Consider the following 57,671-nt stretch of genomic DNA (forward strand, 5'->3'; position numbering starts at 1 on the left):
CCAATTTCAGGGCTAAAGCTTGGACGTGTCCATGTGTACAAACGCGCTTGCTCAGCAAAATTACTCAGGATATCAACTTGGGCAATTGCCGCACTCATCATCTGTAAATTGGCAATGTTTTGACGCAAGGTTTCAAGTAAGGCTTCAAACAGCATTTTCTCCCGTGCCAACGCCCGTGATTCACTCGACAGCACTTTATCTTCGAAGCCTTTGAGCTCTGGCGTGATATAACGCTCGGCATTTTTTAAGGTCTGACGGCGAATATAATCAGCAGGTGCTTGCTCGGCTTGAGCACGCGTCAGTTCAATGTAATAGCCACTGACACGGTTATAGCCAATTTTTAAAGTGTTAATACCTGTGCGTTCACGCTCTTTAATTTCCAGATCAATCAAAAACTGTCCAGCATGATCACGAATTTGGCGAAGTTCATCGAGTTCAGTATCGTAGCCTTCTGCAATTACATTACCATCACGTAGTAATACAGGTGGATGTTCAACAATCGCCGCCATCAACTCTTGATGTAATGCTTTAAAGTCACCAAGCTGCTGATCTAATTCATTTAAAAGTACTGATTTTTTAGACTGAATCACAGGTTGCAATGCGTGACGTAACAATGGAATTTGCGCACAGGCATGACGTAACTGCACCAGATCACGCGGGCGTGCGCTACCAAGTGCCACACGGCTCAACACACGTTCAATATCGCCAATTTCTTTCAGCACTAAACGTACAGGCGTTTCATGGTAGCCTTGCAACAATTGCTCAATCGCATCTAAACGCTGATCAAGCAAGACGGTATCACGAATTGGTTGCATCAAAGTACGGCTGAGCAAACGTCCGCCCATTGCCGTCTGGCAATGATTAATCAGTTGAAATAATGAAGTACCATGTTCAAATAACGGCTCAATAATTTCCAAGTTACGACGTGTCACAGGGTCAAGCGCAATAAAATCACTCGATTGTTCCAGTTGAATGGAACGGATATGTGGCAGCGCGGTTTTTTGAGTTTCTTTAGCGTAGTGAATCAATGCTGCAGCAGCAGCTTTCGCTAAGGGTAAATGGTCAATCCCAAATCCCGACAATGTTGCCACTGCAAACTGGTCACATAAGGTTTTTTGGGCATTATTTAAATTGAAATCGACATTTGGACGTTTGGTAATTGGGCAGTCCAGTTGTTTTTTAATGACTTCTAAAATGTTTTGATCAACCAGATCTTCATCAATCACAATTTCACTTGGCATCAGGCGTGCCAAATCAATCGGTAATTGCTCAGCCGTGTAAGTTTGTTGTTGGACTTTAAAAATACTGGCACTTAAATCCAGTAAGGCAATCCCGATCTGGTTTTGCTGGATACACAATGCCACCAAGTTCGAAGATTGGTAACTTCCAAGTAAAGCATCATCGGTCAACGTCCCTGGCGTTAAAATACGCACCACTTTACGTTCTACAGGACCCTTACCTGTCACCTCACCAACCTGTTCGCAGATAGCAACTGTTTCGCCTGCTTTAACCAAACGCGCCAGATAGCCTTCCGCAGCATGGTATGGTACACCCGCCATTGGAATTGGTTCACCATTGGTTTTGCCACGATGCGTTAAGGTAATCCCGAGTAATTTTGCGGCTTTTCGGGCATCGTTAAAAAATAATTCGTAGAAATCCCCCATGCGGTAAAATACTAAAGCATGTGGATGCGCCATTTTTACTTTTAGGTATTGCTGCATCATTGGGGTATGGGAGGAAAGATCAGCCATGATTTTACTGTCTGTCATATCAATTCATGCCTTTAAAATTTCAAAATTAAAATGCGTAAAAATTTGGCTTACCGACCAATACAAGTGGCGCATTTTAGCAAAAACTTATTGCTTGCCACACCGTAAAGCGAAATTATCTCAACAAATGCTTTTTAAAACCGCTGCTTTTAAAAGCATTTAAAAATAATGAATAAATACAGTTTTTAGCACTACTTGATTGAAGCCTAAGCACGCAGCTCGTCAAAAAGTAGCAATGATATGAAATAGACGATTTACCTGAAGAAAAGCAAGCAACGCAAAAGCATGTATTTAAAATAAAGACGACAAATAACTACGGGCCAATGTATGTATCTGTTATTGAGTTAAATGAGATCGCCAGAAAACATCAGCTTTCTGGCAATTCACATTTTAAATCTTAATAAACATCACGGCGGTAACGCCCTGCATCACGTAACTGCTGCAATAGCTCTGTACCTAAAATTTCTTCTAAAGCATGGTCAACATCGGTTGCCATACCCTGAATACTGCCGCAAACATAAAGTACCGCACCGTCAGCAATCCAGTTTTTTAATAATTCAGCTTGCTCACGTAAGCGGTGATGAACATATTGTTTTTCAGCCTGATCTCTGGAAAAAGCCAGATCCAAGTGTTGCAACATACCTTCAGCTTGCCAAGCATCTAGCTGTTGTTGATAAAAATAATCATGCTCACGCTGACGCTCACCAAAAATCAGCCAGTTACGCCCACGATTTTGCTGGATGCGCTGTTTCAATAAACTTAATAAACCTGCAATGCCTGTCCCATTACCAATACAAATGATAGGTCGGTCATCTTCAAGCAGATGGAATGATGGATTACTGCGAATCACAATCGCCATCTCTTGACCAATAACACTATGCTGAGTCAACCAGCCTGAACCTAAACCAAGTTGGCCCTGAGCATTTGACTGCTGGCGTACCACCAACTGTAGACACTGTTGCTCAGGAATACTGGCGATTGAATACTCACGTCTTGGCAGTTCGGGTAATTGTTCGAGCAATTCATCCAACGTGGCATAAGCACAAATGGGTTGGGTTAAATCTTTGCTACGTAACACTTCAAAAATCGTCTTACCTTGACTGGTGAGGCTTTCTGCTGAAATAGCTTGTTGCTGTAAAAATTGCTGAATACGTTCAACGCTATTTTGTGGTTGGATTTCAGCGATATCCCCCGCCTGCCATGTCACATCGGCTGTGGTTTGCAATTCCAGATGAAAGGCTGACGCACCTAGACTATTTGGATTCAGTAATTCACGTTTGCTCAGCGCCCAGGTTTCAAATTGCTTTTTGATTTCAACTTGCTGAACATCACTTGCCGTGACTTCTGCTAAAGCGTCATACCACTGCTGAATCTCTTTTGGATTGGCATTATTGACTTCAATTAACTTAAATAAAGGATTCGCACCTTGTCGAGCCAACCATGTATCCACTGCATGACCAAACTGGCAGAAACTTTCAGGGTACTCTTTAGACCCCAAAGCCAGCACCGCATAGTTTAACTGAGCCAAATCTGCACGACGCTTCATCAATTTTTTACTGAAACCAACAGCCAGATCAGGTGCCGAACCTGTACCATAAGTACTGACAATAAACAGTGCCTGCTGGGCTTGTTGCAAATCTTGAGCTGTTAACTGCTGTACAGATTTGACCGCAACGACATAGCCTGCCTGTTGCAAAGACTTGGCTGTTGCCAAAGCCAATTGTTCAGCCGTGCCTGTTTGAGTTGCGTAGCTAATCAGCCATGCCTGCTCAGTCAATACTGCATGTTCTGATCCTAAATCACCACGTGCCGCCTGAGTCAGACGTTTTTGCTTACGACGTTTTAGATACAACATCCAGCCTGTAACAAAGAATAATGGCATTGCCAGTGCTGCTAGCATGGCAATGAATTGATATACAGGACCAAAGAAACTGCCACGATGCACAGGCAACATGCTCGACATGATTTTCTCATTGAGCTTTTTATTGGCATACAAATCAACTTTTTCCAGTTGATTATTTTTGAGATTAAATACGGCGCTGTTACGTGCACGTTCATTTTGTGGAATTGCATCAACAAATGAAATTTTTACTCGCCCATCTGCCTGCTGCGGCACGGTGAAAGTCACACTCGAATAATCACGTGCAATCTGAGCATTAAAACCTGCCCATGCTTGGTTTAATTGCTGCTGAACCAATACATTTGACAATGTTGAACCTTGCTGTTCAGCGTCTGTACCGCGTTGCTGCATCCCTTTTGCTGGGCGCCCCTCAGGCTTCTCCTTTCCTCCGACACGAGTATTTTCCACACCCATGACTTTAAACATACCTGCACGCCACCAGTCATACGACCAGAATAGTCCTGTGCATGCAAACGTCAGATAAAACACCATGACCCATGTACCGACCACCGCATGCAAATCCCACAAAAAATTACGTCCTTTCAGGTGTGGTTTAATAGCAAGCCATTGTTTAAAAGAATGCTTTTTGGGAAATCGTAAATACAAACCACTGAGCACAAAGAAAATCAGAATCAGAGCACTGGCACCCGTCAATTGCTTACCAAATTCGCCAACGGTCAAAGTGCGGTGAAACTGCTCAATAAAACGGAAAAATGCCTGCCCCTTAATTTCAGGGAGAACTTCAGCCGTATATGGGTTGACCATCATGTCATAACCACGACGCTCACCTTGTTTTTGGATATTGACCACCGAAGATTCTGTCGGTGACTTGGTCACACTGATACTATTGATTTCTATCTTAGGTTGCTGCTGTTTAAAATGAAAAAATAATTCACTAGGTGTCAGTTTGGCGCGTGGCTGCTCTGTCACATTATAACTTTCTGGATTAATCAGCTTGGTTATTTGTGGCTGATAGGAAAAAATAGCACCACTGACAGCCATGAGTGACAAAATCAGACCTGCGGTGATACCCAAAAACCAGTGAATCTGGAACAGTGTTTTTTTCAGCATATTATTTATTGGATAGGTTCATTAAAATTGAAATAAATTATACCGAACATCTATGTAAATAATATGGATTTACATTCTCATTTAGAAAGATAATAAGAATTGCTCATAACTCACAGCTCAAGCAACCTACCAGTGAGATGAGAGCTATTCATTTCGCTCTGATATCAGCTGATGTTTCTCTCCTCAAAAGACCAGTTTCTCCACAATACATAGATATACAAAGATCGGTGGGTGGTAAATAACATACTCCGTATTTTTGAATATTTCTGTTCATTTTAGTTGTTACTTTTATTGCACATAAGCAATGTGACAACTCAGATCCTCCAAAAAATCTAGCAGCATATTTGGCTACATCTTGTCACATTTTAAAGCTAGGCTCGGGTTCAGATTCAAATAAATAAAATAGATATATCTTTTTTATTGTGTAAAATAGATATATCTATTTTTTATTTCTAGTCTTCCTATGCGTGGTAAATCCAATCACAAAGGTTTTGGGCATGGCGGTTTACGCTGGGTGGTCTTGCATCTGATTGCCCAAAAACCTCGTCATGGCTATGAGCTGATCAAAGCCATCCAAGAAATGACCAACGGCAACTACAGCCCAAGTGCAGGTATGGTCTACCCCTTACTTGCTGAATTACAGGAAAAACAACTGATTCGCATGCAAGCCTGTGCGGAAGATGCGCGTAAACAAAGTTATCAAATGACTGAACTTGGTCATCAGGTGATCGATGCATATAAAGAGCATATTCAGGAAATCTTGAACCGAATCAACATTCGTTCACAACAACCAGCGTTGGTTATCGATACTTTACATGTGCTTAAAAAACAGGTGCGTGAAGTATTGGCAGGTCGCCCACTGAATGCAGAAGAAGCAGAGATTTTTGTCAATGCACTCCAAACCGCTGCGACGACATTACAACAACTAAAACAGGATGCAACAGTGACAACAACTACAGCAACGCTCGATAAAAAACCTTACCGTGTGCGCCATCACCTCAAATTTCGTATTGTGACAGTACAAGAAGTTCTTCAAATTAGCCCAAGCCTGATTCGCATTGTATTTCAAGGTGAAGATCTCGCCGATTTTAAAAGCGACAGTTTTGATGACCATGTCAAACTGTTCTTCCCAGATACAGCAACAGGACATTTGGTCAAACCTGAAATGACTGAACAAGGCTTAAAATTTGCCGATGACATTAAACCGATTGCACGTGACTACACCCCGCGCCTGTTTGACCTAGATGCCAAAACCTTAACGATCGATTTTGTGATTCATGATGCAGGTCCTGCAACCAAATGGGCACAACATGCAAATATTGGCGATCAAATTGCCATCGGTGGCCCTCGTGGTTCAATGGTCATTCCAATGGTATATCAACATTATGTCTTGATGGGTGATGACACTGCCTTACCTGCAATTGCACGGCGTTTAGAGGAACTCCCTGCATCGGCTCAGGCAACAGTGATTATCGAAGTGAATTCGCCAGCCGATGAAATTGTTCTGGATTCGGCGGCTAAAGTTCAGATCACTTGGTTGCACCGTAAAGGTCAAGCCAGTGGTCAGGTGACTTTATTTCAGCAAGCATTACAAAATCTGTCTTTGCCACAACAGGATTATTTTATCTGGCTGGCCGCAGAAACTCAGGTCGCACGCCAGTTGCGTAAAATACTGGTCGAACAGTATCAGGTAGCGAAGCATGCGATTAAAGCGGCAGGTTACTGGCAACATGGTGCATCGAGCGCGCATACAGTCATTGATGACGAATAAGTTTTTTCATCGTTATCTTCTGATTCTAGACTCCCAAAACCTGAGTTGCTGATATGTGATGAACCAATCCAGCATCAGTAGCGTCACAGTCATCTTTTATTTTGGTATTTCTCATGCAACAAAAGCCATTTTCTCTGTTGTGGATCGCAGCGCTTGCCGTACTTACGGCATTGGGGCCATTCTCTATTGATATGTATCTGTCTGCCCTACCCACAATGGCAAAAGATTTATCGGTGAGCACTGCACAAATTGCCAATAGTTTACCGGCTTACTTTATTGGTCTGGCATTTGGACAGCTGGTTTACGGTCCTGTTAGCGACCATTTTGGGCGACGTAAACCATTATTTTTTGGTTTGACGCTCTATGTTCTGGCAAGTGCAGTGTGCGTGTTTGCCATGCACCTTGAAGTCTTGCTGATTGCACGTATTGCCCAAGCGCTGGGTGGCTGTGTTGGTGTAGTGGTGGCTCGCTCCGCAATTCGTGACCGACTTAATGGGACAGATGCGGCACATGCCTTTTCACTATTGATGATTGTTCAAGGGGTTGCACCAATTATTGCCCCTCTTATCGGTAGCCTAATGCTTTGGGCGTTCAACTGGCGTTCTATTTTTGTGGTGCTGTTGGTTTTGGGCATCATCAGTATGATCATTTCATATTTTAGATTTCCTGAAACATTACCCCCTGAACGCCGCCAAAAACATACAGTTAGTTCTGCACTGAAAAGTTATATCTATTTATGCCAAGACCGCAGTTTTATTGTGCCTGCTGTCGCCAGTGGTATTTTAATGGGCATGCTATTTACTTATATCAACAGTGCTTCAGAAATCATGATTGATCATTTAGGCGTCAGTTCAGGTATATTTGCTCTGTTATTTGGTGTGAATGCCTGTGGGATTATTGCAGTTTCCAACCTTAATCGTTTTCTAATCAAACGCTATGATTCACTCGAACTGTTAAAGTTAGGTTCAAGCATACAATTTTTGGGTGCAATTGTTCTGAGCGCTTTTGTGTTTAGCCAACATGTTGCCGTTTGGAGCATAATGTCGGGTCTGTTCATGATTGTGGCATGTGTCGGTTTTATTGGCCCCAATGCAACTGTTCTGGCCTTGTCCAAACAAGGACAACGCGCAGGTCAAGCCAGTGCACTACTCGGTGCATTACAATTTACCTTTGGACTGGTTTCAGGTGCAATTTTGTATCTTCTACCGCTAAAACTAGAAGTTTCAGTCAGCATCGTGATGATCTTGTATAGCGTGATTGGCGGCATACTGGTTCGGCAAATTCAACCGATTAAATCTCATCATATTGCTTAAAAGAGACATAAAAAAGACCTTACTAAACAAGGTCTTTTTTTTAAAGAAAAACTATTTTGGCAGGTCAGAACTTTGCCAACCTCCACCAAGCGCAGTAATGAGTGCCACGCTATTTTGCAATTGGGTCGACTGGAGCTGCAACAAGCTTTGTTCGCTTGATAAACGTGTGGCTTCAGTCGACGCGACATTGGTATAGTCAATCACGCCTGCATTGTACTGGTTACGTATAATCCGCGCGGTTTCCGTTGCCGCAGCCAAAGACTGACTGGTATGTTGCACTTCTTTACTTAAACTTGTGCCTTGCGCCAAATAATCTTCAATATTTTGCATGGCTTCAAGTACCGTCTGCTTATAGTTCGCCACTGACGCATCATAAGCAGCTCGCGCTTGTTTGACTTTCGCTTTGTTTGCGCCAAAATCAAATACCGTTTGTGTCGCAGAAGCACCCAATGACCAAAGCAAGTTTTGCGCGCTGATTAAATTAGACAAACTACTTGCTGCATAACCGCTTGAACCTGATAGCGTAATGTCAGGAAAATACCCCGTAATCGCAATACCGATGGCTTCATTTGCTGCAGCCACACTGCGCTCAGCAGACGCAATATCAGGACGGCGTTCGAGTAAGCGACTTGGTAAAGTCAATGGTATGCTTGGAGGTTTAGGCAATGCTGCCTGATTGACTGGTAGATCAAATTCGGCAGGCATTTTCCCGATGAGTATGGCAATAGCATGTTCATACTGGGCACGTTGCCAAACCAAGTCTTCACGTGCTGACTTGGCACTATACAGTGACTGCTCAGCCTGAGTCAGATCGGACTTGGCAATCACACCTTCTTTATATTTGGCCGCCAAAACCTTACGATAACGTGTATAGGTGTCAATTGTTTTGTCATACAGCGCAATACGTTTGTCCAGAACCCGCAGCGCAAAATAATCCTTAGCCAAGGTCGTCTGAGCACTTAAAGTAGCATTGGCAAGGTCTGCTGCACTGGCTTGTGCCGAGGCTTGATTTTCACGCACGGTGCGTTTCAGTTTACCCCAGACATCCAACTCCCAGCTCAAACTCGCCTTGGCACTATAACTGTTACTTGGCTTTGCCTGATTTTGTTCGCTACGCGTAGCATTGCCTGTCGCGTCTATACTCGGATACTGATTGGCTTTCGCCTGTGATACCAACGCCGCAGCCTGTTCATACTTGGCAACGTACTGGGCAATATTCTGGTTTGACAGCACTACTTGCTGCTGTAAATGATTTAAAGTTGCATCTTGGTAAATTTCCCACCACGCGCCACGGGTTTGCTGATCTTGTGGCTGGGCGACTTTCCAGCCTTGCACTTCCTTATAAGTCACAGGCATTGAAATCTCAGGCTTGGTATAATTTGGGCCTACCGTACAACCTGAGAAAATCGGCAACGCACAACATAAAGCGAGGCATAATTTATTTTTTAACATATCAATGCTCATCATTCAGGGGCACTTGCGATGAATTCGGACGTTTCCAGAACGATTTCACCCATGAACCAAAACGATCTAAATACACATACACCACAGGCGTTGTATACAAGGTTAATAACTGGCTAAATACCAAACCACCACAAATGGCAATTCCCAATGGGCGATGCAGTAATGAACTTGAACCTGTCTGTACAATCAGTGGCAATGCACCAAAAAATGCAGCCAAAGTGGTCATCAAGATAGGACGGAAACGCTTATCACAGGCTTTGACGATCGCTTGCTCGGGCGAAAGCTGCTGCTGTTTTTCTGCGGTTAAAGCAAAATCAATCATCAAGATTGCATTTTTCTTCACGATCCCGATCAGCAGTAAAATCCCGATCAATGCAATCACTGTGAGCTGCGTGCCTGTGAGCATCATCAGAACTAGTGCGCCGACTCCTGCCGATGGCAAGGTCGACAAGATCGTGACTGGATGAATCCAGCTTTCATACAGCATACCCAGCAAAATATAAATGGTGGCCAAAGCCGCCAAAATCAGCCACGGCATTTGTTTAACCAAAGTTTCAAACACCTGTGCTGTCCCTTGCAAGCTGCCATGAATCGAATCAGGCATTCCGATTTTCACCATCGCTTGTTCAATCGCGGCTTTGGCTTGCTGTAAAGACACTCCATTTGCCAAGTTAAAGGCAATCGTGGTCGTTGCCATCTGACTTTGATGGGCAACCGATAATGGTGCAGTGGTATATTCCAGATGCGCAAAGGCTGAAATCGGAATCGACTGATTATTACTGGTCAGTACATACAATTGCTTTAAGACTTCAGGGTTTTGAATGTAATTGTTATTTAAACCAATAATGCTGTAATACTGGTTCAGCATTTGATATTGAGTTGCAATTTGACGCTGACTAAATGCGTTATTTAAAAAGGTATCAATTTCATTGACATTTAAACCATAACGCTGTGCTACAGCGCGATCAATCACCACTTTGACGTCCAAACCGCCTGACTGTGCATCACTATCGACACTGGTCAGTTCAGGTAACTGTTTCAAGGTCGCATAAGCTTTCGGGCTCCACTCGCGCAATGTTTGCAAATTATCACTTTGCAAACTGTACTGATAAGTAGCATTGGCACTACGTCCGCCAACACGTAAATCCTGAGCTGGCATTAAAAATAACGATGCCCCTGCCATGTGGCGAGTTTTCATACTGATACGATTGGCAATTTGCATGGCTGTTTGTGTACGTTGACCTTCATCTTTGAGGCGAATATAGAAATTTGCCGTATTACGAGCACCAAAACCACCACCACCCGTTGAAGCAATCACATATTGAATGTCTTTATCTTTTTGCAGCATATGGCTTATCGCTTTCAGCCGCGGTTCAAGCGACTGGAAACTGGTGGCTTGATCGGCACGTAATTGCCCCATCAGCATGCCATTATCCTGATCAGGGAATAAGCCTTTTTCCACAGCTCTATACAGATAGACATTACCGATCACAGTCAGCAATAACGTAACCATGGTCAGACGCTTATGCTTCATCACGACCGCAAGACTACTGACATAACTCGCATGCAATTTGTCTAAACCTTTACCCATCCATGCCATGACACGGTTTTCTTTTTCCTCACCTGTTTCTTTCTTTAACAAACGCGAACACAACATCGGCGTCAGCGTTAAAGAAACAAACATAGAAATGAGCAACGCTACCGATAAGGTCACGGAAAATTCACGAAACAAACGCCCTAGCACGCCACCCATCAACAGTAATGGAATAAACACCGCAATCAAAGATGCTGTCATCGACAAGACCGTAAATCCCACTTCCTTGCTACCTTTCAGTGCAGCATCCATCGGATTCATGCCATCTTCAATATGACGACTAATATTTTCCAGCACCACAATCGCATCATCGACCACGAATCCCGTGGCGACAATCAACGCCATCATTGACAGTGCATCGAGGCTATAACCCAAAGCGTACATGGCAGCAAAAGTACTGACAATTGAAATCGGCAAGGTAATCGCGGGAATCAGCAAAGCATGACCTTTACGCAGGAAAATAAATACCACTGAAATTACCAATAAGATGGCAATAATCAGTGTTCGTTCAGTTTCATGCAAGGCACTACGAATATTCAATGAACGGTCAATTGCTAAAGTAATTTGTGTGCCTTTAGGCAACATTTCATTCAGCACAGGAATCAACGCTTTAATCGAGTCAATGGTTTCCAGCATGTTCGCGCCAGCCTGACGCGTCACCGCAATCGAAACTGAGGGTTGATTATTAAAATAACCTGCCGAATAAATATCCTGAATCGAATCCGTCACCGATGCCACATCGTGCAGACGTACAGCCGCACCATTACGGTAAGCCACAATCAGGTTTTGATAATCTTTGGCTTTGGTGAGCTGCCCATTGGCATCAATCCACCACGTATAGTGATTCCCACTGAGCAAACCTCGCGGAGAATTCGTCGTGGCGTGATCTACTGCTGCGCGTACTGTATCTAAACTAATGCCATAACTGGTGAGCTGTTTGGGATCCAGATTAATCCGCACCGCAGGCAAAGCACCACCGCGAATAGATACCTGTCCAACACCCTGCACCTGTGCAATTTTCTGCTGTAACTGACTTGAAGCCAAGTCATATAACTGCCCACGGTTTAAGGTGTCTGAGGTCAATGCCAACATTAAAATCGGTGCATCAGAAGGATTTGCCTTACGATAGGTCGGCAAAGTTTTCATACTGCTTGGCAACAAACTGCGTGCCGCATTGATTGCTGCCTGCACATCTCGCGCTGCGCCATCAATATCACGGTTTAAGTCGAACTGCACAACAACATTGGTTGAACCCTGACCACTGGTCGAGGTGAGTTCAGTAATTCCTGCAATCTGCCCCATAGCACGTTCAAGCGGAGTAGCGACAGTCGCTGCCATGGTTTCAGGGCTTGCTCCTGCAAGACTGGCTTGCACCATAATCGTTGGCGTATCAATTTGCGGTAACGGCGCGACAGGTAACAAACGAAATGCCAGTACCCCAAGCAAGGTCAGTGCCAGACTGACCAAGATCGTTGCTATTGGTCTTAAAATAAAGACTTTGGACAAGTTCATGACACTGCCCCTGATTTTTTCCGTTGCGTTAATTTTTCAAACGCCAGATAAATCACAGGTGTAGTAAATAAAGTCAGGAATTGACTGAAAATCAGACCACCAACAATCACTAAACCAAGAGGTTGACGCAGTTCTGCTCCTGAACCTGATGCCAGCATCAACGGCACTGCACCAAGTAGCGCAGCACAGGTAGTCATTAAAATTGGACGAAAGCGCAGTAAACATGCCTGATAAATCGCATCGTGCGCACTTTTCCCTTGCCGCTTCTCATCAAGCGCAAAGTCAATCAACATGATGGCATTTTTCTTCACAATCCCGATCAGCAAAATAATCCCGATCAGTGCAATCAGACTAAATTCTGTGCCTGTTAGTTTCAGTGCCAGTAATGCACCAATTGCTGCCGAAGGTAAAGTCGACAGTACTGTAATTGGATGAATCCAGCTTTCGTACAAAATTCCCAGTACGATATACATGGTGATTACGGCTGCAAGAATCAGCCATAAAGTATTTTGGCTAGATGAACTGAATGCTTCGAGTGAACCCTGATATTGCAGATTAACCGTATCTGGCATCTGGATTTTTTGCTTCACATCATCAATTGCCTGGCGTGCTTGTTCAATCGAGTAACCATCAGCAAGGTTAAAGGATACCGTTGCCGCTGGCGTCTGGTCACGGCGTGCATAACTTAAATAACCCTCTTTTTCAGTGACTGTAATCAGGTTACTCAGCGGCACCATACTGCTGCTCGCCGTACTATTTGTGCTGGTTGAACTGGCAATGCTCGTAGTGGTCGATGTTGATGATGAACTGCTTGAACTGGTTGCTGCTTTCAGATAAATATGCGAAAAGGCTGACAGATCCTGTTTATATTCAGGTGGGACTTCAAGCACCACACGGTACTGGTTGGCTTGAGTATAAATGGTTGAAATTAAATGCTGACCAAAAGCGTTATACAATGCTGTATCAATATCACTGGCGGTTAGTCCATAACGACTGGCTTCATCGCGATTGATTTGCACATACGCAACTTTTGCCCGATTTTGCAAATTGGTATTTACATCTTTAAATTCAGGACGTTCTTTGAGTGCCTCAACAAATTGCGGTGCCCAATTTTCCAGATCGCTCTGAATAGAAGTATCTAGCGTCAATTGATACTGGCTTGGTGTGACCTGATCATCGACATTCAGGTCTTGGCTTTTAATTGCATACAGTTGAATCCCTGCAATTTTCGCAGCACGCTCTTTTAAACGGGCAATCACCACATCGGCTTTATCGCGCTCACCAAAATCTTTCAGGCTAATCTGCAAACGCCCCATATTCAGTGAGGTGTTATTGGCAGCATCTACCCCAACAATGGATGCAATCGAATCTACGGCAGGATCTTTTTGCAGCTCGGTTGCCATTTCCTGCTGACGTTTCACCATTTCAGCATACGACACATCTTGTGAGGCAAGGGTAATTCCCTGAATCTTGCCTGTATCCTGTGCGGGGAAAAATCCTTTAGGAATCCATAGATATAAGGCGGCTGTCACCACAAGCGATAAAATCGCAACGCATAATGTCAATGGTTGATGATCCAATACCCAAAGCAGGCATTTTTCATAAACCTTGAGCAATTTATCAAAACCACGCCCAAAACCTTGTGCCAGTTTATTGTGCTTTTCTTCAGGAATATGTTTCAGCAAATATGCACTCAGCATTGGCGTCAGGGTCAACGAGACAAACATCGACACCAAAATCGACACTGCAAGCGTAATCGAAAACTCACGAAACAGACGACCAATGACATCGCCCATAAATAACAACGGAATCAGCACGGCAATCAGCGAAATAGTCAGGGAAATGATGGTAAAACCAATTTCCTGTGAACCTTTCAATGCAGCAATCAGGGGTTTTTCACCATTCTCAATATGCCGCTGAATATTCTCCACCACCACAATCGCATCATCAATCACGAAGCCCGTGGCAATCGTCAGCGCCATCAAGGTCAAGTTATTGATCGAGAAACCTGATAGATACATCACGCCAAAAGTTCCCACAATCGACAATGGCACGGCTAAACTTGGAATCAGCGTGGTTGCAAAAGTCCGCAAGAACAAAAATGACACCATGACCACCAAGGCAATCGCCAAGATCAACTCAAACTGCACATCAGAAATTGAAGCACGGATGGTATCGGTACGGTCAGACAAGGTAGTGATTTTTACAGAAGCAGGCAAACCTGCTTGAAGCTCAGGCAACTTGGCTTTAATGGTATCGACAATAGAAACCACATTGGTGCCTGGTTGACGTTGAATATTAATAATAATCGCAGGCTGACCATTTGCCCAAGCTTGTTGATATTCATCTTGCGGCGCTTGTTCAATGGTTGCAACATCGTGCAAATACAGTGCCTGACCATTTTCATATTTTAAAATCAAGTTGCTATATTCATCAGCGGTTTGTAACTGGTCGTTGGCATCAATGGTAACCGAACGCTCAGGGCCGTCAAATCCGCCTTTAGAGCCATTAACGTTGGCAGCATTAATGACAGTATTCACATCAGCCAGAGTAAGTCCGTGACTGGCTAAAGCTGCAGGGTTAGCACGAATTCGTACCGCCTGTTGCTGACCACCAGCAAGGCTCACCAAACCTACACCCGAAATTTGTGACAATTTCAGTGCAACTCGCGTATTAATCAGGTCTTGGACTTTAGTCAGCGGCAAGGTGTCTGAGGTTGCTGCCAAAGTCAAAATTGGGGTATCCGCTGGGTTAACCTTTTTATAGGTTGGTTTATTGGGAAGATCCGATGGCAAGAGTGAGTCAGCCGTATTAATGGCAGCCTGCACTTCCTGCTCGGCAACATCCAGCGAGGTATCAAGGTTAAATTTCAGGGTAATCACCGATGCGCCACCTGAACTGGTGGAATACATCTGGTTCAAACCTGCCATTTGCCCAAGTTGCCGTTCCAGTGGGGCAGTTACCCCACTGGTCATGACCTCAGGCCCTGCACCAGGAAACTGTGTCGTCACCTGAATGACGGGATAATCGACTTCAGGCAATGCCGAAATAGAAAGGCTTCGATAAGCCAATAGACCACTTAAGATCACCGCAATCATCATGAGCATTGTGGCGATCGGTCTTTCAATAAATATGCGAGATGGATTCATAATTTATCTAGGAGAATGTCTGCCTTTGTTTGGTGCGGAATCTAAAATGCTGGTATCGACTTTCTGAGCCGTCACGATATTCACTTTAGAGCCATTGCCTAACGAATCCACACCTGTTGTCACAACTTTCTGACCTGTTTTGACTCCAGAGAGAATCGCAGTTTTACCATCTTCGGTTTGCGGGCCAACTTTGACCATCACTTTGTGTGCAACCGATTTTTGGTCAATCACAAACACATATTGCCCTGCTGTACTGGTTTGTATCGCGGCACTTGGCACAACAATCGCGTTATTCAATTCGCCTGTTTGCAATTTGACATTCACAAACTGGTTCGGGAACAGTTTATTGTCGTCGTTATTAAAAGTGGCTTTGAGTTTGACTGTCCCTGTAGTCGAGTCGATTTCGTTACTAATGACTCGTACTTCGCCTTCTGCCAGCATCGTTTTGCCTTGCTGGTCATAGGCTTTCACCATGAGTTTTCCACCATTACGAATCGGTTGAACCACGTCATCGAGTTTGGTTTGTGGAATGCTGAACACCACAGCAATTGGCTTGGTTTGAGTAATGGTTGCAATTGCAGTGGTTGAATCGGTACTGACCAAGTTACCCACATCAATATTACGAATGCCGATATAACCTGAAATTGGTGCGACAATCCGTCCATATTCGATATTGAGTTTGGCTGATGCAATTTGCCCCAAATCAGCTTTAATTGCCCCTTCATATTGCGCTGCAGTTGCAATTTGAGTGTCTAAATCCTGCTTGGCAATCGAGTCTTGTGCATACAAACGCTGATAACGTGCCAATGTCAGTTTGGCATTGTTCAACTGTGCCTGATTTTCTGCGAGCTGCCCTTGATACTGTTGCAAGGTCGCTTCATAAGAACGGGTATCGACCTTTGCCAGTAACTGACCTTTTTGTACATACTGACCTTCTTTAAAATACACTTCCTGCAAATGGCCCTGTATCAGACTGGTCACAGAAACCGTCTGGCTTGCAGTAACTGTACCGAGTGCCGATAAAATCACAGGGACATTGCTTTGGCTTGCTGTAGACACTTGCACTGACGTTGCATTTTTTGGTGGGCCGTTTCTTTTTTGAGTATTTTTATTTTTTACAAAAAAATAGGCGACTGTAACAACCACCAATATCAACAGGCAGACCAATATCAAGAGTTTTTTGCGTTGCATATGACACTCAGCTTGAAATTTAAAAATTTGTGACACAAAAAATTGAATCAGATTGTACGATTTTCATAGATTTGAATTGGGACATAAAAGCTTCTTGGCTTAAGCAATATACGGTCTGCTTCAAGGAAGCTTCAACAAACCTGAATGAGGATCATATCTCATTTGTGTGATTCAAAAACATATATAACAATTATTTACAGGATGCGACTATGCACTAAAAATATGAACCAAGAATGTAGAATAACTTTGGATTTAAGACAATATTCTGTGTGATGGTTGATACTTTCTAGCTGCATGATATGTATTTCTACCAAAATGTTGTGTATTTTTATCAGTGATGTCAATTTAGGATATTGAGTTCTCCAATCAATTATGTTTTATTAAATGCTGCTTGATTATAGGGCCACCCCCTGTATCAGCAAACGCCAAGGACTGGTGTTGATTTAAATTAGAAAGTATTCTTTATCAGGGATTCTTTTGACAGGCAAACCCAAATCTATCCGATTTGGTGATTATGGAATAATGTTTGCTCGCTCTCCCCACAGATGGAATTGTCTTTTCTCTTTCTAGATCAAAAACCAAACTCTTGCATGTGAATACGCCCAAGTTGGTACGCTTTATGCTTATCTACGATGGGGCTTTTATACTTTCGTTTTGCGTAGGTTTTTATTCATGGCACATAACAATCAAGCCAATCTCTCTCAAGGATTAAAAAACCGCCATGTCACCATGCTATCTATTGCAGGTGCTATTGGAGCTGGTTTATTTGTTGGTTCTGGACATGCCATTGCTTCCGCAGGTCCAGCCGTTCTACTCTCCTATTTTATGGCTGGAACACTGGTCGTTTTAGTGATGCGTATGCTTGCCGAAATGGCAGTATCACAACCTGACAGTGGTTCATTTTCTACTTATGCTGACCGTTCCATTGGAAAATGGGCTGGTTTTACGATTGGCTGGTTATACTGGTGGTTTTGGGTGTTGGTTATTCCATTTGAAGCCAATGCCGCAGCGGCCATTATTAACTCGTGGATTCCTGGCGCGCCAGTTTGGCTACTCTCATTCCTGATTACCGCAGCGCTGACTGTCACTAACTTGTTTAGTGTAAAAAATTACGGTGAATTTGAGTTCTGGCTTGCAACGGTAAAAGTTGGCTCAATCATTGTCTTTATTGTGGTTGGCTGTGCAGCAATTTTTGGTTTCTCGCCAGCACCTGAAGTGAATGGTGTCAAACACTTATGGGAGCAAGGCGGGTTTATGCCAAATGGTTTTGGCACAGTAATCGCAGCTTTATTAACCACCATGTTTTCTTTCATGGGTTCTGAAATTGTCACTATCGCAGCCAGTGAATCTAAAGATCCTGAGCGCCAAATTACCAAAGCGACTAACTCTGTGATCTGGCGTATTGGTCTATTCTATCTGGTGTCTATTTTCATTGTTGTAAGCCTGGTGTCTTGGAATGATCCTCGCTTGGCAGAAATGGGGTCATATCAAACTGTATTACAAGTTTTACATATTCCTCATGCCAAACTGATTGTTGATATTGTGGTGTTAACTGCGGTGACAAGCTGCTTGAACTCTGCTTTATATACGGCGTCTCGTATGTTGTATTCTTTAGGCAAACGCGGCGATGCACCTGCTATTACCCGTCAAGTCAACAAAAGCCACACGCCAGTGTATGCAGTATTGATGTCAACAGCGATTGCATTCCTTTGTACTTTCGCCAACTATGCTGCACCAAAAGCGGTCTTTAACTTCCTGTTGGATAGCTCTGGTGCAATTGCACTGTTGGTGTACTTGGTGATTGCTTGCTCTCAACTCAGAATGCGCAAAAGATTAATTGCCGAGGGTAAACCTCTCAGCATGAAAATGTGGTGTTTCCCGTACCTGACTTGGGCAGTAATTGTGTTTATTATTGCAGCGCTGGGTATTATGGCCTTTGATCCAAACCATGTACATGAAATTACCTCAACAGCCATCTTAAGTATCTTGGTGGTGATTTCTGGTCTAATTGTAACCAAACGTCGTCAAGCAAACTTAGGCGTAGGCATCTCCCCAGCAGAAACCAATTAACCCAACATGTACTCAATGCCAGTCAGTTAAGAAATTGACTGGCATTTTCTTCTTTAGAGGCAAATATACAAGATTAAATACAAATATCTTATCTCGTTTATGAGCACTATTTTAGACTAGAGCAGAACTCTACTAGGGCGTCCCGTCCTTCCTCATAATACAGCGACCTTATTTATAATTTATACTAGGTAGCTCTTAAATCTTTGAAAGATAAATACTACGATTCATTCATTTCAAACGACTCAAAAAGTCATCACCGATCAGGCGATGTCAATGATTAGTAAAAGCCCTCTATCGAGAGCTTTACTGGCTTATTATCAAATACCCATCAGTCGCTGCACATCCATTGCATGCCTGTCAGCTTTTTCTGCTATTGCTCTACATCCTACTGTGTAAGCTTCGAATAACTTTCCTGTGGTGGCGCTGTAATTAATTCATAATGGTTTGCTTAGAAGCTACACTGTCTAGTCACTGCTGATTTTTAAGTTGATTACCCTATTCAATCAACTTATGCAAAAGCTAGATACATCGGAATAAAAAAGAGAAACTGCACCAAATTTTTCAAGTTAAGTACAGCCATGTTGGCAGCAATCCGCTCGGCTAAGGAAAATAGAGCATAAAAAACTACTCGAAGGTGGCTAAAGCATCTAAATCCATTTTATTGGGATATTTGGAAAGGCGGCCTGAATATCTTCTATTTTTATGATTTCCTGTACGCCTTCATATTCAATTTCAATTAATGAACCTAAATTATTGAAATGTTGCTTTAAATTATTATGAATTCTTTGAACTTCTTCCAAAACGACATTCAATGGAATACTAGATCTAAGCGAATACCAATCAACCTCAGCACATATATCTAAGTTCTGATTTTCATGCTCTTCAATCGTGATTTCAATTTCATCTTCTTGATGGATGAAGATTACTTTTTCTATTTTTACCATACATTTTCTCCAATTTTTATTATTCACAAACAAGCTTTAATGCTTGTTGTTTTTGTTAACCATATCACATTTTTATTAAAAAACACCAAAAAACCATATTTTGCTATCAAAAAATTAAAATACCCTCTATATCTACACCAACATAGATATTTAAATACTTTATTTCTTTAATAAATTCAATTTATATTCTAAAAATTTAGGCCAAATAAAGCCAAGTTAAAAGATAATATTTCTAAAAACTTGATATTTTAATATTTTTCCAATAGGGAATTAAAATATATTACTCACCATAAAACACACCACTAATAAAATCAATCTTCATATAGGGTTCACTTATCAAACACTATAAATAAAGTTAACCAAAAAACCATCAAATAGAAAGTATTTTTTAATAAAAATCAAAATAATAAAGTTGTATTATCTTTTTAAAAACCCCAGTAAATATGTATATTTACTGGGGTTCCATATTTCATAAGCAGTTCAAAAAGGGAAATTTAAAAACCACCCGAAGGTGGATAAAATAACTAAACCCATTTTATAGGTATATTTGGAAATATATTTTCAATATCTTTTATTTTTAAGATATTACTTACCCCTTGATATTCAATTTCAATTAATGGGCCTAAATTATTAAAATGTTGCTTTAGGTTATTATAGATTTTTTCAATTTCAACCAACACTACGTTCGATCGAACACTAGATTTAAGCGAAAACCAGTCAACCTCAGCAAATAAATGTAAAATTTGATTTGCATGCTGTTTTATAGTGATTTCAATTTTATCTTGTTGATGATTGAAAATTATTTTCTCTATTTTATTCATACGGTTATTCCAAATTGTTATTATGAATCAACAAACTGTAATGTTTGTCGCCGTTGATTATATCATTTTTATTATTAGAGCATGCTCTCAACAAGTGAATCACCTTTCAGCTTACCTACTTTATAAAGTGACCACCTAGTTAAGTTTATTAAATTTCTGGTAATAAAACCCACAATTTTGTGAGCTTTTACCTTTGCTCTCAATTAAATAAACCATAATCTACTTTTCGCGACTGGACAAACATTCACTGTTAAATATTTTAAGTTTCAGATTGGTCATTTATAATTATTAGAGATTGTAATTTCAGGTAAAATAATCAGCTTGTTTATGGAATCATATCAAGAAGTAGAACTTACAGATGAGCTATACAAAGAGGTGTTTAATCAATTCTGTAATTATCTTCAGTAATTTGTATTTTCTTCTGCACTAGACTAAAAGCCTTAGAATTCTGGTTAGTACAAAATAAGCCGAAAACTTACAGAATCCTTGGTGAAATTATTGATTATTTATTCAAATTTACATAAGTTTTGCGAAAAACAAAAAATTACAGCAATAAAAATTGGTAGGCATATCCAGACTCGAACTGGAGACCTCTACGATGTCAATATCACGTTGAGAGTCTGCTAATGCCATGTTTAACAACAAATTTATGGTCATTTTTTCGTGTCTAAACACCCCAAAATTCAAAAATCTAATCTCAATAAAAACAGTCAGTTAGAAATCTATTCCCCGAAAGGTTTTTTCAGATATTTGCAAAATTGATTATAGAAAAATTGTATTAAAAAAGACTCCCTCAAAAGCCCTTTTAAGATTCGCGATTAAACAAGTTCGTTTGATTTTTTAAAATATGTTTAAATACCAAAAAATTCTTGAAAATTATAGTTATGAAATTTATCCCTGCATTTTTATCATTATTTTTTATGACTTCATCGGCTTTTTCAGCATCGACTTCGATTAACTTCATGGAACCCATCAAGGTCAGCAATGCTACTGAAGCAAACTATATAGAGCGATTGCTTCGAGTTCAGTCTGAAAGATATGCCGTAGTCTATCCAGCGTATCAATATAAAAGTTCTGACGAATCTTTACTTAAGTTATGCATGAATACTGGAGCACGTGAAAGTTATGTGGCATTTGTTGAGTTAAACCATGAATTCTTTAATAATCAAAGATTTCAATTGATTGTAGGTGTGGATAAATATTTTTTAAAAGAAAATTATGCTGTGCATGGCAATAAGTGCAAATCAATCGAAAATTCAGAACTACACACTGCAAAAAGCCGAGCATTTACAGAGGCAGACGTTAAGGCTAGAGCCAAAGCAAGGGCTGATGCTGAAATTGAGGCTAAAGCCAAAGCAAAGGCTGATGCTGAAGCAAGAGCGAAGACTGAGGCTAAGACCAGAGCAACAGCCGCAGCAAAAGCAGAGGCAAATGCTCGTGCTATAGCCGAAGCCAAAGCAAGAGCTGAGGCAGCAGCTACTAGCTATTAGAAAAGATATAGACAGCACAAACTACTCTCTCCAATAACTCTCATAAAAAAGACTCCCGAAAGAGTCTTTTTTACACTCAAAATGGCGCAGAATTAAATCACTGTGCTCGCCACTTCATAATGTGTTTTGTCTAATTTGCCCTGTTTAAATAACCAGCTTGCGACCTCTGGCCAAGAGTACATTGCCGACTTAGATGCCAGTCCATACATGGGTCTTGGAAAGTTGCCATCGCCACGTTTGTTTTGAGCGTACAGTGAAAGTGCCTGTCGGCTCATGCCTGCCCGTTCTGCCATTTCAGAGAGTGTAGAAAAGCCTTGTTCCTCTACGATCAAATCTGAAAAGCCGAGTGAGCGGATGTTATCTAAAGCCGATCTGATGGCTTGTGCTGCGCTCGGTGCTTCCCGATCAAACTCTAGGTAGATGGTGTCGTTATAGCTACAGAGCAATGCATCGTCACAACCCGCTTCAAAAAACTGGTCTTCAAGATCGGCTAGATCTGAACGTGCATCACGTACCACTACAGTGAAGTGATATGTATTCATAGTTCATCTCCGTTGCATTGTTTAACTTTACGAAGGATTTGTTTTGCATGAGTTTCTGGGTCTTTAGGCGTACTCCAGACACTCATTTGATGTTCGGCATGTCCGAGCACGCATTTTAAGCGACAAAATGCATGCCCTGATTTGCCTGTATCTACAACATCCCAACCGTTGTCTATCGCATATTCGATGGCTTCCCGAATATGCTTATTAGGATGTTTTTTCATTTTTAATCCTTAAACTAAGGTTTAAATTATATGCACATGTTGACATTTGTCAACACGCTAACCTTACGCAGGTGCATTAAACCAGTTTGGATTGGTATCCATGATTTCCCCGTTAGACATGTTAACGATGCGGAAATCTTTGCTAATCAGTGGCTGGCTGTTTGAGCCACGCATGTTGTAGCGCTTGCTCACATCTAGTGCCAATTCATTTGCTCGGACGATCAAACTTGAGTACTTGAGATAGTCCTGCATGTTTAAAAATCTGAGCGCGTTCCAGACGTGCATCATTTTAAAGTTTTGGTTAATGACCGCCTCAACGAGTTGTTGGATCTGCTTTTGGTCTTGGCGTTGTAGTTGGTGACTTTGTGAGACCACAGCCGTAAGGTTATGCACGTACTCGACAGCGTAAGGCAAACTTTCCAGTGGAATGTCTTCAACATTTTCTACGTCAAAGCGTTGGTGCAGCATGGTGTAGATTTCCACCATATTGAAACTAGACTTGCTGACCAGTAGCCCAACTGCTTCGGCAAGTGGAACTCGGTCTTGTATGACAGTTTTGGCTTTGGGTTGTACTTCTTTGTCAAGTATGTCCAAGACCCATTTGCGGAATTCTTTGGCGACTGGGGTGCGGGCAAAGAATGTGATGAGATGCGCCCCACGTAATGAGAAAATACGATTCTCCATCTCAACTGAGCCTGTTGCTCTAATGACCGTCAATTTGACGGTCGTTGTCATATCGGAAGTAAATTCATCTGAATTACGATTATAAATTTTAGATACTGCATCAACACGTGAATATCCTAAAGCTCGTGCTAACTCCGATGATGTGATCCAAATTTGGTCATCGTTTTGTTGTATAGGGTGAAATTGTGTTGTATTGAATGTTAAACTATTCATATCAGTTTTCTCACTATGAAGATTGATAACTCGCCCCGTGATCCGCCAAGATTGTTTGGGGCGTTTTTATATCCCTGCTAGGGATATAATTAATTTATTCTCATAATAAACTCTTGTCAATCCCTGCTGGGGATACTATTATTTTAAAAATCATTAAACTTTAGAGTTTGTAAAATGGGAAGAAATCTTGGTGTGGAATACAAAATGCGTATGTCCCAAGAACTAAAAGATAAAATTGCAGAGTCTGCTAAAGAGCTGAATCGCTCTATGAATGCGGATATTGTAGCTCGCCTTGAAGAAAGTTTTGAACAGAAAAGCTTTGAGAGTTTGGAGAACGTGCCGACTGAAGATTTGATGAAAGAGTTGGCTAAGCGTTTAGATGGATTTAGTGTGGTGGCGAAGTAATATCACTGATAAATTTATGGAAAATCTTTAGTGGAAATCTAACTATTAACTTTATGAAATAATTAGATTACGTTACCAATCAAATTAAAAATTAATCAATAAACAACAATATAGGCTTTTAAATGTCCAACAAAATAATAAATGCTAATTCTATTCATTATGCGCTTGTTAAAGGTCTGCATGATACTTGGAATGAGCAGTTTTATATGACAGATGACCCATATAATAATTTAAGACCAGAATATCTAACAACAGCTTCTGTTTGCTATTCTCTAGCAGATTTTGTTTCAAGTACTCAGCTCAGAGGATATATCATTGTTAGAGCTGAAGAATTAACTAAAAAAATTTGGAAAGATTTAAATTTGGTAAAATCCTTAAATAGAAATAAAAGAAAAAATAAAAAGAAAAAAATAAAATTTAAAAAAGATTCAGCGCGAAAAGGAAATACTGACATTACACTTTTCCAAAAATTAAATGGGCATGAATGCCCATTTGCAATCATAGAAAATAAGGAATATTTAAAATTTACCAAACAATATAAAATGTATAGTGCCAGTAGAAATGAATTTAAAAAAGACATTAAAAGAAATATTGAATTTTTAAATGCGACAAGATTTCCAAACACAATTGGGATAGAATATACAGCATTTACATTTTTCATAAATGATACATATAGCACAACAGAAACAGAAAGCAAAGATTTCTTAAAACATATAAATAGATATTTTCAAAAACTCTTTTCTATATATAAAAAAAAATATCGAGACCTTATATTTGAATTTGAAATAGGCTCTCTAATAATGCTTCTTCCTAGCAGCACATCTCAACAAGAATATATATGTGATGATGGATCTAAAGATGATACTTGTCATCAACTATATGGTGTTATTAGTATTTTTCGCAATGGACAGGTAATATGTGGACACATCTAAGCACTATTTTAACCTTCATCTCTAGCCTTGCGATCATCACACCGATCATTAAGTTTATTTTTCTAAGATCATATCGAACACAGCTTAAAAGAACGTCTTTCATAGAAAAAAGAGATTTGCTAGAAAAGTTCTATAATGAAAGTTATAAAAAACGTGGCTCTAGAAATAAATTTCTACTCCAATGTGACGCTAACATTTTGTTAGGTGAAGATAAATATTCATATCAAACTATTTTTTCTGTCTTAAAATCTGACTATCAACATTTCTACAAAGTAATAAATAATTTAAAATATGCGAAACAAATAATTAAAGAAAAGAAAATTGGTAATAATATTATTTTGTATTCTCCTTACAGTAAAAAAATATTGTATGTAATTTTTTTCGTTATAATTATAATTTATCTTATTGTAGCAATTTTATGGTTAAATCATAACATACAAAATTATATAGAATTTCAAAAAATCGTTTCTAACATTAAAATGGATTTAATAATGATAGGTGCATGTTGTCTTACTCCTATCGCAGCACGAATAAGAGTTGCATTAGATCTTGGAGAAAAATTACCTATTCAATTTAAATAAAAAAGCACCATGAGGTGCTTTTTTATTACTATTTAAAATATTATTCTTCAGAAATGTGCTTCTCACATAAAGCACACTCTTCGCCATAATCAGAATCATAATCTCCAATTTCATTAACTATCGGAGAGTCTTCGGAATTTTTATAACGCTGGATACATTCATCACAAACATTAACTTCTGGATATTGCTCAGACGCTCTATCAGAAGACATATCACCCAATATCGTACAAGTCTTCATATTTTCCTCTTCTTATTAAAGAATATTACATAAGCTAGAATATAAGAAATTGATCTTTTACCCTAAGCATATAAAATTTGAATTATTTTAAAAATTTGTCAACCAATTTTTATTGCTGAATTTTAACTTTGTCAACCAAATGTTCTTTTTACGGCGTGATTTGATAAATAACAAAGCATCATCAGATGCTCTTTGATTTATGCACTAAATACTCACCCAACCAACCTTTATGATCCACCAAAAAATTCGGATTTACTGATATGTCTATTGCTAGCTACAACAGTTTGATGACAACATTTAATGCCACTATTATGAATGACATATCCATTCACAGTATTTTCTCTCGAAATCAAAAAATCTTTATTTGAATCATGGTAGCTAGTGAATGTTCCCCAAAGGTTCTCTAAACCTTGCCATGTGCCACCATTTGGAAGCGCATAATTCACTGAATAATCGCCCAAAGGAACATTCAGCTCCGCTGTCCTGTCTTGTGGCAACTGAATCACCGCAGCAATTTTGTTGGTAGCTTTATCTCTAACTGTAAAAACCACATCATAATTTTCAGCTTCAAATGTAATTTTTCCAACCGCAGGCTCTTGATTTCTAAAAAAATACATCACTTTCTTTTTAAACGGAACAGCATTTTGTTTTTCTTGTAATTGCTTCTGTTCAGCAAGATTTTTAAGCCTAATCAGCTCATTCTGTTCATTGGTATTGTCTGGCTTTGACATGTTCTCTACCAAAGTGGCAGATGCTTCACGCTTACTTTTGATAAACTCTGATATGTAATAGGCTAAAACTACGGTAACAACAAGACCAATAATCGTAGTTACTACCTGATTATTATTTTTGTTCTTTTTTGGATTGTATGCCATGTATCCCTCTAAAATTAAAAGTTTTTATATTTTATCTTTTGGTATTTTTTCACAATAAAGAAGATATGTAAATAAAAGGATCTCGACTAGAGAATTTTACTCCAAACGATGGCTGACCAACCCTTTAAACATAAAAAAAGCCATGTGAGTGTTCACATGGCTATAAAACGAAAAACTACAGCGTACGTTAAAAAATAATTTTATATTCAATATAAGTATACAAAATTATTTAGAAAAATTGCCAAATATTATTTTTATTTTTTAATTCAGGAATGACATTCCTCACTATTATGACAGCGTCCAAAAAAAACAGGCATAAAAAAACGCCACACGGCGCTCAGTCTCAAAAATGCAGTAGTCATGAATTGGCCCCTATGCATTTGTCATAGCGTTCCACTTGCCGCAAATACACGCCATAGCAGTTATTGCTACGAATTGAACAGTCACGCCCAGCCGCATATTTATATTTCAGCAATGAATTGCATGCCTGTGTGTACTGCCCTGTTTTGAGATTCTTCAGCATGGATGACTTCGCCCAAGTAGTTTGCCCGAACTGGTACGAGAAATCGGCATACAGATCATATTCATCTTGCGACAGTTTGATCCCCTGCAAGGACTTGTTGAACACTGAGGCATCTTTGGCGTAGTGTGCTTTCAGATACTCAAGCCCCTGCTTTTTAGACACGGGTGGATCTGTCATTTTGACCTTGCGACCGTCAGGATGAACAGTGTTGCCAAATGCCACTGTAGGAACACCGCCAATGTCTTTATACGGTACAGAACGAAAACCCTCTTTTGAACCTGTATAAGCCACGCCAGGATCGCTTACTCCAGATATAAAAAAACCGCCTATCGCGGCGGCTAATGTTCCAATGACATAGTATTTAGTCTTCATTCGGTTTCCCCTTTTTTAAAGATTCGAGATAGGCTTGGTGTTCAATCGCATCGCGCTTATCTTTCTTTCGGGCATAGTGCCAGTTCATCACCAAGCCCCCTGCACCAATGAGTACACTGATCCAGAACCCCAAATCCAGTGATGCCAACCACGATGAAAATGCGCCAATACTTCCGCCATACATCGCAGTTTTACTGGCGAGTAGCGTTGAAGCAGTGCTATCGAATGTCTGTTCAGACACGGTTTCCCCCTTATTTTTGGCAATAAAAAAACCACCTTAAGCGGTGGTCATCTTTCAATTTTAATCATTAAGCAGCAACAAACTTACGTGTAGGCGGTGTGAAACCTGCAACATTATAACGTGCATGACGCGTTAAACGCCACGAATCCCAATAGGAGGCTGTGCCATCACCGATATATGAACCTGAACCCAAATACAGAATTGTTCCTGTCAAACTAAATAAGGTGTAATCAGATGTATAGCCAACTAATACCCCATCTACAAATACGTAAAATACTCCTTCTTTGCGCATTAAACAGCTATGTTGCATCTCTCCCGTTATTACAGTTCGATCAGTCTGTATCGGTGCAGGGAAAGAACCATTATCTCGTAAAATTAGATTAAAACCTGCTGTAGCGCTTGTCGGAAATTTACAGAATAATAGACCTCCTTGCGTATCCTGTGAGCCGATTGCAAATAGACGACCATTATCAACTCCCCCGTTAATACTTTTAAGCCACATTTCTGCAGTAAAATCTGAAGTTCCTAAAGCTGTACAAGGCAATGAAATTCGGTCATAACTGCCGTCAAATGCAATCGTGCCATCACTAAACTTTGGCGTTGCCAGCGATGAGCTTACAATTTTGGCATCACCTTCTACTGTAATACTTCGAGCATTTGCCGATGAATCTACAATTGCAGTGGATGGAAAACTGCTGGCATCAGCAAAGATCAGAGAATCCACCAAACTAAAGTAAGGATCATTGTTGGTGGCATCGATACGCAACTCATCACTTAATTTGCTTCGAGTTCCATTAACCGATGCAACTCGATAATAATAGGTTTCCCCTTCATTCACTGTTTGATCTGCATAACTTGTCGTTCCTGCGGCAACTGTTGCCAGTACCTCTGGCAAAGAATCGGTATCAAATGATGCTGTATCCCGATAAATCCATTGTTGATCGATGTCACCATCAACATTCCAATTTAATGTTACTGTACCCATTAGTCTGTGTACTCCGCAGTTAAATTGTAAGGTGCAGAAAAATAGCTCGCGTATGCAAATGTATGTTCAAATATTTGAAGACAGGTGTGCTGATCTCTAACGGATTGCAGTTGAACTCGATAATTTGCATGGTCATAAGCAGTCATATCCAGTTCATGACTTGCGACATTACCCAAACTTTCAGCATCAAGTAACACCGTTTCCTGATCATCAATTCCAATCAATGTCAGTAAATATTCAATACCCTCTTCCACGTTGATACTCGCCGCTGTCCACGCCAGCGGTACAGCACTGGTTTGCACAATCCGATTACGATGCGCCCAAGTCAAAATCAGGGCACCTGTGACCTCTGCTGGAAAATACTCCCCATTGATCTGGACATTGGCAGGTGGATAAGGGCGAATGGCACGTGCTGCACAATGAATTGAATGTGCTGTCGCTTCACTGAGTTCTAGAATGTCGGAACCCGTCAGCGTCAATGCTTTCAGTGCCACGGTTTCACCACTGAGATATTCTGTACTGTCCAAACCTGAGTAATTGTCCCATCCGTACAGTCGTGCTGCTGCACTGTGCTTTTGTACTGTGGTATCAAATACCCCACGTTTTACCGTCAGAATATGGGTAGTAGTGTCAAAACTGACAAATGCCATCAGCTCATCATCGAGCTGGATACGGTCATTGACTTTCAGCAAGTTAAACTCAGCTACATTTGCAACTTCAAAGGCTGTATCAAAATAGCCAATCGCGGCTTTTAAAGTCGCGCTCGGGCAAAAATCCAGTGTGCCTTCTTCAGCATAGCCTGCCCCTGAGTTGCTGTATAAACTGGCATTGATGTGGTAATTGTTAGGACGTACCGCAGCCATTCCAACAAAACTCAAGTCAGGATTTGCTGATAGTTTTTGATCAATTTCAAATTGCCCATATTGTTCAACCAACTCGATATAAGGCACTTCAAAAGCGATCGCTGTGGCATCTTGGGCAGATTTGTTGACTCGAGTGATTGGCGTATACTCAACAACTGCGGTCATGGGGTTGCTAAAGGAATCTTCGACAGCCTTGACTGAAATCGTATTATCGACCCCATCCCCAAATTTAATCTCAGTCACCCGAAAGATGGCTTCGGACAAGCCATAACGTGTATTAGACAGTTTAAATGGATGACCTTTATTCCAAAGCACTGCCACTGCCTCTGTGGTTTCAAACTCAATACTCGCCAGTTCTGTCGATAAGGTTTTTAAATCACGTAATGCAAGAACACTTGCCAAGTCATTGTTGGATACTCCCTTATAGTCAATATCTTGAGAAGATACGCCACCTTGCTGGGCAATCCGCCCAATATCCTGCACAGTAAGCGTCGAATCCTTTTCCCGACCACTATCGTAATAGGTCACAGAAACTTGATTGATGCAGTCCGCCAGGGTTCTACGTTCAAAACCCAAAGACCGATAATGACTTTCTGTTAAAACATCTAAGGTATGCTTGTCATAATCATCACGGATGAGTTTTAAAGTCCACAGATTTGAAACACGATCGACATAGAGTTCACCATTAATATGATCCAGCACATTGCTAATAAAATCTTTAATGGTCTTGGATTCACTCCATGCCAATGACAGCCCTAGCCCCTCGTCATACAGGGTATTTGCCGCAGATCTAAAACTCTGATCATCAATCTGTGCAGTGGTTGCCCCTTTGCCCCACAGGGTATTGGTCAAACACTCACGAATGATATGTGCTGCATTTAAATCTCGATAGGATTTGGTTTTAATTGAGAATGATAAAGACAGATAAATCCCGCCTGTAGATCCTGCGGGAATGCAATCCACAGCGGCCACAAAGAGTACGTTGGTTCCTGTCTTGATCAGATCCTCTGAAATCGTTGCAGTACTGTTGTAATATCCTGTTGTTTCAAAATCAATCTGCACACCATTAAAATATAATACTGCACCATCATCATGATCGAAGTTAACGGAGATGTCCCCATAGTCGGTATTGTCATCCACGATCAGATAATGGCGGATCATAATGGCTCGACCCGCAGCAGAAGCTACTGCCGTATTGGGTACAGCAAGTGGCGCAGTTGATATAGTCCCAAAGGGTCCCTGCGCTGAAATCCATAAATCATCTACATAATCCAGCCCTGCATATTCTGATAACTGGGATAAGTTGGTAAAGCCATCCTGAACGTGATATAGGAAGTAACCATCTGCATCGACTTGATCACCATAGCGAAAAATCTCGGCTTTTTCGTCATACCATTGGGTTTCACCATTTTGTAGCGTGTGAATCCGCTGTACACGCCACTTTGAGTCTGGCATGGTTGGCGATGTTCCAATGTAAACATCTTCCAGAATGACAGATAACACCCCACGCCAAGCTGATTGTAGAACATCGCCAAAGATTCGGGTAAATGCAGGATGTTTGGCTTGGTCTGATTGTCCAAATAAAAAGAAGAAATAACCATAGATTCCCCCTGATTGTTCATTGCCACCAAATAAATTTGTTTTATCTATTAAAACTGCTGCATTTTCAGAAATAGTCGTATTCATTGCAGTTTTTGCGCTGAATTTGATTTTTGAAACATTATCGACTGGACCATGACACAAAATTAAATGTGCAGAAGCAAAATATTTGTATCCAATAGTCTGTTTTTTCTTTTTAATGGCTTCGGGTGTACCCGCCTCAAATGCCGCAACATTGGGAGCAACATCGCAAGTCCCAAAAATCACGGTAATTGAACCCCCTTCATCTGATGTGGTTGCCTCTAATGTGCCTGCTGTTAATGAGGTTTTTTGGGCTTTTCGTGCCTGTATGTAGCTATAAACAACAAGAATTGCCATCACCACATAATAGATAATCTCCCACATAATTAGATGATCCTCACGATGGTTGGGTTATCTTCGGGAATGTATGGAAAGCCCATAAAATTATCGGTATTGCCAAAGTTATTACAGGCACTTATTGAATGCACGCAACCAGGATAAACATAGACATAATGCACATTGGCAGCCGTAGCATCGTAATCCTGTTGAGCGAGGTCAGTGCCTACAATTGCTGCATCTAAGGCTGCTTGCTTCTGATCTACTCGCAGTTGTGCAGTGGCATAATCATCGGCATAGTTTGGGCTACTCGGATCAAGTGCATCACGTTCCATTACAACTGTGTCATAACTGGTTTGTGCAATGGACTGATGACTTTGCGCTGTTGCCAATGCTGTGGCTGCATCAGCAAGCACATCCAGATCTTCATCACTGGTTAAGTAATCTGATAACGAATCCAGCCGCCTAATCAGGGTCATTGTATTTTGGGTACTCGACTCAATGGAGATATAGACATTGTTGCTATTTTTAAGCATGCCAAGCATGAAGTAATTATCGGCATAGCCTTCCAGGCCTCTCAGTACAACCGTAACACCACCAACAGACTTGACTGTACTTTGTACCGCCCAAGCATCTTTATCCAGTTTGCAACCCTCACCATATAAATCATGGGCACAAGTCCGCTGGTACTTGTAACGTGCACCCACGCGCGCCAGACTGGTGTAGTCATTTTCAAAGGTTAGAATGATGGTTGCAGCGTCAGGCTTGACACCAGTTAAACGCCCCTGCCAAAGTAATGAAACTGTACCGCTCTGATACTTGCTGAGTGTCAGAAAAACCACCTCTTCCAGTGCCGATCGCAGACAGCTTTGGGCAAATTCAGAGTCAGCCGCAAAAGTCACTTCCAGACTGTTTTTCTCCAGATCACTACTGGAACTGATCGAACCACGCTTAATCGCCAGTTTGTTCCAGGTGACTTCGCCAACAGTGACATCCTTATCCCCTGAGCTATAACGAAAGATTTGTGAACCACGCACGATGGTATAAAGCTCGCGTCGGGTTCTTTCTCCAAATAATCCAAACATGTTTAAACTCCCAATTCCAGAATCGGCACAGCAACCTCGGCAATACCTGCACCTTGATAATTTAGTGTGATGTTGTCAGCATCGAGGCGATGCAGCCCCAGATAGGAAATCCGTTGAATATTCAATGCAGCCTTGTTCAGCGTAGGTGAAATCATCAGTTGTACAGTCGATGATGAAGTTAGGCTTGATTCGGTAATCGTATGCGCTGTCCAAACACCATTGCACTTGATCGCGATATGCTTGCGCTGATCTGTAAGCTGTTTGTACTGATCTGCTTCAACAACTAGCGTTGTGGTGACTGTACCCGTACTTTTAGAGCGTAGATTCGATTCATAAGTCGGCAACCAAAATGGACGATAACGCCCCTGTCGTCGAAACAGAAAATTCTTATAGTCTCGAACCTGCTGCTGCCCTTTGAGCACAGCACGATACTGCTTGCTATAACGGGCAAAATTCCAGTCTGTGCTTTGGTAAATCTCACCCATGCCATTATCAAGAATATTCTGCTGCTGGCTGATCGTGGCTTGCATGGCATCCCCTGAATAGGTCAGATTGAAGAAATACAGATCATCCCCTAGAAACTGCACAGGCGCTTCAGGCTCAATAGCGGGTTCATCCACCACGATAAAATCAACCGACATGGATGCATGAATGCCACTGATATTTCGGGTGATGTCCCCGTTAATAAAGCAGACCCTCACTGGGTATAACTTTGCGCTGTCAAAATTAATGACTTCACTCAGTTTTAACCCTGTTGCCTGCACTTCAAGTATTTCGACCAGTTGCACACCCACATCATTTTTAAGCAGTGCCAGTGAGTTATTCCGAAAATCATAAATGTCGGTGTTGCAGGCAATAAAATCACTGCTGACATCACCTACAAATTGACGTTCCTGATAAAGCGGCACAGCCCAAAGCTGACGAATACCACCCCACTGCACATTGAACTGTTGAGCTACAGCTTGACGTACACTTAAACAAGAAAAGCTCAGCGTTTGCCGAGCTTTGTCCTTGAGTGGAGTGCGTTGTTCTGTACCGTCCGAGGCCTCAAAAATATCGGTTTTAAAGCCGATACTTTCATTTGCCCCAACCAGTACAGGCGTGGTGAGCAGAATCAGATCACCATACAAATTGGTATTTACCTTCATACTGTTATCCGATGATCGCTTTGATTGTACTACGGTTATTTTTGATGAAATTCACAAAGGTTCGTGTACCTGCTGGCGTTGCCACGTAATCCCCCATCATGCTTAAATCAACAATATTGTTCACCTGAATATGCTGTGGCTGTACCGTAGTTGTATTAGTTGCTTTTTCACTCAATTGATTTGCAATTCGGCTTTGAGATGCAGAAGCATCAAGCCCAGCAAAGCCACCAACAACGCCACCATCGGCATAACCACTAATACCACCACGACGCGCACGCTCTACAGCGACAACACCGCCTGACCGAGCAACGTCCTGTTGTGACCAAACCACTTCGCCTTTATGCACAACACCTGCAACATCATACTTGCCACCTGTACCTGTGTAGCCACCGTCATAAAACTCAGCACTGACAGAACTAATATTAGAAATAATGCTAGCCGTTGCAGCAGCAACAGAAGCCATTGCTCCTAAATTGGCAGGAAATGCAAGCGAGGATGCTTTTGCAATACCAGTCTGAATTGCAATCATGGACTGAGCAATGGCAAAGGCTTTCTGCACCACAAATGCTGCTTTGTAAGCTGCACTTTGCTCACCGAAAGCCCCTTTCATCGTTTCAGTCATAGAGCCGAAAATCTGTTCTCCGTAGTAAAGCTCAGTTTGAAGCTGTAACTGCTTAGATGCGTTTTGAATATCTTGATCACGTTGAGCAGCATCCGCACGAATCTGCGCACGTTCATCTTCACCCTGCTGCACAATATCATTGAGCTGAGTTTGGTACTCCTGTTCAGAAATCAGTCCTTGGCTATATTGATCAGCTAAACCAGTTGTCAGATTATCTTGCGCGTTCTGGCTTCCACCCAATTGCGAATCACGTAACTCATTACTACCCTTTTGCAAGTCTTTAATGGTTTGATGATTCACATCAAACTGATTGGTTGGTAGTCCGATTGCAGAGTTATAAGCATCTTGGTATGCTTTTTGATTATCCTCTACCAATTTTTTGAGTGACTTCTGCTGTGCCAACTCTTGATACGCTAAGCGAGCATCAATCTCCTCTTTACTGATGCCTGTAATATTTTTGAGCTGCTCATGTTCAAGTTGATAACGCGCAGTCACCATTGCTGCTTCAGTCAATAAGCCTTCTTGTGCTGCTAAAATGCGTGCATCCCGCTCCAATTCAGCATTTTTTAAATTGTGCTGAAAGTCAGCATCTTTTGCAGCAAGAATCTGCTCACGTGCTTTATCCGATAAGCCTTTATTCTTAACGATTTCATCACGTTCAATTGCATATTGCTGTTTCATCAACTCGATTGAGTCCATAGTCGCTTGCTGAGCAGATAAAACCTGTTGAGCTTCTTCACGTTTGACTGCATCAATCTGAGCCTGCATTTGACGATCTAAAGTAGCCATAGCATCCTTACGCTCTGCAGGTGATTTGCTTAAATCTGCTTCTGCCAGCATCTTTTTAACGTCATACTCATTTTTTAATTGAGTAATACGATCCGTTTCAAAGGCATGTAGCTGGTTGTACTCATCCTTTTCTTGCGCATGTAGGGTTAGAAGCTGACTCTTGTACAATTCCGCCTGCTTTGTTAAAGCATCTGTTTGAGCTGAACCTGTCAGAGTTGAATTAATCGCTTTGATCGCTTCGGTATTGTCTTTAGCAAGTTGTTGCTCTTTCGTATAATACTTACTACGAATCTCAAGCTCTTTATCCTGCCGAACTTTTGTCGCTTCCGCAGCTGCTTTTTGCTGTGCCAGTAAGTCGTCCTGACTTGGCATTGAAAGTGACTGATCAATTGCACTCTTTCCATTTGCAGCTGCGATAAACATATGTGCATTTGAAACATAATTCTTGGTTCTTGGCCCAATATTTTTACCTTTTTCAACATTGCCTTCACCAGCATGATACGCGGCAATTGCTTTGTCCCAATCCCCAAATCGGTTATAGAGATATTGAAGGTATTTCGCTGCACCTGCGGCACTTGATTCGACACTGGTAACATCCACACCAAATCTTTTTGCGGTCGCAGGTAAAAACTGGAATGAACCCTGAGCACCACTTTCTGATGTTAAAAGTTTGCCTTTTCGATAGGTATCTCCGCGACTTTCATTCATCATAATTGCTGAAAGAATTCCAGATGGCAGACCATATAAACTTTCTTTATCTGCAAAATTATACTTTGCAGCATTCATTTGAACTTTAGCAAAGGATTTGCGTAATGCTGGGTCTAACTCATAGTTTTTGCTATAAAAATCTTTAACTGTTGCAGCTACCGTTTGATTGCCGACTGACTTTTTATAAGCATTATCACCATTTATGCGTTCTTGTGTATCTGCATAAGCTTCAGCTTTATCGCGACTAAATCCATGTTTTCCAACCAACTCCTGAATATATTGTTGACGTAATAAGTTCTTTTCAACACTGCGTACATACTCCATCTGTTTCTGAGTGAGAAGTGCATAAGCCACTGCTGTATTCTTTGTTGCATCAGCATGCTGTTGCTGTTTTTTCGCAGCTTCATCAGTTTTTTGATTGAGCTGATCTAAAACATCTTTTTGCTGACTATAGGCTGATTTAGCTCCATCATGGGCAGAAACCAAATCCCGAATCTTGGTGATTTGTTCATCGCTGACACCGTTAATCGATTTTACTGCGCTATAGAATTGATCGGCTGTAATCTTGCCTTGTGAATATTGCTGAAATTGCTGCTGGATCTGCTGTGCAACCTTTTCGGAAACACGCCCTGAATCTTCTAAATAGCCGATATAAGCATCAAGTTCAGAGTAAGCAAAAGTATATTTTTCTCCTAACTCTTTAACTTGCTTGGTCAACTGACTAATTGCCGTATCTTTTTGAACAGCATTAAGTTTTTCGTACTTCTGGCACAATTCATCGACAGATTGACCCTGAGTATCCAAAACTTGGGCAGTATCTTTGGTATTGTCTTTCAGCAATAGATAAGATGCGGCAACTGCTGCAACGGTCAGACCTAGACCGACTGGCCCGCCTAAAACCCCAAGTAACCCGCGCCCAACATTGGCAGCAGTCAGTTTGGCGGCATTATTTGCAGCTTGTGCAGCCGTATCTGCTTCTAGTGCAGCAGCATGTGCAGTTTGTAGTGGAATTAAAGTGCTTTCAACAAAAGCCAAGCGCTGCATACCAGATAAGCGAGCCAGTTGTGCTTCAGCATTTGCTAACTCAATACCCGTAAGCTGTACAATACGGGCTGACCGTGCTGCTTCAATCTCAGTATTGAGCAAGATTTGCTGGCGTTCAGCGATTAAACCTGCGATCTTGTCATAAATCCCAGAAACGTATTTTCCCATAGCAGGTACAGCAGCACCAACCAGATACGCCCCAAGTACAGTGGCAACAGCTTTGACCTCATCCATGTGGGTCATGACTTCTTTCAATGCAGGGACAGCAACATTGACCAGCTCAGCTTCAAAACCTTGCCATTGCAAATCTAAAAGCTGTAGGTTTTCTTTGGCAAGCGCCAAATCCTTAACCATACTGTCAGATAAGATTGAACCTGCTTGCTGAGCTGCATCTCCCCATTTCTGAAAGCCTTTACCGCCATTTTCAAGCAATGGAATAAGTAATGAGGAATCTGAAATGATTGATTCCATATAGAATTTCATATCATTGGTTGATGCGCCTGCTTTTTCCAATGAATCATAAAAAAGCTGCAATGCTTCAGGACCTGATAGCTTTTGGAACTGATCAATCGTCACCCCGACACGTGGAGCAATATCGTTAAAAAAATCTGCTAATGGCCCACCGCCAGTACGCTGAAAATCTCCGATACGGTCTTGCATATCTTTCATTTTGTCAGCAAAGGATTCCATCGAAATTCCTGCTGTTTCAGCACCAACAGAATAATATTGGAATTGCTGAATAGAGGCATTGGATAGCTTGGCAAATTTCTGAATATCATTGCCAGCATCTACAAATTTCTCAGCATATGCCATAACACTGGCAACAGATAATCCAGCCGCAACTGCACCCAATGCTTTGACAGCCAAAGATGCAACATCAAATGATTTGGCAATTTTTTTAGTCGAATCCTCTGCCTGACGTTCAGCCCGTTCTAGAGGCTCGGTAAACGAGCTGATACGGGTCACAAGATCAAGGGTTAAACGACCGAGAGATGCAGCCATATTTACTTTCCTCTAGATAATAAAAAACCCCGCTAGGCGGGGTTTACATATTCAAATTTAACTTTGGCATCTAACTTGGATAATTACTTTTTTCTTTCAATTTTTCACATTTTAGTAGCATCAGATGCTGCTGCCGCAGCTTCCGATGCTGCGGCTGTAGCTTCCGCTACTGTACCCCTTGTTGTAACTTTCCTACTTCTTGTAGGTATTTCATCAATAGCTATGGATGGAGCAGGATCAGATGCCACTGCTGCATCAGCAGCAGCGGCTGTTTCTTCCGTACCAACTGGATTATTCACAGGAAACTTAGCTAGATAATCTTTATGACAATATGACTGTACCATTGCATCAAAATAGATGTTATCTGGGCTCTCAAAGCTTACCTGCTTATCATCTCTTACAATGAACCTAGAGAATCCAGAATATGCACCCCATGAATTCTTAGCGTTCACTTCGCCACAGTTTTTAATTACGTTTCTAAATCTTGCTGATTCACCATCTTTCAGATAGTACTTAACAGTCTCTTCAGTAGCCTTTATTTCTGCTTGTTCTTTAAGCTTTTTTTCTTGCTCTATTTTTGCTTTTTGTGCAGCAATTTGAGCTTGTTTTTCTTTTTCAATTTCTGCTTGCGATTTACCACAACCAACCAAAGCTAATGTGATAAACCCCAAGACAATTAACTTTTTCATTTTAATCTCTTACTGACAAAAGGCTAGAATATACTCAATTTACATAAAGTAACGCAAATTAAAATTTATACCATATAATAAAAAACCATCCGAAGATGATTTTATAACCATTTATTTTTCAGTTGTTTGCATCAAATAAGCTGTTAAAGCATCATCATCAAATTCTGACTCGTCGTTTGCAGCTCGTTTTTCAGTTCCCTCATGCAACATGAGATCAACAAGCTCAACATTTTTAACACCCTTCGATGCCAAGAATGAATGATGCAGTCGTGCAAGCTCTTGCTCTATTCTTCGACCGATGTTGAGGCTTCCGTATTTTCTAACGTAGGCTGCCCAGATTTTAATTTCTGTGTATGTGAGGTTTTGGACTTCTTCGATGCTTTTACCCGTCGCGACTGCGATTTCACAGATGAGTTCCGTTTCGGGTTCGAGCTCTGCGTCTTTCCCAATGAGTTTACTTCTACAATTTTAAACCAAATTGCCTCAGCTAAATCTTGGCTGAAATTCTGGCGAACTTGAGCTTCTGTAAACTGAAGATTGCCTTCTTCATCGCAAATGGAAGCGGCCAAAATACCTGCCAATGCCTCTTTATTTTCACCAAAAGCACGAAGCTTTGCCACGGCAGTATCATAAGAGTACGGTTTGATAAAAGTATCAAACTTAGCATATTCACCCTTGTATTTAATTTGAACTGTGACTGCTTGCGGCTTAGCAATCAATACACCTGCATTAATTTCTGTAATATCAATCTTTTTCATTGTTCTATCCCAAAAAGAAAGCCCCTTTGTAAGGGGCTATGATGATTTGATGTTAGGTTTTAGGAATCCATTTGGTTGCGCTTTTACGTTGCATGGTTACAGTACAGTTGACCAATGTATCTGGATCAAATTTCCACACTGGCGTGGTCAATGATGCATCCCAACGCCACCAAGTACGATCAGTTGGAAGCGTTAGCTCTCCATTTGTAACTGTAGGAATAGAATCTGAACCAGGCGCACCAATCATAATCGTTAATGCCTTTTTGGTAGTGGCCCAATCAACAACTTTTTTATGGCTTGGTTTCTCTTCATCAATATCAAATCCCAATGAGCCATCACCAGGATCAGAAAGACCAGGAATATAAGATTTGCTTTCTTCTTCATCCAAATCAGTAATTTCAATTTTACCTGCTGAATCTGAACCAGGATCTATCGTCTTCAAACTTTCAAGACGAGTGACTTCAGTTCCATCGAACGCGAAAAAACGCGAGCCTTGTACACGAATTTTTGCCATGAGTAATTACTCCTAATTTCAGGCATAAAAAAGCCTCCCGAAGGAGGCGCGATATTTTTTAATGATTTACCACCATCGTGAGGCGGTAATGATTTGTGGTAATTGCCAAGCCAGTATTGCAAGAATTACAAACCCTGTTACTTTCCAGAACCCATATTTTTCCATGAGTTTCTCTACCCCCTCTAAAATTTCTGTTATATTAGGCACAGAGATATTTCTCCTTAACTGTCGCTAGTTGAGTGGATTTAAAAACCTCAGTGTTAGCGCACTGGGGTTTTTGCTTTTTAGGTACTTCCAACCTAATAAGGCAATTATTATTTAGAAGCTGTTTGATTTCCTCCGGCCCGGTTTCCACAAGGCATAAAAAAACCACCTCGAAGGGTGGTTAAATTTTTTAGGGGCTTAGCTCACTTTGACTAGCCCACATTCTTTTAACTGTTTATATCCCATACCGCCACCATGCCAGTTATGCGTTTTAGAGAGTTCAAAAATCGGCATATACACATCACGTCCAACAACCTGTCTTGCACTTTCAGCACCAAATTTAAAATGATCGTGGATGCCATGCCCCATTGATGGGCTGAGTTTTATGATGGTACTACCAAATTCAGACCACCAATGATTCAGCCAAAGCATGTGGCGGGCGGTTGCATCGGCATGTTGGTCAGGTTGTGTTTGTTTGTCTTGGCTAAACAGTGCAATCAGTTGATGTACATACGCCACGGCGATTGGCAGCATGTCATACGGAATTTCATCTATGCCGTTTATTGCAAAGCGTTGGTGAATCAGTTTATAGGCTTCGCTAAAGTTGAGGTGTTTGGTTTTGGCGACAAGCATATTCACGGCGTCATTAAGTGCGACACGTTCAGCTTTTGAGTTGCCTTGTCTTGCGGTTTGTACTGCAAAGTAGCAGTCTTCCAGTTTTTCAAATACTTCCCATGCTTGGTCAGTGTCGAGCATTTTGGCATGGCGGGCTGCACCACGTTCTGTCCATAAATTAACAATTCTCGCATTCTTTTTGACAGCGTGACAATTAGTCACGCTGTTCTTAAATGCCTTTAATTCAGAACCTTCCAATTTATAAAAATGTTTACCTTCTACAAATCTTTCAACATTTCTAGAGAAGTTCTGACGAATGTTATCTATATCTGTGCCATAAAAATCTGCAAGCATTTCAGTAGTAACAACTGGAATAGATTTGAAATTAATGATTGATACTTTCGTATCGTTGATTTGTGCTATATTTGACATATCAATATTCCTTGCAATGGTTTGTTGATATAAGCCCCATGAATCTTGGTCGAGGAGTGGGGCTTTTTTAACAAATAAACCAATCTGGTTTATTATGGTTTAAAATTAAACCATTGAGGTTAATAAGTCAATGTGCTATTTTCTAAATATTGAAAATGGGAGAACCACATGACTGAAGAAGCTCAACTAAAATTGAGAGTCCCTCAAGACCTCAAGGAATATATCGACATAGAGGCTAAAAACAATTATCGAACCATAAATGGCGAAGTTGTTTACCGACTTGAACAATCTAAAAGAATCAATAAAAAAGAGTTAGAAGATAAAGCACATGAGTTTGCTTATATTTTAGCTTCCGCTTTAATCCAAGACCCCGATGTTGACATACACGGTGTGGTGCATGGTTTTAGACAACCATCAATTAAGGGTGTTCAGCAAGCATTTCAACTTTTTTTATACCGTGATCCAAGTAATAGAAAAGATCTTGGTATGGAGGAGACTGATGATGGGGTTAGATTTTTTAATCTAGAAGATGAATACTTTATTAGTAATAAGAATCCATTCCCTGATGGCGCTTATTCCATAAACCATTTGTCGAGGATTTTAGAAAGATTATATTTTCTACCTATGATGTTGCCTAAACAATAAGATGCTTAATAACTGCATACCATTGAAAAAAGCACCTTAAGGTGCTTTTTTCAATGAAACAATTATGCAGTTTTTTGAGGAAAATATTTTCCAAGTAAAGCTTCTATGAGCAGTATTGCTCGTTCACTTTCCACTTGTGCCGTAACCAAATCACCTTTTGTAAACTTACGATCTAAAAAATAATCTGCCTTAACACGTATATTGTGTATTGTCCTTAACTTTAATTCTAATTTCTCAAACTCACTATCATTTAACTTATCAGCAACTAAGGTACAACATGTACGAAGAGCCTCGTGTGTTCCACCACCTGCTGAATTAAACTCTTTTGGGTATTTTTCACTTAAAAGAGATTTAACTGCATGAAATAATTCATAATAGTATCTGCCAGAGCAAGAGCGATATATTGCTTCGATATCAATATCTTCAGGGTTAACATTTAGAAGAAAATCAGCAACTTTCCTAAAATTAACTCTATCCATCAAGCTACCTGCTGATTGTCATTTTCATGTTTATAACTATAGTCAAGCCCAAAATAATAATTTAGGCGTTCTGATACTTTTCTAAATTCACTCAAAGTTTCAGAATAGCATTCACGTCTTTTTGTAAGTATTAAATCTTGGAAATCATCATTCATTTGCCCAAGAACAAATTCCGCACTCTCATCTGATTCATTTAAAGGCAAATATATTGTAGTCGAAAATTGTGACCTTGATAGATCACATTGAGTTTCTTCTCGATAATCAGATGTAAATGTGAAATATTTATAGAAAACTGTATCCATAAGAGTTCTGTAGAATCTAAAAATCTCTAGAGGAACACTTATTTCAGATAAAAATTTAGACGTCTTATTTGCTATTTTTAATAATCTTTCTTGCTCATCATTTAATTCTATTGAAGCAATTTCACGTAATTGCTCAACTTCTTTTAAATATCCATATGGGCACAAGGTTTTGAAAATATCCGAAAAAACCTGCTTATCATTCTGTGCATTAGAAATCGCTGCCATATATATTTCTATAGCTGACGTATGTTCACCATTTAACATCAAAACATTAGCATAATTCATTGAAGAACTAACACTATGGTTTGTCATATTATAAGCATATTTAAAATGACTAATCGCAGACCTTAAATCGTTTTCATATATAGAAAGGATTCCTTTTCCTGTATAACAATCAAATGCTTCTCTTGTACTCAAAGCTTCTAAACTTTTTCTTAAAATAGCCTTTCGCTTCCCCATTTCACCAAAAGCATTTTGATCTTTAAGACCTCTGTGGGTAAAGAAGTATATTACTTCCTCTAACTTAGTGTTTGCTAATAATAGCTGCATTAAATTGACCCTAATTTTTTTAATAAAAATACCCTCTTATCATTGGATAACAGGGTCATTACATGCATATTATGCGATATCAATTTTTCGGTCAATCTTTTTTCACTTACCATGCGTAAGCTTAAATAACAATACTTATCCTCAGCAAATGCGTTAAATGTTGTCGTTACGCTAAAATAGTTGATCATTAATGCAACAAAGTTTAACTATATCAACTTCCTATTTGCAAGTACCTTCTTTTTAGACATTACCACCAACTTCCAACAATTCAAGCTAAGCCTATATAAAAAGCAGCAACACGAATCAAAAATCTAACAAGCATGATGAACCCAGTAATCAGCGCAATATGCCAAAATATTTTGATAAAACTTTCAGGCTTTAAATTCATAGCTTCCATAGTCGCTCCTAGAAACTTAAATGAAAATTTGTTATCTTTACTCACAAATCTGATCCTTAATTGACCTAAGGTTTGGAAACAAAAAAGCCAAGAACTGCAATTCTTGGCTTTTTGCTTTTGATATAAAAAAACCTCGCTATAGCGAGGTCTGTCTTTCTTCTAAACTAACGATTCACATGCCAACTAACATCAAAACTGTAGTGTGGCATGCCTGTCACAGGGTCTTTATCCTGATTACCATAACGAGTGACATAACACTCTGTTTCAATCGCATTGCGTACTGCTTTGGCAACCTCACTGACCACATCATCATCCATGGCATACACATCAATCTGTACATCAACACGGTCACAACTCGGAACATCATCCAGCTCGTTGTATGGATCACCCCCCACAATCTGCCAAGTCACATACGGCGGTTGCGGATTGTCAGGAGCAATCCCAAAACTGTATGCCCGTAAAATGCCATTGCTTTCAAGCAAAGCAACCACAGCGGCATTGGCTTTCAGCACGGGAAAAATAGGCAAATCAATCATGACAAGCCTCCTAAAATAATATTGATTTCAGCAGAAAACACCTGCACAAACTTGTCAGTAATCTGTCCCACATTTTTAGACAGTGCAGGACGCATAAATGGTTGCGCGGCAATTTCACTGGTCCCAAACTCGATATAATGCCAGTACGTGGTAATGCCACCTGGTAAACCTGACAATGCCGTTTTATCTGTGTATTTGTTCTGCGCTGCACCACCACGTATCCCAACACGCATACGAATTTCATTGGAATTACTGGTTTTACCTGTCTGTGTGACAATGTTTTTCCAGATTTTCTCTTTGGTAATCGGGTCATCCAGTGCTTTGGCATTTGCTCGAGCGGCATCACGGGCAATATTCATGGCTTGCCGTGCCGACTTTCGTGTAATGCGCTTAATGGTACTTTTCTTTCCAATCGCCTTAAGTTTCTGCCGCAACTGCTCTAAACCTTGGATACGTACCATAAGCACCTCATGGATTCCATGCCTTTTCCCCTGTGGCAAGGTTCAAGGTCAAATATTCACGGCGACTGTCAGGATCTGCCATCGGGTTACCATCAATACGGTAGTAATAACCTTCAAACTTCACCCGCATCGAGGAGCTAATTTGCTTCGCAGTTTGGCTATAACGAATTTTCGCCCGAGCCTGAATAGTACTTTGAGCTGCTTTCGCAGCAATCTGATCTTTGGTAGATAGGTCTGTGACTTCTGCCCAAAGCGTTGCAAGATCTGTCCACTGACTAATTTGCTTGCCTGTTCTAGGGTCTTGCCCTGTCACTTCTTCATATTGAATGGTGATGCGGTGTTTTAAGTTAAATGCTTTCATCAATCACCTCACACCACAGTCGGACTACGAAATGGGTAGAGCAAAGCCCGAACTGGTGGCGGCAAATAATTGCCATCACTAGGCATTTCACCCTCAATATTGCGGTACTGGTCGTAATAACCACACAGCAGCAAAACCGCCTGTGTGAATTGTGCTGGATAAGTCACTTTCCCCGTATTTGCATCTGCAACAAAAGTGTCTGTCACATACGAAAAAACCGCAGATTCTGCGGCTTGTCGATAAGCATCAAGGAGAGTGTCTTCATCATCTGAATCATAGCGCAAATGCTGTTTAACAAGCGCTAAAGTGGTAATTGCCATCATTTCGCCCCTTTCACACATAACTTGAATGATTCATGACTGAATTCGCCCTGATGCTCCTTTTCACAGTGCCAAAGTGAACCTTTAAACGTCACAAACACGCCTTTGTTATAGCGTTTCTCATCCGAAAATACGCCTTGATATAAACTTTCAAAGGACTTATTGGCATCAGGTTGTGGTGTTGGCGGATTGGATGAGCCTGTACTAAAAGGATCATCTTTCGCATCACGTTTCGCCAAAGCTTCAAGCGAGTAGTTTTGCTGCTGAATCAGTGGAGAATTCCCACCTTTGACAGGCAAATACCCCAGTTTCTGACGTGCTTCATTGGGTGAGAAAATTCCTGCGCCAATTCCTTCCTTGTAATAGGCAATCTTGCTCGATGCATCCATACGAATCAGCACATCAAGATCCAGAAAGGCTTCCACGCCTAAATCCACCAAACCCAAACCATCATCGAGTAGGTTTTCACGGGCTTCGATGTAAGACTGCAAACAATCTGAATAATAGATTTCATTCAGATCAGAAACCTTGGTTGCGCCTTGAACATCTGTAATACCAATTTTAAACGGCGGTACATTAAAGGCCGTGCAGACAATCCGTGCTGACATATTCAACTGTTCGACCAGTTGACTGTCCGTGGCTTTCATCCCAATACTGGTGTATTTCGCCCCATCCGATAACAAGCCTGTCTTACCGACATTCGCACCACCATAATTGGCATCCCATTTGGTTTTAATATCCCGTGCTTTATCTTTATCAACTGCACCAGGTACTTCAATCACACCACCCGGTCTTGAACCATTGGCAAAGAAGTTTTTAGAATTGCGTAAAATCGAAATACCCTGCTCGGATGCCAAGGCACATGCCATGATTGGAGTTAAACCTACCAGTGGATGGTAAAGTGCATTGATACGGTCATGGATGATTTCAGACGCTGGGATAATCACATTTTCAGTCTGTGTCAGCCGATCATTACTCAACTGGTAAAACACATTGCCATGATCATCCACCAAGGTTGTGACCAAATCAGGATTGAGAATCACAAGGCGATAGATTTCACCAAAAGCATCCTTCACTTTGAACACATAAGTATTGCCCCGTAACAGCAGGCTTTGCGTCCATTGCTCATTAAATTGCTGCCAGTTCTGGTAATGGTTTGGCTTTTTAAAGACCCGAACCAGTTGTTTTGGGGTCAATGCATCCACCAAAACACCCTGCTGTTTCTTCTTCAGCATAATCGGCATCTTGCCAATATCTTTAGAAATTAGACCGACACAAGCAAACACTGCATAAAATGCGGTCATGTCTTCGCGGGTAATTTCCTTATTTTGCTGCCAAGCCCCTGAAAATGGTTCCTGTACAAAAAAACTGTTCCAAGTTCCTGCATTTCGGGCAGTTTGGTAGCTTTTTCGTTTGAATAACTTCTCAAAAATGCCCATGTCTACCGCCTTATTTACTTGGTGTTTCTTCTTTTTTCACTTTAGAAGATGCTTTTTTAGGTTCATCGCAAGCCTTTGCAACACCCGTTTTAATCAAAACATTGGCGGCAAAGTCTTCAACTTCTTTGACATCCCCGACATTGGCATCATGCATCACTTTCAAATATTCGATTTTCATTACTGCTCCCATAGCTCAACAATCAATTTTCATTGCTCAGATATGAAAACAGCCCCAATCAAGGGGCTGCTTTAATCACTTTATATGGCTTAGTACTGAATATAAGCACTGGCAATCGCACGACGTTTTGCCCATGTAATGAACTTTTCAATACGGATGGCAAACTCATTGTTCTGCCATAGATTGTAAGTCGTTGTACCATCCACCAAGGTGGCTTGGTCACTATAGGACACATCTACACCGCCATCTTGAGCAACCAAGATTTCGCTCATTTTCACCAATTCAATTTTGGAACCGACTGCTTGAGAGGTAACCACAGGAATACCCAACAAGCTACGTGCTGCACCTGCAAATGACATGCCTGTAAAGTAGGTGTTGCCCAACGCATCACGAAGCAAAGCCAATTGCATCGCACGGGTTTCAGACATGAGGAAAAATGCATTATCTGTCGACAAATTGGCTTCCACAAAAATTGTGATCAGGCTCATTAAGTCCTTTTCATAGTCTGCTGCTGTTGTGCCCGAGCTTGTCACAGCAGTCACGCCATTTAAAATGCCCGCAGGAACAACATCGCTCCCTGCAGCTGTACCCAAGAACGTGGCATCAATCAATTCAGCTGATGCTGCAATCAAATCGTCCAACACCAATTGGTCAACTGCTGGATCTGCACGGCGTAACAACTCTTGGGTATAGACTGTAATGGCAGCCAACTTATGCTCTTTGATTTCAACACTGCCAAATGTTGGATTGGTTAATGGTTTAGGCTGAGATTCACCCACCCAAGCAGCAGTACCACCAGTCGATTGCCCTTTAATTTTGACGTTAAATGGTACAGAGCGATACCCCTTTAACTTGTCAAATACTGTGGCGTTTCGCAGCAGCTCAATAAAGTCCCCTGTATAAGTACTGGTTTCAACCAATGGCGCACCGAAACCTGCATCTGTCGTGGTACCGAGTGTTGCCTTTTCAATAAACTGAACCACGTTTTCACCATAGCCCAAGTTTTTAGCAGCTTGCACAGCAGTCACCACGTTGCCTTTCTTCGCTTCATGGGCAGACAACATTTTTGCACGGACAAACTGAGCGAATCCAATCCCTTTGGGCAATGTTTCAATCACGGTGACAGGCGCAGCAGGGTTTGGATTGCCCTCAGCAGAGTTTTTTGCCTGCTGAGGATTCGCACCTGCAACAGGCGTGACTGTTTGGGCTGCTTGCTCAGCCTGTTTAATCATGTCTTGTACACGATCAATATTTTTTTGAATTGTGGCAATTTCTGCATCAATTGCATCAATCTGCTTTTCTTCCTCTTCATTAGGTGTTTGACCGCCATCCAATGCTTTGGTCACAATCCCCTGTTTTTCTGCCTGCTTGGCAGCTAAAGCATCAAGAAGCTGTTTTAAATACTTATTCATAGTTTCACTCCGCCCTTCGTTGGGCTTCCTAATTTGACAACAACATGTTTTTGTTCAGATGCATCGCCATCTGCAACGGTCTGAGGTTTTTTGCCCAACGCGGCTTGATGTTCCTCAAATGCTTTAGAAAAATCTGCTTCGGATTCACGGTTACAAGGAATGGTGACAAGACTCAGCTCGTACCATTCCCAACTGTTGAACTGCACGCCACCGCCTTTGATCATCTCGGCTTTATCCCAATTCGGAATAAAGCCAACAGACAAGCCTTTCACCAGTTTGTATTTCAGCGACTGAAACGCTTTATCCACTTCTCGTTTTAAATCGCCTTCTTCCTGAATCTCTGGAATATGCATTTCCACTTCAATGCCTGCATCTGTGACTTTGGCACTGGTAACATGCCCAATCGACTTGGTGGGGTCATGGTGAAAAAGTAAGGGCATTGGCAAGGAAAATGACGCACCCTTTGAGACCATAACGTCCTTTACACGGTCCTGATTTGGGGTGCTGGCAATTCCGCTAAATGTGCGTTTGGCTTCATCGAAATTCTTCATTTCAAAGTCAAAGGCTTTATATAGAGCAGTCATCGCTCCTCCTAAAAATAAAAAAGCCCGCATAATGCGAGCTGTACAAACTGGATCAATTAGAAAAAATACACGTTGTAGTCTTTTTTGGCAGGTTCAGGGTTCATACTCATCAATGCTGTGGCATTCAGTGAAGCAATCAATGGGTCAATCTTGGCAACGCCACTTTCCTGTTTACTGACCATGATGCCATTGCCTTTCATCACGATTCGGGCATTGCCCGCCACCCAAGTCATCAGTGCCAAACCTTGATGCCAAAGCTCACGCCCTGCGAGTTTGCGTTCAAGTGTCTGCAAATAGCCTGCAAGCTTATAACCTTGAGGTATCCCAATAATTTGCTCCTGAGGAATCCCGACATCAAGCAAACCATCGAGTAAACCGCCAAGCATCAACGGATCTAGTCCGACCTTATCCAACTTGCCACTGTCATAAACTTGCTTGGCAATTGCCGATAACTCGGTAATGTCATCACCAACATTTTCGTAAATCGTCAAACTGCCTTCTTTGACAAAGTCGAGCAACTTAGGTGCTTCTGATTTACGACGTTCAAGCACGATTTGGTGACACCAGGCACGATTGTAGAGTAGCCATTCACGTGTGGTTTTATGCCGACCCAGAACAGCGAATCCCAGCAAATCGTCAAGCCCTCCGCCATCCCCACCGATCTCAAGCACGTCCGATTGCTCAATAATCTCATCCAGTGTCAGCTTTCGTGCTTGTTGCAACCAAAACTCTGCACCTGCCCAACGATTGGCACGTAGGTTCAAGCCAATTTCGATATTCAAGTGTTTGGCCAGAAAATCTCGAAGCGACTCCTCACCTGCATCTTTGACCTTGTTGAACTCTGAAATCAGATATTCAAGATCAACCGATGCGCCCAAGTTCGGGTTGGTAATATAGAAATTCTCAGGCTTTAAATGCTCACCGTCTTCAATCAGCCGCGTTGGAAATTCATAGATCAGCGGAAGAAATGTCTTATCTTCTTTAATGCCATCCCGAACATCACGGGCATAGTCTAAAAGCTGCTTAAATACCCCACACGGCATTTCATCGGACATGGTAGACAGATAAATCACACAGCCTTCAGGGCGTGAAGCCAATCCCCCTTTGGCTTCACGAAACATCGATTCTGCATTGGCACGTTTACCAAACAGCCAAACTTCATCAATCAAAATAATCGAGGCTTTCTTACCTGCAGCAGCATTACTTTCAGCAGCAATCACTTTCAGCGTTGCACCCGTACCGAGGTGAGTCACGGTCTTGGTATGTTCAGAGATATTAATCATCGCACTGAGTTCTTCATCAGCACGGATAAAGTCACGAATCGGGTTAAAGCTGTTGTCTGCAACTTCCTTTGTCGGTGCAAGGATGATCAGCTCCGCAGAAAGTCGATCATTCAAAAGCAGAGCAACCAGCATCACACCTGCAGCAATGGTGGATTTGGTATTTTTCTTGGAGATTAAAAGAAAGAACTCACGAATCAAACGGCGTTTTGTATTTGGGTTATATGCGCCAAAAATTGCCCGTACAAATTCAATCACCCACGGCAATGTGACATCACCCATTTTGGGGCTGTCCATCACATCAACCAAAATCAGCTCTTTAAAAATACGCTCTGCAACGTCTGCCACCTGAGGAAAGAGTGGCTCACATGGCATTAAAGATTGTTTATTGACGATACGTGTCGCCCAATCTGGGCAAGCCGTCGTCCAGACTGGTGACATTGAAGACATAGGTTAACTCGGTAACTGACTATTCAACGTGCCAAACTTGCCAGAGTTACTGGCTTTCTTGGCTTCCTCTTCCTTGGTTTGTTTCTTGCCTTTGTCTGCAACTTTGCCATGGATATAAGGCAAAGCGGCTTTGGCTGCATTGAAGCGCAGAAACATATCATTGCCACTGTTGTCCATCACCTCGATCAAGAACTGAAGCGGATCCCCTTTTGTGTATGGATCTTCAGGTGGCTGGTCCAAGTCCGTTTCCGTGGGTGTTGTTGCTTTAACTTTTTCAGGCTTTGGCTGAGTTAAAGTTAACTTTTTTTGGTCTGCCTTTAACTTTTCAATCCACACGATAACTTCGGGATCTTTGCGTAATTTTGAACCCTGTTGTGATGCCGATTTTTCTGCGTAACCTGCTGAAATTGCTGCATCCTTATTACTCGCACCATCGACAATGGCTTGAGCAAATTTTTTCATTTTTTCGCTGATTGCCATTGCGTCACCTTTAACTTTTTTAACTTTTTAACCTTTAACTTTTTGCTTTAACTTTTCGCAAAATGGGAAATTTTTTTATGCGTGGGATAGGGTGCGGTGTCCGATGGGTTTTAGATTTTTAAATTTTCCCTCCCCCCCACCATCATTGACGGCTTTCCATCAAAGTCTTTTGCTTATGACACTCAACACACAATGACCAAAGATTGCTCGGGTCATCTGTACCACCTTGCGCCGTGTTGATCTTATGGTCACATTCCAATTGATATGTGACTCGACCACAGAGTTGGCAGGTGTAACCATCACGAGCATGAATACTTTCTTTGAGTCTGCGCCAAGGGCGACCTCCACGACCGTTGCCCCAATTGTTCTTGGTTTCAGTCTGTTGACGGCGTGGTTGTAGTCGTGGCTTGAGTGTCTGTAGCTTCATGTGCAAACCCTAATCATCATCCAAATTACGATTGTGTGATTCATCATCATCACCCGTGATCTCATCAAGCAGCATGCGGATCTGTGCGGTTTGATCACTGTTGATTTGAATAAGTTGGTTGTTCTGTTGAATCAGTTTGTTGGTCTGATCTGTCAACTGGTTGTTCTGCTGTACCAGTTGTAAGACGATTGATTCCAAGTTGCAGTCGTTGTTTGCTGTAGTCATACATTACCTTTAGTTTTTAACGGCGTTCATCGCAGCCTTTGCAGAACATAGATACCTTGGAATAAAAAGAAAAACCGCACTAACTTGTGCAAGCAGTGCGGTCTTATGTGCCGTAATCCGTTCGGCGAAGGAGAATAAAAAACCTCCCAAAGGAGGTTACGTAAACTCATAGAACTTATGCATTTTTTACTTAGACAGGATTTATATAATAGAGATAAACTATAAGAAATGTTAAAAATACAATAGCTAAAAAAAGATAAGTATCAACAGTGTTAAAACTTTTAATAAACTTCCACAACATTATAAAAATAAATCTCATATTTTCAAATTAATGCGAATTCAATCACAATAAACCAATAAATACAATTCTGGCAGCTAACTATCAATAGTTCTGTAACAATTCACAGTCAATCCTTTTTAAATCATCACATTAATTTATTCTTGTGATAAATCACGATAGCCTTTGATTTTTGTATGTTGATCTTTCATAAACACCTCAAATAAGAAAAGAAAAACCCCGCAGAAGCGAGGTCTTAAATCGATTTTATATCTATGCTTTCTATTAACCTCTAGGAGGAAGTGGCGGAACTGTATTTACCTGAACCTTAGGCGCTTCGCGATCTGGTTTCTCTAAAGTATTAATTTCAATATACGGTTTGAAATCATAATTTTTAAAGTCAAAATCTGTACCGAAACGGTAATAGCTACTCTGACCGACTACAGTCGCTAAAATACTTCTGTTAACGAATGAATAGCCAACACCATAGTTACCCACAAAGTCACGTTTACCATCTACATAAGCTAAACGAGCGCTGTCTAATACAATGCCATGATTATATTTTATGCGAAGATTGATATCTCCGCCTTGCACCGAATTATCTGATTCAACATGCAATGAACGGAAGCCAACAACATAATCTGGCATTAAGCCCTGCTTACTTCCCCAACTCCATAACAAGCCTGCATAAACGCGGTTATCTGTACGTGAATTATCGCTATAACTATAAGAAGTTGGTACTGGTATAGCCATGGTAGAACTCGCACTCAAGATCCCCAAACATCCTGCCAATAAAACAGTGCTAATCTTTTTGTTCATGAAAATACTCCTCAAAGCAAAAAATTCATTATTTTTTGAATCATGCAGAATTCAAAACTCAAAGTAATTCAAATACTTCTTAATAATGATGTCATTGTTATCAGAATATTGAAATCTAAGCAGAAACACAACAAGACGAAAGCGATATGCTTATAACTTGGTGATCACTTTCGATAGCCGCTGTAACCATAGATTGCTTTAATTTATGACGGCGTTCATCGCAGCCTTTGCAGGACATAGATACCCAGTAATAAAAAGAAAAACCGCACTAACTTGTGCAAGCAGTGCGGTTTTGTGATACACAAAGACAGGCAATAAAAAAACCTAATAAGCATGAAGCAAATTAGGCTATAAACTTTGAATCTTTTTCGTTGGTAGCGGGAGCTGGATTTGAACCAACGACCTTCGGGTTATGAGCCCGACGAGCTACCAGACTGCTCCATCCCGCATCAACGATGTGTGTTTATACGCTTTGGGGAGCAGAAAAGCAAACCTTTTAAATTTAATTTATATAAATAATTTCTCAACCTATTTAGACAGGTCCTGATTCAGTTATAAAAACTGGATATGAACTCTTATATAAACTCAATCTTCTTTTTTCACTTTCTAAAAATAACTTAGGCTCTTCAGACCAATTTGATGTCCTTGAGTCAAGACCTGAATGGTCTTTCGCCCAATCAGAGATAGTTCCATAAATAAAAGTATTATCAGCGAAAACCAGTTTTGTTTTCTTACTTGAGCTACTGATAAAAACCTTATGTGTGGGTAATGATCCAAATACACTAAATTGAGTGTAAAGATACTTATAGATTTCAGACATAGAATAAGGTACTTAGGTGACCAAAAGACTATACCATTTAAGCAATAAAAAAGGTCGTCTTTCGACAAGCCTTTGCTGTTTTGCAGTAAGTTTTAAGTCTTTCATGCTTACTCCAAAAAAATTGAAAATAATTAAAAAAGAAAAACCGCACAAACTTTTTCAAGCAGTGCGGTTTTATGTGCAGTAATCCGTTCGGCAATGGAGAAATAATGGTTAATAAAAAACCCAGCAATCGAGCTGGGTTTAAATAAAATGATTAGACATAACTAAAATTACATAAGCCCTAAGAAGCTAACAGACAATATCTTGATATTATCACTCTCAGTTGCACCAATCTTATTTGAAACATAATCAATAGCTTTTTGAAGATTGATATCTCCATTTACCTGAATATAATCCGAATTTACAGTTATGCTGTCTACATGATCATTGCACTTATATGCAACTAAATGATGGTTTTGCTTTCCAGATTTAAGATTGTTATGAACAACAGTTTGAAATCCCATGTCTACCTCAATAGATTAATTAACAATCAAACAAGTAGACAACAAGTATCAAATGTTTTCAATATAGATAAATTTATAAAAATTCGACTCAACTAATCTTCATCAATCCAAAATAATCGTTTTAAAAATCCAAGTATGTCAGTCTACTTAGTAACTGGATGTAAAGGTTAAAACTTAACTAAATAGCTTAGGTAGATCTTGAATCTTAAATTCAGCATCGTATTGATTTTTAATAACACCAAATAACTGGCCAAATATGTTCTGATAACTTTCAGCTATTTCACGGTTTTGCCTTGCAAGTTCAACAGCATCAAGAATAGCTCGACTCAATATCTGATTTTCATTATTTAACTCAGAATACTCAGCTCGAAGCACTTTACAATAATCTTCAAGTTCTTCCCTTGTCAGCTCATCAATTTTTAATTCCATTTTTCAATCCTGAATTATTTTTCTACAGGATAGCAAATGAATATGACAAATGATGGTTTAGTTTTAAACGTTCCACTTAAATCTGGATCGCCATGTAGGACTTGAACCTACGACCCAAGGCTCTAACCAACTGAGCTAATGGCGCATTGTTTTGGTCAATAAAAAAGCCCAACAAATTAATGTCAGGCTCTTTACTTACACAGAAAAAATGATCGAATTACCCTAAATCATTACGATTATTCTTCATTCTTAATTATTTTCTCAGCGATCTTCACACCATCACTGAAATTCATGTCATCCGAAAACCAAAAATTATAATGATCATTACCTTTGATAATTGACTGCAAGCGATATAGAGATGCTTTTCCAGTTTCCGCATTGTTAGTTTTTTGTATGCTTTGACCTTCAACTTCAGGAAGATCCTGACCGTCAAAATCACCACCAATACAGATTGCCATGTCTATGCCTAAATAAAAATTAGGCTCATTAAAGGCAGATATGGGAATTTTAAGCAACAAAAAAGCCCACCTTTTGATGAGCTTTTGCATTTGATCTTGGTTGAACAGTAATACGACCAGTATAGAGAAACTATACCCCAATTTACATTTAAGCGAAATAGGCATCATGTAACTATTTTTATGCATATTTTAGGCGCTTACGATACTTCTCAATCGAAGTTTCAACCTCCCAACGAGCACTATAAATAGCCAATTCCATATCTTTTTCATACTTTATCCATGACATACGATAAGCATCATAAGTCATACGATCTTCACCAATACCTGCAAAATACAAACGTCCTTTCGCAGTAAAGTTCGCTTCTAGTCGTTCATCCAGTGCAAACTCTAAAACCATTCGAGCAATCAACAAAGATAAGTCCTTTAATGAAATATTTTTAGGCTCCCCCTTACCATCCTTTTGTGCTTGCTCAAACATAATTTTCGCTAAAAAATTAATGAGTAGGTCGTATGCTTGTTTATCTTTATGACCCCATACATACAAAGATGCTAAAGCTTTGGCTTGTACAGTATCCATCTTAGCAAATGCGCCACAACGATCTTCCCATGTGATTGGCTCAAGATTGGTATCTTGGGTACACGTTTCGAAATTGGCTGTTTTGGCTCTCATTTGTTTACCGAGCCACTCGATATTTGAGACTTTATTCTTCTTTAAGTCTGCATTCATACTGACCATCCTCAAATCTTCATCACACAAATATCAAGTAACCCACCTTTCACGACTGGTCGGGCATTCACTGTTAAGCTTTTCACCTGCGAATCATCTGCAATCAACCCGCACTTGGTTAAGGCATCGAGGCAGGGTTTTAAAATATTATCGATGTCGCGGATCTTGTTGTCTGGCATGTGGTAATTAATCTCAACCCGAACATGTCCGCCATAGTTCACTGGCTGCACAAAGCGTTTGACCACTTCCACAAAATGAATGGCACGTTTGCTGAGTCGCTTGCATGCCTTGCCTGAGTCCAACCAATAGTTGTTAATCGACGGCGGTATAATCTCGATGCTGCAATTCAGCAATTCTCCTGCACTGCATTCATAGGTTTTACCCTTGACCAAATACGATGGCAGTTTTGGTACTGGGTCTTTGTTGACTGGTTTTTTGTCAGTTTGTGGTTTGTCGAATGCACGGCGATAGCTTCCCCAGTTTTGTCTATTCATGTGTTGTCACCCATGCCTCAGTAGTTTTGTGGTCGCAGAAAATGCACTCGAATGTTCGGTGTAAGTCACCAAATTGTGATTTTTCAGCCATGGTATGGTCACAGGTTTGTGGTTCTTGTAGCTGATCATCACCTCGTAAGGTTTCATAAATTTCTTGAATGAAGTTCGCATATTGGCGACTGCTAGGCGTTTGTCTTTGGTCGTCAAAAAAGTTGTCTATCTGCAATAGCGATGCTTGTACCTTGTTAAATTCATTGTTTTTTTGAACAACTAGGTTTTTTATGCACTCAGATTTAGAGTCAATCCGTTTTTGCTGCTCTTGCCAAGTCATCCACGCAATTTGCACAGCCTGAACAACGTATCCATCCTGAGCATCGAAAATGAAAAGCCGTTCACCGTGGATAAATCTCAAGTTCAAATAAAATGACTGTAGCTGAAACCATTCTTCAAATTGACTCATCATAAAAACCCCAACACATGATTAACGCTATAACCCGACACCCCTGCAACCACACAAAATATAAGCAAGATGATCATGCAAATCAGGAAATCATTTGGACTCATAGCACCACCCCCTCAAATCCCACCTGTGCCAGATACGGCGCAAGTTGTTTACGTTGTTCAGGATGGTTCAGTTTCATAGCGATGCGCGCCGTAAGCTGCTCGTAGCTTTCCCCTGCTTCGGCAAACTTGCTCGACACTTCGGGATGATGTGCCAGCTTTTGGGCGAACAGGTTGATTTGTTTGTCAGAGAGCTTTTTCGGTTTTGCTGTTTGCGCTGTTGGGTTTTGTGCTGCAGGTTGTTGCGCTCGGCTTAGGTATTTCAAACGAGCATTGAGCAGCCAGTCAGCAAAGTGGTAGTGCATCAGGTCATCGCACAGATTCTTGTCGCTGTTGTAGCGTTCAAATGCGGTTTGCTCTCGTTTGAACCAGTTGGCGTTTTTGATCTGCTCGATGGTTTCTGCATCGGTGATCAAACCAAGTTCTTCTTCAAGTTTTTTCAAACTCAACCACGTTTTTTTATTTTTAGATTCTACTGGTAGATTCTTTGGTAGATTCTGTGTCCCATTGTTGGGACTATTCAAAGTACCACTGTTGGGACTATTCAACATCCCATTGTTGGAATCATTCCATTGTTGGGACTGTTCCATTGTTGGGACTGTTTCAGGCGGTTTTTGGCGGTTGAATGGTTCCGTTGTTGGGACTGTTTCCCGACCTGTAACGCCAAGCAGTTTGTAGACTTTAACGCGTTTGGTCACGCCCTTGCGTTCGCCAGTATCCTGTATCAGGTTATCCTCCAGTAGCTCTGAAAT

The 57,671-nt window shown here is 40.9% G+C and carries 57 protein-coding genes and 1 tRNA gene (2 of these 58 running past the window's edge); 8 read left to right on the top strand and 50 right to left on the bottom strand.

Translation table 11 applies throughout. The features are described 5' to 3' along the window. On the bottom strand, positions 1 to 1,769 hold the 5' portion of the coding sequence (gene mutS / locus F975_RS09865; protein WP_004752826.1) for a DNA mismatch repair protein MutS. The gene continues 874 nt to the left of window position 1, outside the view; the window shows 1,769 of its 2,643 coding nt (coding positions 1-1,769); it begins with the start codon at positions 1,767 to 1,769; the stop codon falls past the left edge of the window. 397 nt (positions 1,770 to 2,166) lie between these two features. Then, positions 2,167 to 4,740, bottom strand: a complete 2,574-nt coding sequence (locus F975_RS09875) for a PepSY domain-containing protein (RefSeq protein WP_004752827.1) — start codon at positions 4,738 to 4,740, stop codon at positions 2,167 to 2,169. 463 nt (positions 4,741 to 5,203) lie between these two features. On the opposite strand from F975_RS09875, the gene F975_RS09880 reads away from it, so the two are divergent. Together F975_RS09880 and F975_RS09885 are read left to right on the top strand one after the other, a co-directional pair. Then, a complete protein-coding gene (locus F975_RS09880) occupies positions 5,204 to 6,511 on the top strand; it encodes an SIP domain-containing protein (protein ID WP_004752828.1) in 1,308 nt (435 codons plus the stop codon). A 113-nt stretch (positions 6,512 to 6,624) separates the two neighbouring features. After that, positions 6,625 to 7,824: a multidrug effflux MFS transporter gene (locus tag F975_RS09885; RefSeq protein ID WP_004752830.1), complete on the top strand. Its 1,200-nt coding sequence runs from the start codon at positions 6,625 to 6,627 to the stop codon at positions 7,822 to 7,824. A 51-nt stretch (positions 7,825 to 7,875) separates the two neighbouring features. Here the strand turns inward: F975_RS09885 and F975_RS09890 are convergent, their stop codons facing one another. From F975_RS09890 to F975_RS09905, 4 genes are read right to left on the bottom strand one after another with little or no spacing between them, the layout of a single operon-like run. Next, complete coding sequence (locus F975_RS09890) at positions 7,876 to 9,276, bottom strand: efflux transporter outer membrane subunit (RefSeq protein WP_004752832.1); 1,401 nt, start codon at positions 9,274 to 9,276, stop codon at positions 7,876 to 7,878. 1 nt (position 9,277) lies between these two features. Next, positions 9,278 to 12,394, bottom strand: coding sequence for an efflux RND transporter permease subunit (locus tag F975_RS09895; protein WP_004752834.1), 3,117 nt, complete (start codon positions 12,392 to 12,394; stop codon positions 9,278 to 9,280). Further along, positions 12,391 to 15,543, bottom strand: coding sequence for an efflux RND transporter permease subunit (locus F975_RS09900; protein ID WP_034425936.1), 3,153 nt, complete (start codon positions 15,541 to 15,543; stop codon positions 12,391 to 12,393). The genes F975_RS09895 and F975_RS09900 overlap by 4 nt, the downstream gene beginning before the upstream one ends. A 3-nt stretch (positions 15,544 to 15,546) precedes the next feature. After that, on the bottom strand, positions 15,547 to 16,608 hold the full coding sequence (locus F975_RS09905; protein WP_228127417.1) for an efflux RND transporter periplasmic adaptor subunit: 1,062 nt from the start codon (positions 16,606 to 16,608) through the stop codon (positions 15,547 to 15,549). Between the two features lie 798 nt (positions 16,609 to 17,406). Between F975_RS09905 and gabP the strand changes: the two genes are divergently transcribed. Then, positions 17,407 to 18,804, top strand: coding sequence for a GABA permease (gene gabP, locus F975_RS09910; protein WP_004752840.1), 1,398 nt, complete (start codon positions 17,407 to 17,409; stop codon positions 18,802 to 18,804). Positions 18,805 to 19,451: 647 nt separating this feature from the next. Here the strand turns inward: gabP and F975_RS09915 are convergent. Together F975_RS09915 and F975_RS09920 are read right to left on the bottom strand one after the other, a co-directional pair. Then, entirely contained in the window at positions 19,452 to 19,748 is a 297-nt protein-coding gene (locus F975_RS09915; RefSeq protein WP_004752842.1) for a hypothetical protein, read from the bottom strand. Positions 19,749 to 20,272: 524 nt separating this feature from the next. Further along, a complete protein-coding gene (locus F975_RS09920) occupies positions 20,273 to 20,569 on the bottom strand; it encodes a hypothetical protein (RefSeq protein WP_004752844.1) in 297 nt (98 codons plus the stop codon). An 884-nt stretch (positions 20,570 to 21,453) separates the two neighbouring features. Here F975_RS09920 and F975_RS15720 point away from each other — a divergent pair. Further along, positions 21,454 to 22,059 carry a hypothetical protein gene (locus F975_RS15720; protein ID WP_004752846.1) on the top strand — a complete coding sequence of 202 codons (606 nt, stop codon included), beginning with the start codon at positions 21,454 to 21,456 and terminating at the stop codon, positions 22,057 to 22,059. Positions 22,060 to 22,151: 92 nt separating this feature from the next. Here F975_RS15720 and F975_RS09930 read toward each other — a convergent pair whose 3' ends face one another. The 3 genes from F975_RS09930 to F975_RS09940 form a co-directional block, all read right to left on the bottom strand. Continuing rightward, a complete protein-coding gene (locus F975_RS09930; RefSeq protein ID WP_004752847.1) occupies positions 22,152 to 22,601 on the bottom strand; it encodes a hypothetical protein in 450 nt (149 codons plus the stop codon). Further along, positions 22,598 to 22,825 carry a hypothetical protein gene (locus tag F975_RS09935; protein ID WP_004752848.1) on the bottom strand — a complete coding sequence of 76 codons (228 nt, stop codon included), beginning with the start codon at positions 22,823 to 22,825 and terminating at the stop codon, positions 22,598 to 22,600. Before F975_RS09935 ends, F975_RS09930 begins: the two co-directional genes overlap by 4 nt. 63 nt (positions 22,826 to 22,888) lie before the next feature. Then, entirely contained in the window at positions 22,889 to 23,722 is an 834-nt protein-coding gene (locus tag F975_RS09940) for a BRO-N domain-containing protein (protein WP_004752851.1), read from the bottom strand. Positions 23,723 to 23,896: 174 nt separating this feature from the next. Here F975_RS09940 and F975_RS09945 point away from each other — a divergent pair, with 174 nt between their 5' ends. The 3 genes from F975_RS09945 (at position 23,897) to F975_RS09955 (ending at position 25,640) form a co-directional block, all read left to right on the top strand. Then, on the top strand, positions 23,897 to 24,127 hold the full coding sequence (locus F975_RS09945; protein ID WP_004752852.1) for an Arc family DNA-binding protein: 231 nt from the start codon (positions 23,897 to 23,899) through the stop codon (positions 24,125 to 24,127). Between the two features lie 122 nt (positions 24,128 to 24,249). Continuing rightward, positions 24,250 to 25,059 (top strand): hypothetical protein, encoded by an 810-nt coding sequence (locus F975_RS09950; protein WP_004752855.1) that lies wholly within the window; start codon positions 24,250 to 24,252, stop codon positions 25,057 to 25,059. Beyond that, positions 25,044 to 25,640 carry a hypothetical protein gene (locus tag F975_RS09955; protein WP_004752856.1) on the top strand — a complete coding sequence of 199 codons (597 nt, stop codon included), beginning with the start codon at positions 25,044 to 25,046 and terminating at the stop codon, positions 25,638 to 25,640. The genes F975_RS09950 and F975_RS09955 overlap by 16 nt, the downstream gene beginning before the upstream one ends. 40 nt (positions 25,641 to 25,680) lie before the next feature. On the opposite strand, the gene F975_RS09960 is transcribed toward F975_RS09955, so the two are convergent. The 14 genes from F975_RS09960 to F975_RS10025 form a co-directional block, all read right to left on the bottom strand. Then, entirely contained in the window at positions 25,681 to 25,878 is a 198-nt protein-coding gene (locus tag F975_RS09960; RefSeq protein ID WP_004752858.1) for a hypothetical protein, read from the bottom strand. A 227-nt stretch (positions 25,879 to 26,105) separates the two neighbouring features. Further along, on the bottom strand, positions 26,106 to 26,753 hold the full coding sequence (locus tag F975_RS09965) for a hypothetical protein (protein WP_004752863.1): 648 nt from the start codon (positions 26,751 to 26,753) through the stop codon (positions 26,106 to 26,108). A gap of 358 nt (positions 26,754 to 27,111) precedes the next feature. Continuing rightward, positions 27,112 to 27,648, bottom strand: a complete 537-nt coding sequence (locus tag F975_RS09970) for a glycoside hydrolase family protein (RefSeq protein WP_004752865.1) — start codon at positions 27,646 to 27,648, stop codon at positions 27,112 to 27,114. Continuing rightward, positions 27,638 to 27,889 carry a holin gene (locus tag F975_RS09975; RefSeq protein ID WP_004752867.1) on the bottom strand — a complete coding sequence of 84 codons (252 nt, stop codon included), beginning with the start codon at positions 27,887 to 27,889 and terminating at the stop codon, positions 27,638 to 27,640. Before F975_RS09975 ends, F975_RS09970 begins: the two co-directional genes overlap by 11 nt. A 67-nt stretch (positions 27,890 to 27,956) precedes the next feature. Then, positions 27,957 to 28,874: a LamG-like jellyroll fold domain-containing protein gene (locus tag F975_RS09980; protein ID WP_004752869.1), complete on the bottom strand. Its 918-nt coding sequence runs from the start codon at positions 28,872 to 28,874 to the stop codon at positions 27,957 to 27,959. Further along, positions 28,874 to 31,741, bottom strand: a complete 2,868-nt coding sequence (locus tag F975_RS09985) for a phage tail protein (protein ID WP_004752870.1) — start codon at positions 31,739 to 31,741, stop codon at positions 28,874 to 28,876. Before F975_RS09985 ends, F975_RS09980 begins: the two co-directional genes overlap by 1 nt. Positions 31,742 to 31,743: 2 nt before the next feature. Continuing rightward, a complete protein-coding gene (locus F975_RS09990) occupies positions 31,744 to 32,778 on the bottom strand; it encodes a baseplate hub domain-containing protein (protein ID WP_004752872.1) in 1,035 nt (344 codons plus the stop codon). 2 nt (positions 32,779 to 32,780) lie between these two features. Then, complete coding sequence (locus F975_RS09995) at positions 32,781 to 33,926, bottom strand: hypothetical protein (protein WP_004752875.1); 1,146 nt, start codon at positions 33,924 to 33,926, stop codon at positions 32,781 to 32,783. Between the two features lie 4 nt (positions 33,927 to 33,930). Beyond that, positions 33,931 to 38,091 carry a transglycosylase SLT domain-containing protein gene (locus tag F975_RS10005; RefSeq protein ID WP_004752877.1) on the bottom strand — a complete coding sequence of 1,387 codons (4,161 nt, stop codon included), beginning with the start codon at positions 38,089 to 38,091 and terminating at the stop codon, positions 33,931 to 33,933. 104 nt (positions 38,092 to 38,195) lie between these two features. Next, positions 38,196 to 38,780 (bottom strand): hypothetical protein, encoded by a 585-nt coding sequence (locus F975_RS10010; protein WP_004752879.1) that lies wholly within the window; start codon positions 38,778 to 38,780, stop codon positions 38,196 to 38,198. 284 nt (positions 38,781 to 39,064) lie between these two features. Further along, entirely contained in the window at positions 39,065 to 39,538 is a 474-nt protein-coding gene (locus tag F975_RS10015) for a phage tail assembly chaperone family protein, TAC (protein ID WP_004752883.1), read from the bottom strand. A gap of 52 nt (positions 39,539 to 39,590) precedes the next feature. After that, entirely contained in the window at positions 39,591 to 40,052 is a 462-nt protein-coding gene (locus F975_RS10020; protein ID WP_004752887.1) for a phage tail tube protein, read from the bottom strand. A 66-nt stretch (positions 40,053 to 40,118) separates the two neighbouring features. Then, the gene (locus tag F975_RS15725; protein ID WP_155757291.1) at positions 40,119 to 40,259 is read right to left on the bottom strand and encodes a hypothetical protein; all 141 of its coding nucleotides are present in this window, start codon (positions 40,257 to 40,259) and stop codon (positions 40,119 to 40,121) included. A gap of 195 nt (positions 40,260 to 40,454) precedes the next feature. Then, the gene (locus tag F975_RS10025; protein ID WP_004752889.1) at positions 40,455 to 41,303 is read right to left on the bottom strand and encodes an ORF6N domain-containing protein; all 849 of its coding nucleotides are present in this window, start codon (positions 41,301 to 41,303) and stop codon (positions 40,455 to 40,457) included. 168 nt (positions 41,304 to 41,471) lie between these two features. On the opposite strand from F975_RS10025, the gene F975_RS10030 reads away from it, so the two are divergent. Beyond that, on the top strand, positions 41,472 to 41,948 hold the full coding sequence (locus F975_RS10030; protein ID WP_004752891.1) for an Arc family DNA-binding protein: 477 nt from the start codon (positions 41,472 to 41,474) through the stop codon (positions 41,946 to 41,948). 62 nt (positions 41,949 to 42,010) lie between these two features. Here the strand turns inward: F975_RS10030 and F975_RS10035 are convergent, their stop codons facing one another. The 25 genes from F975_RS10035 to F975_RS10145 form a co-directional block, all read right to left on the bottom strand. Next, the gene (locus F975_RS10035) at positions 42,011 to 42,427 is read right to left on the bottom strand and encodes a hypothetical protein (protein ID WP_004752893.1); all 417 of its coding nucleotides are present in this window, start codon (positions 42,425 to 42,427) and stop codon (positions 42,011 to 42,013) included. Continuing rightward, positions 42,427 to 43,278 (bottom strand): tetratricopeptide repeat protein, encoded by an 852-nt coding sequence (locus tag F975_RS10040; RefSeq protein ID WP_004752895.1) that lies wholly within the window; start codon positions 43,276 to 43,278, stop codon positions 42,427 to 42,429. The genes F975_RS10035 and F975_RS10040 overlap by 1 nt, the downstream gene beginning before the upstream one ends. 268 nt (positions 43,279 to 43,546) lie before the next feature. After that, positions 43,547 to 43,720 (bottom strand): hypothetical protein, encoded by a 174-nt coding sequence (locus F975_RS15730; protein WP_155757292.1) that lies wholly within the window; start codon positions 43,718 to 43,720, stop codon positions 43,547 to 43,549. Between the two features lie 119 nt (positions 43,721 to 43,839). Further along, the gene (locus F975_RS10045; protein WP_004752898.1) at positions 43,840 to 44,211 is read right to left on the bottom strand and encodes a DUF3168 domain-containing protein; all 372 of its coding nucleotides are present in this window, start codon (positions 44,209 to 44,211) and stop codon (positions 43,840 to 43,842) included. Next, a complete protein-coding gene (locus tag F975_RS10050; protein ID WP_004752899.1) occupies positions 44,208 to 44,672 on the bottom strand; it encodes an HK97-gp10 family putative phage morphogenesis protein in 465 nt (154 codons plus the stop codon). The genes F975_RS10045 and F975_RS10050 overlap by 4 nt, the downstream gene beginning before the upstream one ends. 7 nt (positions 44,673 to 44,679) lie before the next feature. Further along, on the bottom strand, positions 44,680 to 45,033 hold the full coding sequence (locus F975_RS10055; RefSeq protein ID WP_004752903.1) for a phage head closure protein: 354 nt from the start codon (positions 45,031 to 45,033) through the stop codon (positions 44,680 to 44,682). A gap of 8 nt (positions 45,034 to 45,041) precedes the next feature. Beyond that, on the bottom strand, positions 45,042 to 45,353 hold the full coding sequence (locus F975_RS10060; protein ID WP_034425944.1) for a head-tail connector protein: 312 nt from the start codon (positions 45,351 to 45,353) through the stop codon (positions 45,042 to 45,044). Beyond that, on the bottom strand, positions 45,353 to 46,792 hold the full coding sequence (locus tag F975_RS10065; protein WP_004752907.1) for a phage portal protein: 1,440 nt from the start codon (positions 46,790 to 46,792) through the stop codon (positions 45,353 to 45,355). Before F975_RS10065 ends, F975_RS10060 begins: the two co-directional genes overlap by 1 nt. 10 nt (positions 46,793 to 46,802) lie before the next feature. Continuing rightward, positions 46,803 to 46,970: a hypothetical protein gene (locus F975_RS15865; RefSeq protein WP_004752909.1), complete on the bottom strand. Its 168-nt coding sequence runs from the start codon at positions 46,968 to 46,970 to the stop codon at positions 46,803 to 46,805. An 89-nt stretch (positions 46,971 to 47,059) separates the two neighbouring features. Further along, positions 47,060 to 48,382, bottom strand: coding sequence for a phage major capsid protein (locus F975_RS10070; protein ID WP_004752911.1), 1,323 nt, complete (start codon positions 48,380 to 48,382; stop codon positions 47,060 to 47,062). Further along, positions 48,379 to 48,966: an HK97 family phage prohead protease gene (locus F975_RS10075; RefSeq protein WP_004752912.1), complete on the bottom strand. Its 588-nt coding sequence runs from the start codon at positions 48,964 to 48,966 to the stop codon at positions 48,379 to 48,381. The genes F975_RS10070 and F975_RS10075 overlap by 4 nt, the downstream gene beginning before the upstream one ends. A gap of 56 nt (positions 48,967 to 49,022) precedes the next feature. Continuing rightward, a complete protein-coding gene (locus tag F975_RS10080; protein WP_004752913.1) occupies positions 49,023 to 50,696 on the bottom strand; it encodes a terminase large subunit in 1,674 nt (557 codons plus the stop codon). Positions 50,697 to 50,699: 3 nt separating this feature from the next. Further along, positions 50,700 to 51,176: a terminase small subunit gene (locus F975_RS10085; RefSeq protein WP_004752915.1), complete on the bottom strand. Its 477-nt coding sequence runs from the start codon at positions 51,174 to 51,176 to the stop codon at positions 50,700 to 50,702. A 142-nt stretch (positions 51,177 to 51,318) separates the two neighbouring features. Then, positions 51,319 to 51,603, bottom strand: a complete 285-nt coding sequence (locus tag F975_RS10090; RefSeq protein WP_004752916.1) for an HNH endonuclease — start codon at positions 51,601 to 51,603, stop codon at positions 51,319 to 51,321. 9 nt (positions 51,604 to 51,612) lie between these two features. Next, entirely contained in the window at positions 51,613 to 51,828 is a 216-nt protein-coding gene (locus F975_RS10095) for a hypothetical protein (protein ID WP_004752918.1), read from the bottom strand. Between the two features lie 562 nt (positions 51,829 to 52,390). Next, on the bottom strand, positions 52,391 to 52,858 hold the full coding sequence (locus F975_RS10100; protein WP_228127418.1) for a hypothetical protein: 468 nt from the start codon (positions 52,856 to 52,858) through the stop codon (positions 52,391 to 52,393). A 438-nt stretch (positions 52,859 to 53,296) separates the two neighbouring features. Beyond that, positions 53,297 to 53,373, bottom strand: a tRNA-Met gene (locus F975_RS10105). 83 nt (positions 53,374 to 53,456) lie between these two features. Further along, positions 53,457 to 53,744 (bottom strand): hypothetical protein, encoded by a 288-nt coding sequence (locus tag F975_RS15520; RefSeq protein ID WP_081399813.1) that lies wholly within the window; start codon positions 53,742 to 53,744, stop codon positions 53,457 to 53,459. Positions 53,745 to 54,016: 272 nt separating this feature from the next. Continuing rightward, complete coding sequence (locus F975_RS10110) at positions 54,017 to 54,250, bottom strand: hypothetical protein (protein ID WP_004752922.1); 234 nt, start codon at positions 54,248 to 54,250, stop codon at positions 54,017 to 54,019. A 174-nt stretch (positions 54,251 to 54,424) separates the two neighbouring features. Then, on the bottom strand, positions 54,425 to 54,679 hold the full coding sequence (locus tag F975_RS10115; RefSeq protein WP_004752925.1) for a hypothetical protein: 255 nt from the start codon (positions 54,677 to 54,679) through the stop codon (positions 54,425 to 54,427). A 236-nt stretch (positions 54,680 to 54,915) separates the two neighbouring features. After that, on the bottom strand, positions 54,916 to 55,197 hold the full coding sequence (locus F975_RS15315) for a hypothetical protein (RefSeq protein WP_155757293.1): 282 nt from the start codon (positions 55,195 to 55,197) through the stop codon (positions 54,916 to 54,918). 118 nt (positions 55,198 to 55,315) lie between these two features. Further along, the gene (locus tag F975_RS10130; protein WP_004752928.1) at positions 55,316 to 55,864 is read right to left on the bottom strand and encodes a hypothetical protein; all 549 of its coding nucleotides are present in this window, start codon (positions 55,862 to 55,864) and stop codon (positions 55,316 to 55,318) included. A gap of 11 nt (positions 55,865 to 55,875) precedes the next feature. After that, the gene (locus F975_RS10135) at positions 55,876 to 56,358 is read right to left on the bottom strand and encodes a RusA family crossover junction endodeoxyribonuclease (protein WP_004752930.1); all 483 of its coding nucleotides are present in this window, start codon (positions 56,356 to 56,358) and stop codon (positions 55,876 to 55,878) included. After that, positions 56,351 to 56,818, bottom strand: coding sequence for a hypothetical protein (locus tag F975_RS15320; protein WP_212749274.1), 468 nt, complete (start codon positions 56,816 to 56,818; stop codon positions 56,351 to 56,353). The genes F975_RS10135 and F975_RS15320 overlap by 8 nt, the downstream gene beginning before the upstream one ends. A 100-nt stretch (positions 56,819 to 56,918) precedes the next feature. Beyond that, positions 56,919 to 57,671, bottom strand: partial view of a helix-turn-helix domain-containing protein gene (locus tag F975_RS10145; protein ID WP_004752936.1) — the 3' portion only. It continues 192 nt past the right edge of the window; only the last 753 of its 945 coding nucleotides appear in the window; the start codon falls outside the window, past its right edge; its stop codon occupies positions 56,919 to 56,921.

The sequence above is a fragment of the Acinetobacter brisouisimilis genome, assembly GCF_000368265.1.
GTDB lineage: Bacteria > Pseudomonadota > Gammaproteobacteria > Pseudomonadales > Moraxellaceae > Acinetobacter.

What these genes read in the sequence shown, in the direction of transcription:
- F975_RS09875 (WP_004752827.1), bottom strand. Translation starts at nt 4,740, where the DNA reads ATGCTGAAAAAAACACTGTTCCAGATTCACTGGTTTTTGGGTATCACC.
- F975_RS09880 (WP_004752828.1), top strand. Translation starts at nt 5,204, where the DNA reads ATGCGTGGTAAATCCAATCACAAAGGTTTTGGGCATGGCGGTTTACGC.
- F975_RS09885 (WP_004752830.1), top strand. Translation starts at nt 6,625, where the DNA reads ATGCAACAAAAGCCATTTTCTCTGTTGTGGATCGCAGCGCTTGCCGTA.
- F975_RS09890 (WP_004752832.1), bottom strand. Translation starts at nt 9,276, where the DNA reads ATGTTAAAAAATAAATTATGCCTCGCTTTATGTTGTGCGTTGCCGATT.
- F975_RS09895 (WP_004752834.1), bottom strand. Translation starts at nt 12,394, where the DNA reads ATGAACTTGTCCAAAGTCTTTATTTTAAGACCAATAGCAACGATCTTG.
- F975_RS09900 (WP_034425936.1), bottom strand. Translation starts at nt 15,543, where the DNA reads ATGAATCCATCTCGCATATTTATTGAAAGACCGATCGCCACAATGCTC.
- gabP (WP_004752840.1), top strand. Translation starts at nt 17,407, where the DNA reads ATGGCACATAACAATCAAGCCAATCTCTCTCAAGGATTAAAAAACCGC.
- F975_RS09915 (WP_004752842.1), bottom strand. Translation starts at nt 19,748, where the DNA reads ATGGTAAAAATAGAAAAAGTAATCTTCATCCATCAAGAAGATGAAATT.
- F975_RS09920 (WP_004752844.1), bottom strand. Translation starts at nt 20,569, where the DNA reads ATGAATAAAATAGAGAAAATAATTTTCAATCATCAACAAGATAAAATT.
- F975_RS15720 (WP_004752846.1), top strand. Translation starts at nt 21,454, where the DNA reads ATGAAATTTATCCCTGCATTTTTATCATTATTTTTTATGACTTCATCG.
- F975_RS09930 (WP_004752847.1), bottom strand. Translation starts at nt 22,601, where the DNA reads ATGAATACATATCACTTCACTGTAGTGGTACGTGATGCACGTTCAGAT.
- F975_RS09935 (WP_004752848.1), bottom strand. Translation starts at nt 22,825, where the DNA reads ATGAAAAAACATCCTAATAAGCATATTCGGGAAGCCATCGAATATGCG.
- F975_RS09940 (WP_004752851.1), bottom strand. Translation starts at nt 23,722, where the DNA reads ATGAATAGTTTAACATTCAATACAACACAATTTCACCCTATACAACAA.
- F975_RS09945 (WP_004752852.1), top strand. Translation starts at nt 23,897, where the DNA reads ATGGGAAGAAATCTTGGTGTGGAATACAAAATGCGTATGTCCCAAGAA.
- F975_RS09950 (WP_004752855.1), top strand. Translation starts at nt 24,250, where the DNA reads ATGTCCAACAAAATAATAAATGCTAATTCTATTCATTATGCGCTTGTT.
- F975_RS09955 (WP_004752856.1), top strand. Translation starts at nt 25,044, where the DNA reads ATGTGGACACATCTAAGCACTATTTTAACCTTCATCTCTAGCCTTGCG.
- F975_RS09960 (WP_004752858.1), bottom strand. Translation starts at nt 25,878, where the DNA reads ATGAAGACTTGTACGATATTGGGTGATATGTCTTCTGATAGAGCGTCT.
- F975_RS09965 (WP_004752863.1), bottom strand. Translation starts at nt 26,753, where the DNA reads ATGGCATACAATCCAAAAAAGAACAAAAATAATAATCAGGTAGTAACT.
- F975_RS09970 (WP_004752865.1), bottom strand. Translation starts at nt 27,648, where the DNA reads ATGAAGACTAAATACTATGTCATTGGAACATTAGCCGCCGCGATAGGC.
- F975_RS09980 (WP_004752869.1), bottom strand. Translation starts at nt 28,874, where the DNA reads ATGGGTACAGTAACATTAAATTGGAATGTTGATGGTGACATCGATCAA.
- F975_RS09985 (WP_004752870.1), bottom strand. Translation starts at nt 31,741, where the DNA reads ATGTGGGAGATTATCTATTATGTGGTGATGGCAATTCTTGTTGTTTAT.
- F975_RS09990 (WP_004752872.1), bottom strand. Translation starts at nt 32,778, where the DNA reads ATGTTTGGATTATTTGGAGAAAGAACCCGACGCGAGCTTTATACCATC.
- F975_RS09995 (WP_004752875.1), bottom strand. Translation starts at nt 33,926, where the DNA reads ATGAAGGTAAATACCAATTTGTATGGTGATCTGATTCTGCTCACCACG.
- F975_RS10005 (WP_004752877.1), bottom strand. Translation starts at nt 38,091, where the DNA reads ATGGCTGCATCTCTCGGTCGTTTAACCCTTGATCTTGTGACCCGTATC.
- F975_RS10010 (WP_004752879.1), bottom strand. Translation starts at nt 38,780, where the DNA reads ATGAAAAAGTTAATTGTCTTGGGGTTTATCACATTAGCTTTGGTTGGT.
- F975_RS10015 (WP_004752883.1), bottom strand. Translation starts at nt 39,538, where the DNA reads ATGAAAAAGATTGATATTACAGAAATTAATGCAGGTGTATTGATTGCT.
- F975_RS10020 (WP_004752887.1), bottom strand. Translation starts at nt 40,052, where the DNA reads ATGGCAAAAATTCGTGTACAAGGCTCGCGTTTTTTCGCGTTCGATGGA.
- F975_RS10025 (WP_004752889.1), bottom strand. Translation starts at nt 41,303, where the DNA reads ATGTCAAATATAGCACAAATCAACGATACGAAAGTATCAATCATTAAT.
- F975_RS10030 (WP_004752891.1), top strand. Translation starts at nt 41,472, where the DNA reads ATGACTGAAGAAGCTCAACTAAAATTGAGAGTCCCTCAAGACCTCAAG.
- F975_RS10035 (WP_004752893.1), bottom strand. Translation starts at nt 42,427, where the DNA reads ATGGATAGAGTTAATTTTAGGAAAGTTGCTGATTTTCTTCTAAATGTT.
- F975_RS10040 (WP_004752895.1), bottom strand. Translation starts at nt 43,278, where the DNA reads ATGCAGCTATTATTAGCAAACACTAAGTTAGAGGAAGTAATATACTTC.
- F975_RS10045 (WP_004752898.1), bottom strand. Translation starts at nt 44,211, where the DNA reads ATGATTGATTTGCCTATTTTTCCCGTGCTGAAAGCCAATGCCGCTGTG.
- F975_RS10050 (WP_004752899.1), bottom strand. Translation starts at nt 44,672, where the DNA reads ATGGTACGTATCCAAGGTTTAGAGCAGTTGCGGCAGAAACTTAAGGCG.
- F975_RS10055 (WP_004752903.1), bottom strand. Translation starts at nt 45,033, where the DNA reads ATGAAAGCATTTAACTTAAAACACCGCATCACCATTCAATATGAAGAA.
- F975_RS10060 (WP_034425944.1), bottom strand. Translation starts at nt 45,353, where the DNA reads ATGGCAATTACCACTTTAGCGCTTGTTAAACAGCATTTGCGCTATGAT.
- F975_RS10065 (WP_004752907.1), bottom strand. Translation starts at nt 46,792, where the DNA reads ATGGGCATTTTTGAGAAGTTATTCAAACGAAAAAGCTACCAAACTGCC.
- F975_RS15865 (WP_004752909.1), bottom strand. Translation starts at nt 46,970, where the DNA reads ATGAAAATCGAATATTTGAAAGTGATGCATGATGCCAATGTCGGGGAT.
- F975_RS10070 (WP_004752911.1), bottom strand. Translation starts at nt 48,382, where the DNA reads ATGAATAAGTATTTAAAACAGCTTCTTGATGCTTTAGCTGCCAAGCAG.
- F975_RS10075 (WP_004752912.1), bottom strand. Translation starts at nt 48,966, where the DNA reads ATGACTGCTCTATATAAAGCCTTTGACTTTGAAATGAAGAATTTCGAT.
- F975_RS10080 (WP_004752913.1), bottom strand. Translation starts at nt 50,696, where the DNA reads ATGTCTTCAATGTCACCAGTCTGGACGACGGCTTGCCCAGATTGGGCG.
- F975_RS10085 (WP_004752915.1), bottom strand. Translation starts at nt 51,176, where the DNA reads ATGGCAATCAGCGAAAAAATGAAAAAATTTGCTCAAGCCATTGTCGAT.
- F975_RS10090 (WP_004752916.1), bottom strand. Translation starts at nt 51,603, where the DNA reads ATGAAGCTACAGACACTCAAGCCACGACTACAACCACGCCGTCAACAG.
- F975_RS10095 (WP_004752918.1), bottom strand. Translation starts at nt 51,828, where the DNA reads ATGACTACAGCAAACAACGACTGCAACTTGGAATCAATCGTCTTACAA.
- F975_RS10100 (WP_228127418.1), bottom strand. Translation starts at nt 52,858, where the DNA reads ATGGCTATACCAGTACCAACTTCTTATAGTTATAGCGATAATTCACGT.
- F975_RS15520 (WP_081399813.1), bottom strand. Translation starts at nt 53,744, where the DNA reads ATGTCTGAAATCTATAAGTATCTTTACACTCAATTTAGTGTATTTGGA.
- F975_RS10110 (WP_004752922.1), bottom strand. Translation starts at nt 54,250, where the DNA reads ATGGGATTTCAAACTGTTGTTCATAACAATCTTAAATCTGGAAAGCAA.
- F975_RS10115 (WP_004752925.1), bottom strand. Translation starts at nt 54,679, where the DNA reads ATGGAATTAAAAATTGATGAGCTGACAAGGGAAGAACTTGAAGATTAT.
- F975_RS10130 (WP_004752928.1), bottom strand. Translation starts at nt 55,864, where the DNA reads ATGAATGCAGACTTAAAGAAGAATAAAGTCTCAAATATCGAGTGGCTC.
- F975_RS10135 (WP_004752930.1), bottom strand. Translation starts at nt 56,358, where the DNA reads ATGAATAGACAAAACTGGGGAAGCTATCGCCGTGCATTCGACAAACCA.
- F975_RS15320 (WP_212749274.1), bottom strand. Translation starts at nt 56,818, where the DNA reads ATGAGTCAATTTGAAGAATGGTTTCAGCTACAGTCATTTTATTTGAAC.